We start from the raw sequence: 42991 nt of genomic DNA on the forward strand, positions 1-42991 counted from the left end.
GGGGGGGGGGGGGGCGGGAGCGTGACGGCACGGCCTACGGCGAGCCGAGGACGTCCTTCTGCCAGCTGAGCTGGAACGCGTACCGCGCCGCCTCCACCTCGTGCCGCTGGTCCGCGTGGAGCACCCCGAGCGCGTACGCCGTGGCCGGGGCGATGCGCGGGGTCCGGGCGGCGTTCGCCGCGGCCGCCGACGCCTCGGACGCGTCCCGGTGCCGGTCGAGGGCCTCACCGGCGGCGAGCAGACGGACGTCGGGGGGCGGCGCGGTGGCGGCGGACTCCGGGACCGGGGCGGTGCCGTCCGCGCCGGCGGTGGTGTGGTGCAGCGCTTCGCGGGCGTACCGGTGCAGGCGCAGGAGCAGGCGGACCTGGTGCCAGGGGGCGTCCTGCGGATGCGGGGCCAGATCCGGGGACAGCCCGTGGACCAGTGCCTCCGCGTTGTACGGGCTCCCCGCGGTGAGCAGGGGCAGCGCCGCGACGGCGTCGACCAGCCGCTCCCGCGCGGCCTCGGCCGGCGGGCGCAGGTCGGCTCCGCCGGCGCCCGGGACCAGCGGAACCTCGCTGGCCAGCACGGCGACCTTGTCGGCGACCGCGTGGAACCGGGAGGAGCCGAGAGCCTGGAGCGCGGTGGAGTGCGCCCTGGTCCGGGCCAGGGTGAGCTGCCGGTCCAGCAGCGCACCGGCCTTGGCGGCACCCACGGTGAGGCTGCCGCGCTCGGGGGCGGTGGTGGGTCCGGTTCCGGTGGAACCGGTTCTGGCGGTGGGGGAGGCGGCCTCGCCCCTGACGGCGACGGCGGCCGGGGCGGAGGACCGGGCCGCTCCGCCCGCTCCGCCCCCCGGACCGGTCCCGGCCGCTCCCTGGGCCGGCAGCGCCGCCGTGCCGGACAGCCGGTACAGCGCCTGGAGCAGGCGTTCCAACCGCGCCGAGCAGGCGTGTTCCAGGGCCAGGGTGCCGGAGACCCAGGCCAGCTCCGGGCGCATCGCCTCGGACCAGCCGGGGTCCAGGACCGCCTGGAAGGTGTGCAGGCTGCCGCTGATCCGGCGGGCCGAGCGGCGCAGCGCGAGCGACGCTTCGACGGAACCCTCCGAGGCCGTGCCCGCCCCCGCCTCCCGGTGGAGGCGCAGCGCGCGGAGGAACTCGGTGGCCTGGGCCCGCAGATAGCCCGCCAGGGTCTCCGCGGACACCGGACCGGCCGTGGGAGCGGCCGGCGGGCCGGTTGTCAGGCCGGTCCCCGGGTCCGTCGGGTCAAGGTGTTGCTGTGCCACGCCGGCGCCTCCGGGCGTCTATGAGCATCTCCTGGACATGTCGTAGGGGCTGGCCGTCCGCGTCCGTCGCGTGCCGGGTCCACTCGCCGTCCGGGCCGAGGTGCCAGGACGTGGTGCCGTCGGACATGCCGGACTCCAGCAGCCGGTTCAAGGACGCCCGGTGGGCGGGGTCGGTCACCCTGACCAGCGCCTCGATACGGCGGTCCAGATTGCGGTGCATCATGTCCGCGCTGCCGAACCACACCTCGGGCTCGCCGCCGTTGCCGAAGGAGAAGATGCGGGAGTGTTCGAGGAAGCGGCCGAGGACGGAACGGACCCGGATGTTCTCCGACAGCCCCTCGACGCCCGGCCGGATCGCGCAGATGCCGCGCACCCACACGTCCACCGGAACGCCCGCCTGCGAGGCCCGGTACAGGGCGTCGATGACCGCCTCGTCCACCATCGAGTTGACCTTGATGCGGACGTACGCGGGGCGTCCGGCGCGGTGGTGCTGGGCCTCCTTGTTGATCCGGGAGACGAGCCCGTCGCGCAGGGACTTGGGGGCGACCAGCAGCCGCCGGTACGTCTCGCGGCGCGAGTAGCCGGAGAGGCGGTTGAACAGGTCCGAGAGGTCCGCGCCGACCTGCGGGTCGGCGGTGAGCAGGCCGAGGTCCTCGTACAGCCGGGCCGTCTTCGGGTGGTAGTTGCCGGTGCCGACGTGGCTGTAGCGCCGGAGCGTCTCGCCCTCCTGGCGGACCACCAGGGACAGCTTGCAGTGGGTCTTCAGGCCCACCAGGCCGTACACGACGTGGCAGCCGGACTCCTCCAGCTTGCGCGCCCACTTGATGTTGGCGGACTCGTCGAAGCGGGCCTTGATCTCGACCAGGACGAGGACCTGCTTGCCGGACTCGGCCGCGTCGATCAGCGCGTCGACGATCGGGGAGTCGCCGGACGTCCGGTACAGGGTCTGCTTGATCGCGAGGACGTCCGGGTCGGCCGCCGCCTGCTCCAGGAAGGCCTGCACGGACGTGGAGAACGAGTCGTACGGGTGGTGCAGCAGCACGTCCCGGCTGCGCAGCGCGGCGAAGACGTCCGCCGCGGACGCCGACTCGACCTCGGCGAGATCGCGGTGCGTGCCGGCGATGAACGACCGGTACTTCAGCTCCGGCCGGTCGATTCCGTGGACCCGGAAGAGACCGGTGAGGTCGAGCGGCCCCGGCAGCGGGTACACCTCGGCCTCGCCGATCTTCAGCTCGCGCACCAGGAGGTCCAGGACGTCACGGTCGATGTTCTCCTCGACCTCCAGACGCACCGGCGGCCCGAAGCGACGCCGCATGAGCTCCTTCTCCAGGGCCTGGAGCAGGTTCTCGGTGTCGTCCTCCTCGACCTCCAGGTCCTCGTTGCGGGTGAGCCGGAAGGCGTGGTGCTGGAGCACCTCCATGCCCGGGAACAACTCCTCCAGGTGGGCCGCGATGACGTCCTCGACGGGGACGTAACGGCCCGGGGAGCCCTCCAGGAAGCGGGACAGCAGCGGCGGCACCTTCACCCGGGCGAAGTGCCGGTGGCCGGTGACCGGGTTGCGCACGATCACGGCCAGGTTCAGCGACAGGCCCGATATGTACGGGAAGGGGTGCGCCGGGTCGACCGCCAGGGGGGTCAGCACGGGGAAGATCTGGTGCCGGAAGAGGGTGAACAGGCGGGCCTGCTCCTTCTCCGTCAGCTCGCTCCAGCGGACCAGGTGGATGCCCGCGTCCGCCAGCCCGGGGAGGACGTCCTCGTGGAAGCAGGCGGCGTGCCGTGCCATCAGCTCGCGCGAACGGGCCCAGATCATCTCCAGCACCTCGCGCGGCTGGAGACCGGACGCCGAGCGGGTGGCGACACCGGTGGCGATACGGCGCTTCAGGCCGGCCACCCGGACCATGAAGAACTCGTCCAGGTTGCTGGCGAAGATCGCGAGGAAGTTGGCCCGCTCGAGGAGGGGCGTGCTCGGGTCCTCGGCGAGCTCCAGGACCCGCTCGTTGAACGCCAGCCAGCTGCGCTCCCGGTCGAGGAACCTGCCCTGGGGCAGCGGCTCGCCGCCCGTGTCCGCCTCCTCGTAGACGTCGAGGTCCGAGTCGATGTCGGGTTCCAGGTCGGAGACCGTCCCGGCCACGGTGTGCGGCCGGTGGGCGGCGATGGAGCCCACGGAGGGCTGCGCGTGTTGTACCTGACCCTGGGCTTTGGCGCCACTTGCGGCGTTCGACTGGCTCATGACCCCATTGTTCCGCGCCACGAGCCCCACAAGCGCGTCGGAGCGCGCGGGCGGGAGTGATCGTGCCCGTGGGACGTCCCCGTCCCCCCTGCGGGGCGGCGGCTCTGGCGCGGCGGGATGCATTCGCCGAGCGTCGCAAGACAGTCTGAATCAACGGTTACGGAGACATGACGTGCGGGATAGCGGGGGACGGCCCGCGGGGGTCGGGGCGGGCGCACGGAGGCCGGTGCGCGGGCGAGGCGCGGGGCCGGGGCGCGGGGCCGGGGCGCCGCACGCCGGTGTGGTGCTCCGGCCGGATGCCTCCGGGGTGACCGTGTGTGCCGGATGGTGGGAGGGGGCGGTGGGGGTGTGGCGAAGGCGGGCGGGGCTCGGGCCTGGGCGGGGTGTGGAGGGAGTGGGGCTCGGGCCGGGGTGGTGGGAGCCGTCCGGGAAGCCGCGTCCGTGGTCTCTTCGAGGGTCTGCGGCGCGGGGCGTCCGCTCCCGGTGTCCGCGGAGGGCGGGGGCAGCCCTCCGCGGACACCGGGAGCGCCACCCGGGCCGGGGCCGCGCCGCCCCTGTCCGTCGGACTCGTCGCGCTGCGCTCCGCCCACCGGGCCGTGCTGCGCTCGCGGCGGTACGCGACCGAGTGGCACTTCGCCGTACCGGTACTGCCGTCCTGGCGCCCTACCGTCATGCCCCGTTTCCGCGTCCCTGCTGTCGGCGGTGCTGCTCGTCGCGGCGGGCGTGGGCAGGCAGTTCGGGCGGGGAGCGGGCAAGTCCGGTGCGGTCGGCAACGGTTCGTCGCCTGCCCTGACCTTCCCTGACCTTCCCTCGGCCCGAGATTCGGCCCGGCGGGTTCGAGCACCTCCGGCCGGCGCTTCCGGGCGCGGTCAAAGTGCCCGCGGAGGGGCGGAATCGGGCGGAAACGCCCGGCCGGCACCGCAGAGGGCCGTGTCCGGGCGGCGAGGTCGAATCTCAGGCTCAGGTCTCGGTGCGGTACATGAGGTCCGTCTCGTGGGTGAGGAAGCCCAGCCGCTCGTAGACGGCCACCGCCGCCTTGTTGTCGGCGTCGACGTACAGCATCGCGGTGGGCAGCCCCAGCCCCGCAAGGTGCCGCAGCCCGACCGTCGTGAGGGACGTGCCGAGCCCGCCGCCCTGGGCCTGCGGGCTCACCCCGAGGACGTACACCTCACCGAGGCCCTCCGCCCGGTGCACCTTGGTCCAGTGGAAGCCGACGAGGCGGCCGTCCCGCTCGGCGAGGAAGAAGCCCTCCGGGTCGAACCACGGCTCGGCCTTGCGGTCGTCGAGGTCGCGCTGGGTGAGGGAGCCCTGTTCGGGGTGGTGGGCGAACGCGGCGGCGTTCAGCGCGAGCCAGGCGGCGTCGTCCCGGCCGGGAACGAAGGCGCGTACGGTCACCCCTTCGGGGAGCACCGGGTCGGGCAGGTTCAGGTCGGCCAACGGCCGACGCATCTGCCGCAGTTCGCGGAACAGGGTGAGTCCGAGGACCTGGGCGAGGTGCCGGGCGGCGGAGTGGCCGCCGTGCGCCCAGACGCGCAGCCGCTTTCCGGAGGCGGCGAGCAGCGCGGACCCGAGCGCCCGCCCGTGCCCCTGCCCCCGGTGCGACGGGTGCACGACGAGTTCGGCGGCCGGGGGCTCGACCGGGTCGGTGCCCTCCAGTTGGGCGTAGCCGACGAGTTCACCCTCGTCGGCCTCGTCGTCTCCGCCTGTCAGGAAGAGCAGCAGGTGCGAGACACCCGCCCGCTCCCCGCCGCGCAACTGCAACCGCCCCTGCTCGGACACCGCCTGCTGTCCGTCGGTCCCGGCGGCCTCGTCCAGCAGGGCGAGGACCGCCTCGGCCTGGTCCGGGGAGAGCGCGGCGTAGGTCCGAAGCGAGCGGGTGCGGCCGGAGCGTGCGATGTCGTCGCTGGTCATGCGTACGAGGGTAAGCGGAGCCCGCCGAAAACGGACGGGACACGGAGCGCACCGTGACGGCAGATCGGGTCCGGCAACCAGCGACGGAGCGAAACATAACCAGGATGTAACCGCGAAACCTCTGTCGCGCTACGCGCGTTGACTTTAGGCTGCGGGGCGGTCGGCGCGCCTCGCGAGGGTCCCGCCCGGATCCACGCAGACCGGCCCCGGCCACCCCGGACGCATCCCGCACCACGTACACGCACACCCGTGAACGCTCACGCAGACCCACTGGGGGGCACATGCCAGCCACACCCGACTCCTCGGCCTCGTCGGTGCACCGGCGCAGACGCCGTACGAACCGCCTTCTCGCGACCGCGGCCGGTGTGCTCACCGTCGGCGCGCTGACCGCGGCTGCCCTGCCCGCCGGTGCGGCGAGTGCCGGCGGGGGCAAGGGCGGCACGTCGCACGGCCACCACGAGGGCCACAAGGGCGGAAAGGGCGACAAGGGCCGCTACCAGGACGTGCAGCTGCTGTCCTTCAACGACCTGCACGGCAACCTCGAACCCCCGACGGGCTCCTCGGGCCGGGTCACCCACCTCCACGAGGACGGCTCGACGGAGACCATCGACGCGGGCGGTGTCGAGTACCTCGCCACCCACCTGCGCGAGGCCCGCAAGGGCAACCGGTACTCCGTGACCGCGGCCGGCGGCGACATGGTCGGCGCGTCCCCGCTGATCTCGGGCCTGTTCCACGACGAACCCACCATCGAGGCGCTGAACAAGCTCGACCTCGACGTCACGTCCGTCGGCAACCACGAGTTCGACGAGGGCGCCCAGGAGCTGGCCCGGCTGCAGAACGGCGGCTGCCACCCCACCGACGGCTGCTCCACGGACAAGAGGTTCAAGGGCGCCGACTTCCCCTACCTCGCGGCCAACGTCCTGGACGAGAGGACGGGCAGGCCCGTTCTCGAGCCGTACTGGGTGTGGAAGCAGAACGGTGTCAAGGTCGGCTTCATCGGCGTGACGCTGGAGGGCACCCCGGACATCGTGTCCGCCGAGGGCGTCAAGGGCCTGTCCTTCAAGGACGAGGTCGACACCATCAACACGTACGCCAGGGAACTCCAGCGCCGGGGCGTGAAGTCGATCGTCGCCCTGGTCCACGAGGGCGGCTTCCCCGCCTCGTCCTCCTACAACTACGACTGCGACTCCCCGGGCGCGGGCGACGGCGTCTCCGGCCCGATCGCGGACATCGCCGAGAACGTGTCGCCCCAGGTGGACGCGCTGGTCACCGGCCACACCCACGCGGCGTACGTCTGCACGATCCCGGACCCGGCGGGCAAGCCCCGCATGGTCACCTCGGCCGCGTCCTTCGGCCGCCTCTACACGGACACCACGCTGACGTACGACCGCCGCACGGGTGACATCGCCCGTACGGCCGTGAAGTCGGCGAACCACGTGGTGACGCGGGACGTCCCGAAGGCGCCGGACATGACCCGGCTGATCGACAAGTGGAACACCCTCGCCGCCCCCATCGGCAACCGCGCGATCGGCTACATCTCCGGTGACGTCGTCAAGGACGGTACCGAGTCCCCGCTCGGCGACCTGATCGCCGACGCCCAGCTGGCGTACGGCAGGACGCTGGACCCGGAGACCGACCTGGCCCTGATGAACCCGGGCGGCATCCGCGCGTCCCTCACCCACGCGGCGAGCGCGGGCGAGGGCGACGGCGTGGTCACCTACGCGGAGGGCTTCACCGTCCAGCCCTTCGCCAACACGGTCAACCTCCAGGACTTCACCGGCGCGCAGCTGGTCCAGGTCCTCAAGGAGCAGGTGAGCGGCGCGAACGAGGCCTCGCCGAAGATCCTCCAGGTCTCCGCCGGCCTGACCTACACCCTGGACCTGACCGGGTCCGGCGCGGGCCGGGTGGTCACGGACTCCATCAGGCTGAACGGCGAGCCGATCGACGAGGCCGCCACCTACCGCGTGGCCACGAACAGCTTCCTCGCGGGCGGCGGCGACGGCTTCACCACCCTCGGCGAGGGCACCGGCGACCTGGTCGGCGAGGACGACCTGACGGCCCTGGAGCAGTACCTGACGGCCAACTCCTCGGCGACGAACCCGATCGCACCGCCGGCGGCGGACCGCATCACGATCGTGCAGTAGCACGCCACACCCTCAGGGCCCGGAAGTGACCCCCGGGCCCTGAGGCGCACCAAGGCGGGTTCCGGAGACCCGCGGCCGGCGCGGCTCTGCTCACCCCGACCGTCACGGCGCCCGCGTAGCCGCGGCCCCGGAGGTGGGCCGGGGTGTGGACAAGGCGTCGAGCCGGCCGAGGACACCGCTCTCCCCGGAGCGCCCTCGGAGCCGTCCGCGTGACACGGCTCCCGATCCACGTGGATGAGGAGCACGGTGAAGGCGTGGCGCGGGAAGCGCACGGCGTACGGCGATCAGCCACCACTCGTAAGCGGTCACGGGGCCGACCCGGATCGCCTTCGGGCGGGGCGACCGGTCGCGCCGGCGGTCCGGTTCTCGCAAGCCGCCGGCAGCCCGGCCCTCGCATTCTGGCGGAGGGCCGGGACGGAGGGCCGGGACAGGTGGCCGGGGCAGGGGACAGAGGTCAGGACGCCGTCGGGACCCAGTCGCCCAGCCAGGTGTTGACGGCGTGGGCCGTCGCCCGGGCGTCGGTCAGGTGGGGGCGGTCGGAGGAGGCGGCGCCCGCGCCGGGGCCCGTGTTCCTGTACGCGGCGAAGCGGTCGTCCTTCCAGGAGAAGCCGCTCATGTCGGTCCAGGGCGCGGTGCGGACCGCGGCGCCGAGACGGGTGTCGCGGACCGTGGTCTGCGGGTCGAGGGAGGCGTCGCCGCCCGCGTGCCAGGGGCGGCCCAGGTGGAAGGTGCGGTCCGAGACGTCACCGTTGACCGTGGAGTTGGCGATCAGGAAGCCGTTGCGGCCGGCGGCCGTGCTCGGGGCGGTGACGTAGCCGGAGGAGCTGCCGTCCCAGCGCTTCTTCAGCGTGATGACGGAACGGTCGATCAGCGCCGTCGCCCGGCCGAGGATGAAGTCGACGTTGCCGACGACGTAGGAGTGGGTGACCTTGGCCCTGCCCAGCCGGTCCTTGTCGTCCGTGTCGAGCAGCAGGGTGTCCTGGTCGCCCTCGACGACGACGCCGTCCAGGAGGACCTTGTCGGCTGCGGTGCGCAGGGCCACGGCCTGGTGACCGGCGAGGGACTGGTGGGCCCGTTCGTCGAAGTCGTTGGCGATCGTCAGGTTGCGGGCCTGGAAGTCGTCGGCCTGCACGGTGAACGTCGCGCTGCCCGAGGTGCCGTAGGTCCCCGAACCGTCCGGCTTCGGCGTGCCCGCCGCGTTGTTGAAGACGATCACGGTGTTCTTGCGGCTGCCGCCGGCGCCCTGCACCGTGACGTGCGGTTTGTTCGACGGCACCTTGACCGTCTCCCGGTACGTGCCCGGCCTGACGGAGATCAGCACGCGGGACGGGTTGTTCGCGGGGACGGCGTTCACCGCGGCCTGGACCGTGGTGTATTGGCCGGTGCCGTCCTTGGCGACCGTGAGAGTCGTCGCGGCGGCTGTGAGAGTCGTCGCGGCGGCCGGGGCGGCCATGCCCGGGGCGGCTCCGTGGGCCAGGGTGGCGGCGGTGGTCAGGGCCGGCGGAAGTGCGACCGGGAAGGGCCTTCGGGCGCGGCGGGGCCGGACCCTGCTGGGGTGCTCGCTCATACAACGATCCGTTCCGTGTGGGGGACGAGTCGCCGACCGGTCGCCGCCGGGCACCGGAAAGTTGCCGCCCCTCCCGCCGGCTACGGCACCTCGGGGGGCGGGGTCGGGGCCCCGGGGAGGCGGATCGTGGCCGTCGTGCCTCCGGCACCGTCCTCGGCGCGGGTCAGGGCCACCTCGCCGCCCGCCTGCTGGACCGTACGGGCCACTATGGACAGGCCGAGGCCCGAACCGGGGAGCGCGCGGGCGGTCGGGGAGCGCCAGAAACGGTCGAAGACGTGGGGGAGTTCGTCGGCGGGGATGCCCGGCCCGTGGTCGCGGACGGTGAGGACGCCGTCGGCGAGACGGACCTCGACCGTGCCGCCCCGGGGGCTGAACTTCACCGCGTTGTCGAGGATGTTGACCACGGCCCGCTCCAGCGTGGAGGGCTCCGCGCGGACGTACCACGGCTGTACGTCCGCCGTGATGGCCAGCTCCGGCCCGCGCAGCCGGGCGCGGCGCAGCGCCGACTCCACGACGTCCTGCCAGGCGACGATCTGGGCACGTCCCTCGTGCTGACCGGTGTCCGGGCGGGACAGTTCCTGCAGGTCGCCGATGAGCGCGGCCAGCTCGGTCATCTGCGCCTTGACCGAGGCGAGCAGCGCCTTGCGGTCCCCGGCGGGCAGCGGGCGGCCCGTCTCCTCGCTGCGGGTGAGGAGTTCGATGTTGGTGCGCAGGGAGGTGAGCGGGGTGCGCAGCTCGTGGCCGGCGTCCGCGATGAGCTGCTGCTGCAGGTCGCGGGAGCTGGCGAGGGCGGACGTCATGGAGTTGAAGGAGCGGGAGAGGCGGGCGACCTCGTCCTCGGCGTCGTCCGCCACGGGGATGCGGATGCCCAGGTCCTCGGTGCGGGCCACCTCCTCGACGGCCTCGGTGAGTTCGTCCACGGGGCGCAGGCCGGCGCGGGCGACCGCGAGGCCGGCGGCGGCGGCGCCCAGGACGCCCACGCCGGAGACGAGGAGCAGGATCAGCGCAAGGTCGTTGAGCGTCTCCTCGGTGCCCTTGAGCGGTACGGCGACGAGGACGGCGGCCTTCGAACTGGTCAGCGTGCTGGGATCGTTGATCACCAGTGGCAGGGTCAGTACGCGTACCTCGGCGCCGTCCTGGTCGGTGCCGTCGCGGTAGCGGCCCGTGGAGCCGTCCCCGGCGCTCGCGATGACGTCCTGGTCCGACGAGGTGACCTTGATCCTGCCCGACGAGCTGGGGAACAGGCAGACGGTGCCGTCCTCCCTGACCACCTGGGAGAACGTCTCCCCGAAGCCGCCGCCCCTGCTGTCCCGGGGCGTGTCCGTGCAGGTGTTGAGCGCGCTGCGGATCTCGTCGACCCGCTGCGGCCCCTGGAGCACCGTCGCCTGCTTCAGGTCGCTGTCGAGCTGCTCGTACAGCTTCCCCTGCACGATGAACCAGCACGTCATCGACACCGCCGCCACCGCGAACGCCACCGCCGCCGCCACCAGCAGCGACAGCCGCGCCCGGATCGGGAGCGAACGGAACCTGCGGGCCAGCCTGTTCACTCCGCGCCGCCCTGCCGCAGGGCGTAGCCGACGCCCCTCACCGTGTGCACCAGACGCGGCTCGCCGCCCGCCTCGGTCTTGCGGCGCAGGTACATGACGTACACGTCGAGGGAGTTCGACGACGGCTCGAAGTCGAAGCCCCAGACCGCCTTCAGGATCTGCTCCCGCGTGAGCACCTGGCGCGGGTGCGCCATGAACATCTCCAGCAGCGTGAACTCCGTACGGGTCAGCTCCACCCGACGCGTGCCCCGGGTCACCTCGCGGGTCGACAGGTCCATGCTCAGGTCGGCGAAGGTGAGGACGTCGTTCTCCTCGTCGGCGCCGGCCACGGCGGCCGCGTACGAGCTGCGGCGCAGCAGCGCGCGGATCCGGGCGAACAGTTCGTCCAGCTCGAACGGCTTGACCAGGTAGTCGTCCGCCCCGGCGTCCAGTCCCGTCACCCGGTCGCCGACCGTGTCCCGGGCGGTCAGCATCAGGATGGGCGTGGTGTCGCCGGTGGCGCGGATGCGGCGGGCGGCGGTCAGGCCGTCCATCCGGGGCATCTGGATGTCGAGGACGACCAGGTCGGGCCGGTACACCGCCGCCTTCTCCAGGGCGTCCGCGCCGTCGACGGCGACCTCGGTGCCGTACCCCTCGAAGGCGAGGCTGCGCTGGAGCGCTTCGCGGACCGCCGGCTCGTCGTCGACGATCAGGATGCGCTGGGGGTCACGGTCGCCTTCTGCGGGGCTCATGGGGTCGTGGTTCCTCTGGTCTGCCGGTGTGCTGGACTGGGCGGGGAGTACGGCCGGGGGCTCGCCGGGCTCTCAGGATCCCAGGCTCGCACGACTGTCCGGGGCGCGGAGAGGCACGGTCTTCCACGGACCAGCCGTGATCCGGTGGGGAGCCGGTGGGCGGTGGGGGCGGTGCGGATCAGCCGTGTACGGTACGGCGGCGTCCGCGCCCGTCGGCGCTCCTGCGGCGGACCGCGGCCGGGGCCGCCTCCGGGACGACCGCCGGGGCGATCTCCGGGGCCCGCCGTACTGGCGTGTGCAGCTCGCCCGCGACCTCCAGGGCGAGCGCGAGACCGGCCGGGCCGGCGCCGGGGGTCCGGTGGGTGACCTGCTTGATCTGCCTCGTCTGCGTGGTCTGCGTGGTCTGCGTGGTCATGCCGGACTCCTCGGGTGGGCATCTCGTCGGCCGGGTGCGTGCCGTATCAGTGCGTGGCGCCGGACCGCAGGTCCGCCAGGTCCGCCTTGACCGTGTTGACCGGGATGGCGAAGCCCAGGCCCACGCTGCCGGCGTCGGCCGAGGAGTCGCTGCCGCTCGACGAGTACATCGCCGAGTTGATGCCGATGATGTTGCCGTTCATGTCGATCAGCGCGCCGCCGGAGTTCCCGGGGTTCAGGGAGGCGTCGGTCTGGATCGCCTTGTACGTCGTCGTGGACCCGCCGGTGTCGCCGTTGAACTCCTGGCCGCCGAACTCGAACGGCCAGCCGCCGCGCTGCCCCTGCTGCTGTTGCTGCCCCTGGCTCTCGTCCGTGGAGACGGTCACGTCGCGGTCGAGTGCCGAGACGATGCCGCTGGTGACGGTGCCGGTCAAACCCTCGGGGGAGCCGATCGCCACGACCTCGTCGCCGACCTGCACCCCGTCGGAGTCGCCGAGGGTGGCCGCCGTCAGACCCGAGGCGTCCCGCAGCTTGATCAGCGCGAGGTCCTTCGAGCTCTCCGTGCCGACGACGTCCGCGGTGTACGTCCTGCCGTCGCTGGTCCGCACCTCGACCGAGGAGGCACCGCTGATGACGTGGTTGTTGGTGATGATCTCGCCGTCGTCCGTGATGATCACGCCGGAACCGGTGGAGGACCCCGCGTTGGATTCGGCGTTGATCTCGACGATGCTCGGGCTGACCGCCTCGGCGACACCGGACACCGTGCCCTTCTGACCGGCCGGCACCACGCTGGTGTCGGCCGGGCTCGAGGACGCGACGGTGCCGCCGCCGACCAGCTCCTGGACGCCGTAGGCGGTGCCGCCGCCCACGGCCGCCGCGACGATCGCCACGGCGGCGAGCAGCGCGACCGGGCCCCGGTTCCGCTTCCGGCGGGGTTTCGGGGCGGTGGGATCGGCCGCGTGGGCCGGATCGGCCGCATGGGCCGCATGGGTCGCGTGGGTCGAACCAGTCGAACCATCGGGACCCGTCGGGGCCCCGGAACCGGAGTCGGCCGTGCCGTTCGGCTGTCCCGTTTGCTGCTCCGGCTCCGGCTGCTGTCCCGACCGCTGATCCGGTGCGTACGCCGGCGGTGCCGGCCACTCCGGGTTCACGGGGGAGGAGTAGGACTGGGGGCCGCCCGTCCGAGGGCTCTCGTACTCGCTGCTGCGGCGAAGGTTCTCGGTCATGTCGACGAGCCTGTCGCCCGACGATGAGAGCCTCCTGAGTGCCCGCTGAGAAGCCCGACAGAACCTCGTATGCCCGATATAAAGAAGGAGAGGCCACCCTCTCCCGGAGCCCGGAGCCCGGAGCCCGGAGCCCGGAGCCCGGTGGCTGGTGGCCGGTGGCCGGTGGCCGGTGTCCGGTGCCCGCTGCCCGGAGTCCGCTGTCCAGTTGCCCGAAGCCCGAAGCCCGGAGTCCAGTTGCCAGTTGCCCGGAGTCCGGTGCCTGGTGTCCGGCGGCCGGAGCCTGGTGTCCAGTGCCCGGAGTGCCGTGCTACCCGCAGCCGCAGGAGCGGCGGATCACCAGTTCGGACGGGAAGATCTTCAGCCGCTCGCGCTGCGAGCCGGCCACCCGCAGGCCGTCGTCGAGGACGAGGTCGACCGCCGCGCGCGCCATTGCAGGGCGGTCGGAGGCGACCGTCGTCATCGGCGGGTCGGTGAGCCCCGCCTCCTTGATGTCGTCGAACCCGACGACCGCCAGCTCGCCGGGCACGTCGATGCGCAGCTCGCGGGCCGCGCGCAGCACGCCGACCGCCTGGTCGTCGGTGGAGCAGAAGATCGCGGGCGGGCGGTCGGGCCCGGAGAGGATGTCGAGCCCGACGCGGTAGGCGTCGTAGCGGTTGTACGGGGCCTCGAAGAGACGGCCCTCGGTCGGGATGCCGGCGTCCTCCATGGCCCGCCGCCAGCCCTCGACGTGGTCGGAGACCGGGTCGCCGACGGAGGGGGTCTCGGCGGTGCCGCCGACACAGGCCACGTACGCGTTGCCGTGTTCCAGCAGGTGACGGACGGCGAGCTGGGCGCCGCCGAGGTCGTCGGTGACGACGGCGACGTCGTCGATGGCCTCGGGGCGCTCGTGCAGCAGGACGACCCGGGCGTCCCAGGCGTCTATCTCCGCGGCGGCCAGGTCGTTCAGCGCGTGGCTGACCAGGATCAGCCCGGAGACGCGCATGCCGAGGAACGCCCGCAGGTAGTGGACCTCGCGTTCGCCGACGTAGTCGGAGTTCCCGACGAGCACCATTTTCCCGCGCTCGGACGCCGCCTGTTCGACCGCGTGCGCCATCTCCCCGAAGAAGGGCTGGCGCGCGTCCGGCACGATCAGGCCTATGAGGTCCGTACGCCGCGACGCCATCGCCTGGGCGACCCGGTCCGGGCGGTACCCCAGTTCCTTGATCGCGGCGAGTACGCGTTCGCGCGTGGCCGGGGCGACCGGCCTCGGTCCGTTGTTGATGACATAGCTGACGACGGCGGTGGAGGTACCCGCCAGCCGAGCCACGTCATCCCTAGTCACCTTGGCCACGCGCGGAGTCTACGCGGATATAACCGGTCGGGGCAGGGCGTGAACGCCCCTGTGAACAGCACGGAAACGGCTCGCGGGTGCGGGCGCGGCGCTCGTGCGGGTGCCGCTCACGCCTGGGTCGGGGCCTCGGTGGCGTCCAGGGCGGCCGTCTCGTCCGCATCCGCCGCCTTTTGGCGGTCCGCCCCGGACTCCTGCCGGTCGGCCTTGGCCTTCGCCTCCTCGGCGGCCCGCTCGACCTTCTCCGGGGTAACGAATCGATAACCCACGTTCCGCACGGTGCCGATCAGCGACTCGTGCTCGGGGCCGAGCTTGGCGCGCAGCCGCCGCACGTGGACGTCGACCGTCCGGGTGCCGCCGAAGTAGTCGTAGCCCCAGACCTCCTGCAGCAGCTGGGCGCGGGTGAAGACCCGGCCGGGGTGCTGGGCGAGGTACTTCAGGAGCTCGAACTCCTTGAACGTGAGATCGAGGACGCGGCCCTTGAGCTTGGCGCTGTAGGTCGCCTCGTCGACGGACAGGTCGCCGTTGCGGATCTCCATGGGGGAGTCGTCGCTGACGATCTGCTGCCGGCCCATGGCGAGCCGCAGCCGGGCCTCCACCTCCGCCGGTCCGGCGGTGTCGAGGAGGACGTCGTCGACGCCCCATTCCGCGGTGACGGCGGCGAGGCCGCCCTCGGTCACCACGAGGACGAGGGGGCAGCCGGGGCCCGTGGAGCGCAGCAGCTGGCACAGGTTGCGGACCTGCGGGAGGTCGCGCCGGCCGTCGACGAGGATGACGTCGGCGCCGGGAGTGTCGACCAGGGCGGGGCCCTCGGCGGGGGCCACGCGCACATGGTGGAGCAGCAGACCGAGGGCGGGGAGCACCTCGGTCGACGGCTGGAGGGCGTTCGTCAGCAGGAGCAGTGAACTCATCGCACCCCTCCTTCGCGTCCTTCACGTTCTTCGAGTCCGTCGAGTCCGTCGAGTCCGTCGAGGACACGGTCCTGGCCCAGGTGGTCGGGCCGTGGTACCGCCCACGACCTGGCCGTCATTCGTACGTGCACGGTTCGCTCGCCCATAACGTCTGGTTCCTCCTCGGTCCCTGCGAGGACGTTTACGGCACTGCTTCGTGCGTTTCGACGGCCCGTACACCGGCGGTTTCCCGCGTCGTATACAACGCTTCCGAAAGCACAAAAGGACCCGGGGGCTTCACTGCCCGAGTCCTCTCCCCAGGAGAATAGCCGACATGAGCACCGGTTCGGCAGGTCATGTGGCGCGTTCCCTCCCGGGGCCGCATGTCGGGAAACATGGCGTGACGCGCGAAGTCACAGGTGGCGGTACCTCTTTTCGGATGTTCTTGCACACGGCGGACGGCGTGCGAATCGATTCCGTATACAACCCGGCGGCGCCCGAAAAGACGATCGTGAAGGACGCCTCACGGCCACCTTCCCGCGACCTCGTGTTCGTGATCGCGCACGGGTTCACGGGGCATGTGGACCGGCCGCATGTACGGCGGGTTGCGCGCGTGTTCGCACGGTACGGGGCCGTCGTCACCTTCTCCTTCCGCGGCCACGGTGCCTCGGGCGGGCGGTCCACGGTCGGTGACCGTGAGGTGCTGGACCTGGCGGCGGCGGTGTCGTGGGCCCGGGAACTGGGGCACGCGCGCGTGGCCACGGTCGGTTTCTCGATGGGCGGCTCGGTGGTGCTGCGGCACGCGGCGCTGTGCGGGGAGCGGGAGAGGGGGGAAGGGGACGGCGGGCTCTTCGCGGGCGCCGGTGCCGGCGCCGGTGGTCCGGACGCCGTGGTGTCGGTGAGCGGTCCGGCCCGGTGGTTCTACCGGGGTACGGCTCCGATGCGGCGACTGCACTGGCTGGTGACCCGGCCCTCGGGCCGGCTCGTGGGGCGCTACGGGCTGCGGACCCGGATCCATCACCGCGACTGGGACCCCGTACCGCTGTCCCCGGTGGAGGCGGTGCCGAGGATCGCGCCGACGCCGCTGCTGGTCGTGCACGGGGACCGCGACGGTTACTTCCCGCTCGACCACCCGCGCACGCTGGCGGCCGCGGCCGGCGAGCACGGGGAGCTGTGGGTGGAGCCGGGCATGGGGCACGCGGAGAACGCGGCTCCCGACGGCCTGCTGCACCGGATGGGTGACTGGGCGGCGACCCGGGCGGGCTAGCCTGACCGTGTTCACTGTCAAACGATGAGGAACCTGTTGATGGCAAAGGTCACGGTGCGGTACTGGGCCGCCGCCAAGGCCGCGGCCGGGGTGGCCGAGGAGTCGTACGAGGCGGTCACGCTCGCCGACGCGCTTGCCGCGGCGCGTGAGCGACACCCCGGCGAACTCACACGTGTGCTGCGGCGATGCTCGTTCCTCGTCGACAGTGACCCCGTGGGCACCCGCGCACATGAGACGGTACGGCTGGCCGACGGCGGCACGGTCGAGGTGCTCCCGCCGTTCGCAGGAGGGTGAGCGATGACCAACCAGCCGTATCAGGGCTACGACGGGCACGACGGACGCCACGAGGGCCGCGAGGGCCACGACCTCTATGGCCGGCATCAGCATCAGAGGCCTGAGGAGCAGGTGCAGCAGGGACAGGGGCAGGCGTGGCCCGGTGGGCAGCAGGCGTACGACGATCCGCACGCCGCCCAGCAGTACACGCAGCAGTGGCAGGGGCAGACGTGGGAGACACGGATGCAGCCGCCGGTCCCGCCGACGGCCGCTGAGGAGACGTCGTACCTGCCCCCGCAGACCGGACAGGCTCCCCAGCCCCCTGCCGCCCCGCAGGCCCCGCAGACCCCTCCGGGACATGCCGGGTACGCGGGTCGGGGCGACGGCGGCGTGCCGGGCGGGCCCGCGGTGTACGCGGGATACGGGGTGGCCTCCACCTACGGGGCGCCGATCGCCGCCTCCGCCCCCGACGCCCCCCATTCCGCTCCCACTCCCACTCCCACTCCCACTCCCGACGCCCCGGGCGGTCCCGGGTACGGGCCCGCCACCCTCGCCGGGAACACCCGGGTCACGGACGCGCAGCGGGCCCGCGCGGAGGGGCGTTCGCCGATCATCGAGCCCGGTATGCAGCCGGCGGCGCTCACCGCGCTGCTGGGGCTGCTGCTCGCCGGCGGGGCGGCGCTGGGCACGTACGCCCTGCTCGTGCCGCTGGTGGCGCTCCAGGGGCTCACCGCGGCCGGCTGGTTCCGGCTGAACGGCATGTGGCCCGCGCGGCAGGGCATCGCGCTGGGCTTCCTCGGGGCGCTGGTCGCGGACGTGGCGCTGCTCGCGTCCGACCGGTCGCCGACGGCCGTTCTCGGCACGCTCGGCGTGTGGGTGCTGCTGTCGCTGGTGCTCCAGCTCCGGTCGCACGCCGATCCCGACGAGCGGATGTACGGCCTGACGGCGACGGTCGTCGCGGCCGCGCTGGCGATCGTGGCGAGCGGCTACCTGGCGGCCGACGCCGACGCGGTGACCGTCGGCGGGATCGCCGTGGCGGCGGCGGTCGTGGCGCGGGCGCTGCCCCTGCCGACGCCGGCGTCCGTGGTGGCGGCGCTGCTCGTGGCGGCCGGTGCGGGTGCGACGGCCGGCCCGATGACGGGGGTCGGCGGCGTCTCGGGCGCGCTGATCGGCGCGGGCGCGGCGGTCTGCGCCCTGATCGGCCACCGCGCCGCGAGCTACGACTACCCGTCCCGGTTCGTCCACTTCACGGCCGGAGTGGCCCTGCCCCTGGCCGCGGCGGCACCGGTGGTGTACGCACTGGGCCGCGTGGCCGGCTGACGTGGTGAGCGGTGCCGGTGACGGGCGCCCTCCGGCGGGCGCCTGTCACAGGTGATCGACAATTCCGGGGCTCTCCCGGCCGGGAGGGTTACCCTCGCGCAGGACGGCTGACCGGCCGTCAACCCGGTTGTCGGGGGACTGCCGTCGAAACGCACCTAGGTGGGGATTCAACCGCATGCGCGCACTGCGAATACTGCTGATCATCGTCGTGATCCTGGGCGGCATCTTCGTGATCGTGGACCGCCTCGCGGTCAACTTCGCGGAGGGGGAGGTGGCGGACCGGCTCAAGTCGACCGAGAACCTCGCCACCACCCCCGACGTGTCCATCAACGGTTTCCCCTTTCTCACCCAGGTCGCCGGCGGCTCCCTCGACGAGGTGCAGATCGGGATCGATGAGTACGAGGCCGGCACCGGCGACGGCAAGCAGAACATCCGGATCGACGATCTGCGCGCCGACATGAGGGGCGTCGAGTTCTCCGGTGACTTCGGCTCCGCCACCGCCGCCGACGCGACCGGCACCGCGAGCGTCACCTACGACGAGCTGCTCAAGACCGCCGCGTCCGAGTCCACGGACGTGGGCCCCGGTGTCACCGCCTCCGTCGTCGGCCTGTCCGACGGCGGCAACGGGAAGATCAGGGTCGCGGTGGAGGCCACCGTGCTCGGCACCAAGCTGCCCGAGCCGGTCACCGTCCTCAGCTCCGTGACGGTCGTGGACGGCGACACCGTGCGGGTCCAGGCGGACACCCTGCCGTCGTTCGGCGGCGTCGAGGCGGCCGAGGCGCGGGTGCGGGAGATCACCGACTTCGAGCAGAGGATCGACGGCCTGCCCGGCGGGATCAAGCTCGACAAGGTCGAGGTGGGGAAGTCCGGCGTCGACATCACCGTGCAGGGTTCCGACGTCCGGCTCGCCGGGTAGGTAGGCGGTCGGGCCCGGGGGCCCCGGGCCCGGTGGACCTGGGATGTCCGGCAGGTGAGACGGGGAAGTCCGTAGAGCAGCCGTGAGCGGGGGCGCGACCGGGTCCGGGTCGGGCGGGAGCGGGCTCGGCGCCTTTGTAGTCCCATATCGCGGATAATCTTGTCTCAGCATGCGACACGGCGGTGACATGCCCGCCCCGCCCTCCTTACGATCGACGGCATGCAGTGTCAGACGAGCGTCCTCCGAGCGCGGGGACAAGCGGATCTCACGAAGCGGCGGGCAGTGGACCTCTGCCGCGTCGCCGCCATGCTCTGTCGGCCTTTCTGAGCGGACGCCCCGCCGTCCGCGTCCCCACCTCGCCCCGCCGAGGGGCATCCGTGCGCCCGCTCCCGCCGGAGTGGCCGCGCGCCCTCGCCCTCGCACGCCCTGCCGTAACTGCCCCGGAGGAGACAGCGCATGAGCCGCAACGACGTACTGGTCGACGCAGACTGGGTCCAGGAGCACCTGGACGACCCGACGATCGCCCTCGTCGAGGTGGACGAGGACACCACCGCGTACGAGAAGAACCACATCAAGAACGCCATCCGGATCGACTGGACCAAGGACCTCCAGGACCCGGTCCGCCGTGACTTCGTCGACCAGGCGGGCTTCGAGAAGCTCCTGTCGGAGAAGGGCATCTCCAACGGCCACACGGTGGTCCTCTACGGCGGCAACAACAACTGGTTCGCCTCGTACGCGTACTGGTACTTCAAGCTGTACGGCCACGAGAACGTCAGGCTCCTCGACGGCGGCCGCAAGAAGTGGGAGCTGGACGCCCGCGAGCTGGTCCCCGGCGACGAGGTCCCCGAGCGCGCGAAGACGGACTACAAGGCCAAGCCCCAGGACCAGTCCATCCGCGCCTACCGCGACGACGTCGTCGCCGCCATCGGCGCGCAGAACATCGTCGACGTGCGCTCGCCCGACGAGTTCAGCGGCAAGCTCCTCGCCCCGGCCCACCTGCCGCAGGAGCAGTCGCAGCGCCCCGGCCACGTGCCGAGCTCCCGCAACATCCCGTGGTCGAAGAACGCCAACGACGACGGCACCTTCAAGTCCGACGAGGAGCTCAAGGCCCTCTACGAGGACGAGCAGGTCGACCTCTCCAAGGACACCATCGCCCTGTGCCGCATCGGTGAGCGCTCCGCGCTGACCTGGTTCGTGCTGCACGAGCTGCTGGGCGTGGAGAACGTCAAGAACTACGACGGCTCCTGGACCGAGTACGGCTCCCTCGTCGGCGTGCCGATCGAGCTCGGCTCCGGCAAGTAGGCTCCGCCCGAACCACGACCCCGACCCCGCCAGACCACTAGACGAGTTCAGGAGTACGCCATGTGCGGTGCGAAGGCCGGTGGCCCGGACGCCTCGACGATCAAGCCCGGCGAGACCACCATCCAGGGTCACGTGACCCGTGACGGCGAGCCGGTGACGGGCTACGTCCGTCTGCTGGACTCGACCGGCGAGTTCACCGCGGAGGTCCCGACCTCCGCCACCGGGCAGTTCCGCTTCTACGCGGCGGAGGGCACCTGGACCGTCCGTGCCCTGGTGCCCGGCGGTACCGCGGACCGCACCGTCGTCGCCCAGCAGGGTGGGCTGGCCGAGGTCGCCATCGCGGTGTGAGGGCTCGTCGAAGGGCCGCGTCCCCGAGGGCCGGACACCGGCACCGGGGGACGCGGCCCTTCGACGCACCCGCGTACCTGCACGCCCGCGGACCCGGTTCTACGCTGGAGGCATGTACGCGCGCAGGCGCCATGTCTACTTCGTCATGATGGGCACGTGCATCGCGCTGTTCCTCCTGGCCTGCGGTGTCGTGCGGCTCTGGTCGGTGCCGGTGGCCGTGGGCATGTGCGTGGTGGCCATGGTCATCCCGCCGTTCGCCGCCGTGGTCGCCAACCGGCGCGGCCCCGAGGACCGCTGGTGGGACGACCCCTCGGGCGACCCCGAGTCCGACGCGTGGTGGGACGAGCTGGACGGGAAGAAACGGCCGCGCTAGGTGTTCCGTCCCGGGAGGTCGTGGACGGGTGAGCCAGGTCTCGGCTGAGGGATCTTGAACAGGTGAGGGCCTTCCGGTTCGGTGTGGATTGCGACGTCTACACCGGACCGAAAGGCCCTCGTGCCCCACCGTGATGCACCCCTGACCGAGACCGGACGGCTGCGCCCGGCCCGCTGCGTGGTCGAGGACAACTGGCCCCTTCGACGCGCCGAGGAACCGCACCGGTCCTCGGCGGACCGCCGCCCGGCACGGAGAGGACGGCACCGGCCTTCGGGGCGGAACCCGCGTACGTGCCGCCTGCCCGTCCGCCCGTCCGGCTGGGAATCCGGGCGGCCGTCAGACGGTGCCGCGCCTGCACATCGAGGTCGACGACCTGGCGGTACGGGCCGCCCTGCCCGCGCGGGCCGTGGCCGAGGGCGCCCGGTTCGCCGAGCAGCAGCCCCAGGACGACGTACGCGTCCTGCTCGACCTCTCGGGACGCCCCTCCTGCCGGTGGACACGGGCCGGTCAGTAGACGAGGGCCTGCGTGTCGTCCGCCAGCGCCTCCTGCACGAACACCTGTGCACCCGCGATGCGCACGCCCTCGATGACGTCCTTCTCCGTGATGTCCCGGCGCGCCGCACACTGGGTGCACAGAGTGAGACGGCCCCCCGCGACGATCGAGTCCAGCAGGTCGGGCAGCGGTGCCGCGTGCGGCAGCTCGAACTCGGCGGCCCTGCCCGGCAGCGCGAACCACGCCGACTCACCGGTGAGCCACAGCGAGACGTCGACCCCGCTGGCCACCGCCACCGCCGCCACCGTGAACGCCTGCGAGCAGCGCTCGGGAGCATCGGCCCCCGCGGTCACCTTGATCACGAGCTTCTTCGCCATGCGCGCATCGTAGTCACCCCGTGCGCCCGTACCCGCGAGCCCGCCGCCCGGCCGCCGGTCCCCTCGTCCTCCGCCGCCGGGTGGGTGCACGACGGGGCCGGGGGCCGGCCGCGTAAGCTGGGTGCTGCCCCGTGCACACGTCATGCACCGCACCCCGCTCAAGGAGCATCCCGTGGTTCTCTTCTACGAAGCCCTGCTGGTTCTGGTCGCCGTCGGCGTTCTCGCCTTCGCCGGGCTCGCCGTGAAGAAGCTGTACCAGGGTCAGCGCTGACCGCCCACTCCAGGAACTGTCACTGATGATCGAGATCCCGTCCGACCTCCACAAGGACCTCGTACCGCTCGCCTTTCTGCTCGGCGACTGGGCGGGCGCAGGCGTGCACGACTTCCCCGGCGCCGAGAAGTGCAACTTCGGGCAGGAGGTCTCCTTCACCCACGACGGCCGGGACTTCCTGGAGTACTCCTCCCGCACCTGGGTGCTCGACGAGGACGGCGGCAAGGCCCGGCCGCTCGAGTCCGAGCACGGCTTCTGGCGGATCGACGCCCACCGCAAGGTCGAGGTCACGATGACCCGCGACGACGGCGTCATCGAGATCTGGTACGGCGAGCTGGCCCACCAGAAGCCGCAGATCGACCTGGTGACGGACGCCGTGGCGCGCACCGCGGCCTCCCGGCCCTACAGCGGCGGCAAGCGGCTGTACGGCTACGTCAAGAGCGACCTGATGTGGGTCGGCGAGAAGCAGACCCCCGAGGTCGAGCTGCGCCCCTACATGTCGGCGCAGCTGAAGAAGGTCGTCACCCCCGAGGACGTCGAGCGCTGGGCCAAGGCCCTGCCCGACGACATGCCGGACGACGGGATCGCCTTCTTCAAGTGAGCCCTCCGGCCCCGGGGGGCGGGGCCCGCGAGCCCGGCGTGATCCAGACGGCAGGCCCTAGACTCGTGGTGTGGTGAGCACCGACTGGAAGAGCGATCTCAGGCAGCGCGGCTACCGGCTGACGCCGCAGCGCCAACTCGTGCTCGAAGCCGTCGACACGCTTGAGCACGCGACCCCCGACGACATTCTCGTGGAAGTGCGGAGAACGGCGTCGGGGGTCAACATCTCGACCGTCTACCGCACCCTGGAGCTCCTGGAGGAGCTGGGTCTGGTCAGCCACGCCCACCTCGGGCACGGTGCCCCGACCTACCACCTCGCCGACCGGCACCACCACCTCCACCTCGTCTGCCGGGACTGCACCGATGTCATCGAGGCGGACGTGGAGGTGGCCGCCGAGTTCACGGCGAAGCTGCGCGACACCTTCGGTTTCGACACCGACCTGAAGCACTTCGCGATCTTCGGCCGCTGCAGGGACTGTTCCCTGAAGGGTTCAACTACCGAGTCGTAGGCTAGGAGTATGAAGAGCCCCCTGCTGACCCTGCCCGGCGCCGTCCCCGCCGAGGGCGTGGACGAAGGCGTCGCCGCCCACTACGGCGACCTGTTCCGCGAGCAGCGTGCCCTCGCCGAAGGCACCGGCTTCGTCGACCTGTCCCATCGCGGGGTCGTCACCGTCTCCGGGCCGGAACGGCTGAGCTGGCTGCACCTGCTGCTCACCCAGCACGTCAGTGACCTCCCGCCGCACCGGGCCACCGAGGCGCTGATCCTCTCCGCGAACGGCCACATCGAGCACGCGCTCTACCTCGTCGACGACGGCGAGACGGTCTGGGCCCATGTCGAACCCGGCACCCAGGAGGCGCTGATCGCCTACCTGGAGTCGATGAAGTTCTTCTACCGGGTCGAGATCGCCGACCGCACCGCCGACGTCGCGGTGGTGCACCTGCCCGCCGGTTCCATCGCGGAGGTGCCCGAGGGCGTCGCCGTCCGCGAGACGCCGTACGGCCGTGACCTGTTCCTGCCCCGCGCCGACCTGGAGTCGTACGCGGGGAAGGCCGGGCCGCCCGCCGGTCTCCTCGCCCACGAGGCGCTGCGGGTCGAGCAGCACCGCCCCCGGCTCGGCTTCGAGACCGACCACCGCACCATCCCGCACGAGCTGGGCTGGATCGGCGACGCGGTGCACCTGCAGAAGGGCTGCTACCGGGGCCAGGAGACGGTCGCCCGGGTCCAGAACCTGGGGAAGCCGCCGCGCAGGCTGGTCTTCCTGCACCTGGACGGCAGCGAGGTCCACCTGCCGCCGGCCGGGACGGACCTCCGCCTGGCCGACGACGGCCCGGAGGGCCGCCGGATCGGCTTCGTCACCACGTCCGTACGCCACCACGAGCTGGGCCCGGTCGCCCTCGCGCTGGTCAAGCGGAACGTCCCGGTCGACGCCCGCCTGACGGCCGGGGACACGGCGGCGGCCCAGGAGACCGTGGTCGAGCCCTGACCCGCGCCGGGTGTCTGACCCGTGCCGGGTGTCTGACCCGCGTCAGCGGGTGCGGGTCAGACCTCGAGGAGGACGGTGAACGGGCCGTCGTTGGTCAGTGACACCCGCATCCGCGCGCCGAAGCGGCCCGTCGCCACCGTCGCGCCCAGCGAACGCAGCCGGGCGACCACCTCGTCCACCAGCGGTTCGGCGACGTCCCCGGGGGCGGCGGCGTTCCAGGTGGGGCGACGGCCCTTGCGGGCGTCGCCGTAAAGGGTGAACTGGCTGATCACCAGGAGCGGGGCGTCGAGGTCGCTGCACGACTTCTCGTCCTGGAGCATCCGCACCGACCAGAGCTTGCGGGCGAGCTGCGCCGCCTTCTCCTTGGTGTCCTCGTGCGTGACGCCGACCAGGACGCACAACCCCTCGCCCTCGATCGCCCCCACCGTCTCGCCGTCCACGACGACGCTCGCACCGTCCACCCTCTGCACCACTGCACGCATACGTCCATCATGCCGGTCGGGGAACAGACGGCCGACGGTGGTCCGCGCGGGGTCCCGGGCGGGCTATTTTTACTCCTTGGCCCCCATCTGGGGCGGATCGTGGGCACTCGGTCACACAGCGGCCACCAGGGGTGGCACGATGCTGACACACACCGGTCGAGGGGACGGTCGAGGCACATGAGCACACCAGGAACCGGGCAGCAGTCCGGGCCGCCCGTCCCGTCGGCCCGGGCGGGGGTGGAGGAACGCGAGTTCCACCGCCCGCCCGCACAGCGCACGGACAGCCCGGCGCTGCCCGGGGAGCACCCGGGCCCCGAGCCCGCCCTGGCCGTACGCAGCCTGCCCGAGCTGCGCACCCTGCGTCGCGCCGCCCAGCGTGACGAGGCCGACCTCAGTTACGTGCGGCGGCTGCTCCAGGGGCGGATCGACATCCTGCGGGCGGAACTGGCCCGGCGTGCCCCCAAGGGCGGGGCCCCGGTCGACGCCCGGGGCGAGGGGGCCGTGGTGGAGCGGCTCGCGGAGATCCTGCGGGACACCCCGGCCCGCCAGCGTTCGTCCGCCCGCCACGTGACCCTGGGGACGCCGCAGAGCGAGCGGTACCGGCGGCTGGCGGCGGAGATGCTCGGCGAGGTCGAGCTCTCGGACCTGGGCGCGCGTACGGACGGGGAGCTGATCGCGGCGATGGGGCGGCTGGTGCGGTGCGAGCAGCAGGTGTCCCGGAGCCGGCAGGGCCTGCAGCGCGCCGCCGACGACTGCAGCGCGGAGATCACGCGCCGGTACCGCGAGGGGGAGGCCCAGGTCGACGACCTGCTGGTGTGAAGCGGGACAGGGCGGGGCGGGACAGGGCGGGGCGGGGTGCCGGACGGGTGGCCCGCACGCGGTGGCGCCGGGGCGTGGGCGGTCGGAAAAGCGCGCGACACCTCCGTCGGGGCCGACCTACCGTGAGGGCATGACCCCCAGCGCCGCAACGCCCCGCACCGACATCGACGTACGCCTGATCACGGAGACCGAGTTCGCCGACTGGAACCGGGCCCTGAACACCGGGTTCCTGCGGGAGCCCACCTCCTCCGAGGAGAACCTCGAGGCGCGGCGCCGTCTGTGTTTCACGCCGGGCCGGTCGCTGGGAGCCTTCGACGGCGGCCGTTGTGTCGCGACGTTCCGTTCGTTCGCGCAGGAGCTCACCGCGGTCGGCGGGGCCGCCGTGCCCGCCGACGCGATCACGAACGTCAGTGTGACCCCCACGCACCGCCGGCGGGGTCTGCTCACCCGCATGATGGCGCAGGACCTCGCCGCCGCGAAGGAGCGCGGGGACGTCGTCGCGACCCTCGTCGCCGCCGAGTACCCGATCTACGGCCGCTACGGCTTCGGCCCCGCCACCTGGTCCACCGAGTGGACCGTCGACGTCCCGCGCACCGGTCTCGACCCGCGCCGGTCCCACCCGGAGTGCGGCGGACGGGTCGACCTCGTGGACGCGGAGGACGTACGCAAGCTCGGCCCGGACCTGCACGAGCGGCTGCGCGCGCTCCAGCCGGGCGCGGTCAGCCGGACCGATGTGTGGTGGAAGACCGCCACCGGCGCCGTGCGCTTCCACCCGACGTGGAACGAGCCCTTCTTCGCCGTGTACCGCTCGGCGGGCGGCGAGGTCGAGGGCATGGTCTCCTACGCCGCGGACGACACGTGGGGCGACTCCAGGCAGCCGTTGAACACGGTGCGGGTGAACTGGCTGCTCGCGGTGGACCCGGCCGCGGAGCGGGCGCTGTGGCGCTACCTGTGCTCGATCGACTGGGTCGTGAAGGTGAAGAGCGGCTGGCGGGCCCCGGACGACCTGCTCCCGTTCCTCCTTCCGGACCCGCGCGCCGCCGCCGTGACGACGCAGGCGGACTGGCTGTGGGTGCGGGTCCTGGACGTCGTACGGGCGCTGGAGGCGCGGACGTACGAGGCGGCCGGGTCACTGGTGCTGGAGGTGACCGACGGTGCGGGGCTGGCCGGCGGGCGCTACCGGCTCCGGGCGTCGGAGGACGGCACCGGGACCTGCGCGACGACCACCGATGACGCCGACCTGACCCTGGACGTCGCAGAGTTGGCGCCGCTGTGGCTGGGCGACGAGTCGGCGGTGCGGCTGGCGGCGCTGGGCCGGGTCCGGGAAGAACGAGCGGGCGCCGCCCGTGAGGCCGACGCCCTGCTGCGTACGTCCAGGCGACCGTGGTGCCCGGACATGTTCTGAGCGCTGCCGCTGCCGCTGCCGCTGGCGCGCTCCCTCGGCGGTGCTTCCTCCCTTTCCCCCCTCCCTCTCGTCCGGCGGGTGTCGGTGCACCCGTAGCCGCAGCTGTCTTCGTGTCATCCGTAGCTGTTCTTGCTGTTCTTGCTGTTCGGTTGTGGTTGTGGTGGTGCTGACCGGCCGGGTTCCCGGCTCCCCTCCGGAGGGGAAGCCCGGTCGGTGGCTCGAGGAGTGGCTCCAGCTGTCACCGTGACGGCCAACCTCCTCGGAGGCTCGACCGTGGTGCTCGAGTTGGCGACCAACTTCTCCTGAGTTATCTCCGCCTGGGTGCGGCCCATAACCACCTTTCGCGGAACTGCCAAAAGATAGCGAGAAGTTGTAGGGTTTCGGCGTGGACCCGGAATACGCCCCCGTCCAGGGACGGAAGAGGCCACAGCGGTCACAGAGGACACATCGCGAGGTGGCCGACGAGTTGCGCGCCCGGATCAGGTCCGGAGAGCTGCGACCCGGCCAGCGCATGCCCACTCAGGCGAAGCTCGCGGACGAGTTCGGCGTCGAGCGCGCTGCCGTACGTCAGGCGCTGCGCATCCTGCAGTCCGAGCAGTTGCTCACCAATGTCGCCAAGGGAGCTCCGGCGACCGTCGCCGGCCGTCCCGGCGGCGCGCCGACCGGCCCGGGAGCGCCGCCCCAGCCCACCACGGCGGCCCTCGCGCCCCGTATCGCCGCCGCCTTCGAGGCCGAGCACGTCGAGATCGACGCCGTCTGCCTGACCGCGACATCCCTCACCCTCGCCATCGGCGAACCACTGCGCCGGATCCATGCCGGACGGATGAAACCGGCCAAGGTCGACGTCCGCGTCCTGCTGCCCGGCAGGAACGTCGACCTCGCCTTCCCGGTGGCGGTCGGGGACCCGGACGACGACCGGGGCGGCAACCGTCACGACGACCGTGGCGACGACCCCGTGCACGAACGGTGGCTGTCGATGCGCAACGCCCAGGGGCAGGTGCTCCGGCACAACCTGCGCGCCCTGCGCGCCACCCACGGCATCGACGTGCGGGTCTCCTTCCGGGCGCTGCCCTTCACCCCGCCGATGAAGCTGTACCTGCTCAACGGCGTGGAGGCGTTCTTCGCCTACTACACGCCGTCCCGCAGCGAGGCGCAGATCGGCCAGGAGAACATCCGGACGTACGACGTGCAGGGCACCCGCTCCGCGCTGTTCGCGTTCGAGCAGGGTGCCGGGACGCGGGACAGCGCCTTCGTGACGCAGTCCCGGCTGTGGTTCGACGCACTGTGGGAGACGATCAGTTCGGAGCTGCGGCTCACGGGCTGACGTCTCCCTGCCCCCGTGGGTGGGGGCTCGGCAGGTGCGGTGGGATCAGAGTGCGGGCCGCGCCACCAGCAGCGCGAGCAGGACGGCCCCGGTGGAGCTGACGCCCGGGCTGTTGGCCTTGATGCCGAGAGTGAGCAGCAGCAGCAGGCCGATGATGCCGTACTTCCCTTCGACGTACTGCTCGAGGGCGAGGGCGAGGGCGAGGACGAGGACCGCGGAGACGAGAGCGATGACGGGCACGATTTCCCCCTTCGTGCTGTTTCGTGCTTCCCTGCTGACGGAAGCGGAACCTCCGCCAACTTGGGAGAGTTGGCTACCAGCTCTGTTTGTGTTGTCCCTGCTTGGTGGGTACTTGTAAACAGCTTTCAAACAACTCACCATAGATGGATCAAAGTTGTAGCATTTGGTCGTGACCCAGGAGAACGTCGCAGTGAACGGCAACAGCAGGAACGCGCCCCAGCGGATAGCCGACGTCCTGCGTGAACGCATCCGCGCCGGGGAGCTCAGGGCCGGCGAACGCCTGCCCACCCAGGCCGAACTCGCCGAGGAGTTCGGTGTGGAACGCGGTGTCGTCCGCCGGGCGCTGCGCGTCCTCGCCGACGACGGCCTGCTGAGCAACGTCAGCAAGGGCAGCCCGCCCCGGATCGCCGAACCGGCCCCGGCGTCCGACGAGCCCCGGCCGACCATGGTCGGCCTCGCCCCCCGCCTCACCGACGCCTTCCGCGCGGCGCACGTCCGTATCGACGTCGTGTCCCACACGTCCGAAACGCTGATGGTCGCCGTCGGTGAACCCGTCCGGCTGATCCACGAGGGCAGACTCCGTCCCGAGTCGATCGAGTTCCGCGTCCTCCTGCCGTCCCGGACCATCAACCTGGCCTTCCCCGTCCTGGTCGCCGAGGGCGCCGAGGACGCCGACGGCGGCGGTCCGGTGCACGAGCGGTGGCTGCAGATGCGCAACGCCCAGGCCCAGGTGCTCCAGCACAACCTGCAGTCCGTCCGCCACACCCACGGCATCGACGTCCACGTCAGGTTCCGCGCCCTGCCCTTCACCCCGCCGATGAAGCTCTACCTGCTCAACGGCCAGGAGGCGCTGCTCGGTTACTACCTGCTGGCCAGGCGCGAGGAGGAGTGGGGCACCCAGACCCTGGACATGTACGACGCCCTCGGTTCCCAGTCCCTGCTCTTCTCCTTCGCCCGGCAGGCCGGCCGGCGGGACCAGGCGTTCGTGGAGGAATCCCAGAAGTGGTTCGACGCCCTCTGGGAAACCATCACCACGGACCTGACACTCTCCCAGTGACTTCTGACGCGACGCGGACCGGACCGGTGACACACGAGGCCGAGGACGACCAGAAGAACTTCGAGGGCGCGAACGAACCGATCGAACCGAGGGCGCTGGAAGACCTGGTCAAGGGCGCCCGTGTCGTGCTGTGGGACTTCGACGGCCCCCTCTCTGCCGCCTGTTCGCGGGGCGTTCGGCGGAGCGGGTGGCGAGGGAACTCGTCGAGTGGCTGGAGGTCCGGGGCCTGCACGGGCTGCTGATCGAACCCCGGTGACCCGGTGCTCACCTGCGTCGACGGGGAGATGGCCCTGGCCGGCGACCCCCTCTACGACCTGGTGCGCCACACCCACCTGACGCCCACCCGCCCGGAGATCCGGGACCGGATGTTCCGCCGCCGGGAACGCCGGCTGCCGTCCGAGTGCACCCGTGACCGGCGGAGGGACCGGCAGGTGTACCACTCGCTGGAGACCGTGCGCTCCGCGTACATCGACCTCGATCGCATCGTGACCGGAGCGGGCCTGGACGCCCCCGACGTCCGGCGTGCGGTGGACTCCTGCGCCATGACGCCGGCGGTGGCGACCGGAACGCTGGGCCTGCCGACCCGTACCACCGCCCCTTCCCGTCCTGCCCGCGCCGGGGCGCAGGCACAGCAGACGCCGACCCGCGCCGTCAGGCGGTGCCGTCCTTCCCGTGGGCCTCCGCGTCGTCCGTGAGGGGGTCCTCCTCCACTGGCGGCATCAGGGCGCGCAGCCACCGTTCCGTCTGGGCGACATGGGCCTCGGCCGCACCCGCGGCGGCGCCCGGGTCGCGGTCGGCGATCGCCGTGGCCAGGACGCGGTGGTCCGCGTCGCTCCTGCGGCGCAGCTCCGGGCCCTCCGGGAGGGTGAAGACCTGGTACTTGCGGGAGCGGGCGCGGAAGACCGCGAGGAGCGAGGCGAGCGTCGGGTTGCCGCCCGCCGCCGCGATCTCCGCGTGGAAACGGTGGTCGAGCTCCGAAGCCTCGGTGGGGTCCTCGGTGGCCTCCATCGCCTCGATGAGCGAGAAGAGGGTCGCCAGCGTCCCGGGCGTCGCGCGGGCGGCCGCCTTGGCGGCGACATGGGCCTCCAGGACCCGCCGGATCTCGTACACCTCCAGCAGGCCGGGCAGCGGCAGCAGTTGGAGCGTCAGCGAGAGGCTGCCGATCAGGTCCTCCGGTCTGAGCGGGGAGACGTAGGTGCCGGAGCCGTGCCGTGGCTCGATCACGCCCAGCGCCGCGAGCATGCGTACGGCCTCGCGCAGCGACCCGCGCGAGACACCCAGCTCCTCACACAGGTCCGCCTCGGGGGGAATGCGTTCACCGGCGCCCAGGCGCCCCGTCGCGATCATGTGCCGTAGGCCGTGGAACGCCTTGTCGACTGCGGACATCCGATTCCTTCCCGTCCCCCGAAGGGCCCGCGGCACGCGCCCTCCCCGATCCTCGGTGCACTGTAGCGAGCGCCGACCACAGGACGAGTCATCAGATGTCTGGGGCGTATCTGTCGCGAGTCATCTGACTTCTCTTGCTGCAGAGGGCTTGTCATGGCCGAAAAACGCATGCCAACATCCCCATTCATCATACGTCTCGCGTCTTCTCGTGTCGGAAGTCTGATGACCTCCCGTGCGAGAGGGCCGTACCCGGGCACGGCCCGGGATCCGGAGGGGAGTCATGTGAGCGAGACCGAGACCGAGGTCACCACCGCACCGCGCCCCCTGCTGCTGGCGGACGGCCGGCCGGCCCTGCACGCGTGGTCGCTGGACCCGGCCCTGCGTCACCTCAACCACGGTTCGTTCGGAGCGGTCCCGCTGGTGGCGCAGGAACGCCAGCAGCGGGTGCGGGAGGAGATGGAGGGGGCGCCGGTGGCCTGGTTCCCCGCGCTGCCGCAGCGGCTCGCCGGGACCAGGACCGACCTCGCCGCGTTCCTCGGCGTGGCCCCCGAAGACCTCGCCCTGGTGCCGAACGCGAGCGCCGGCGCCAGCGTCGTCTTCGCCAACCTCCGGCGCCGCCACGGCGGGGAGATCGTCGTCACCGACCACGGCTACGGCGCCGTCACCATGGGCGCCGAACGCCTGGCACGCCGCTGGGGCGGCCGGGTCCGTACGGCCGTGGTGCCCCTGGACGCGGACGAGGAGCAGGCGTACGAGGCCGTGGCCGCCGAGCTGAGCGACGCCACCGACCTCGTCGTCGTCGACCAGATCACCTCGCCGACCGCCCGCCGCATGCCGGTGGAGCGGATCGGTGCCGAGGCGCGGCGGCGCGGTGTCCCGCTGCTCGTCGACGGCGCGCACGCGCCGGGGCTGATCGCCGACCCGCTCGCCGGGCCGGCCTGCGACTTCTGGGTCGGCAACCTGCACAAGTGGGCCTGCGCGCCGCGTGGCACCGCCGCCCTGGTCGCCCGTGGCCCGCAGCGGGACGACCTGTATCCGCTGATCGACTCCTGGGGCGCCGGGGACCCCTACCCCGACCGCTTCGACCAGCAGGGCACGGTCGACGCCACCGGCTACCTCGCCACCCCCACGGCGCTCGGGTTCATCGAGAGCACCTGGGGCTGGTCCACCGCCCGCCGGTACATGGACGACCTGGCCGGTTACGCCGAGCGGACCATCGGCGCCGCGCTCGCCGGACTGACGGGCTTCGACGGCCCGGTGGACGTCGGCATGCCCGTGCCCGGGATGCGGCTGGTGCGGCTGCCCGAAGGACTGGCCGACAGCCGGGTCTCGGCCGACGCGCTGCGCGACCGGGCGGTCGGCGAGCTGGGGGTGGAGGCCGCCTTCACCAGCTTCGACGGCATCGGCTACCTGCGGCTCTCCGCCCACGTCTACAACACCGCCGAGGACTACGAGTACTTCGCCGAGCACTGCGTTCCGATCCTCGGCGAGTGGGCCCGCACGGCCCGCGCACGGCCGCCGCACCGCGCTTCCTAGCAGCGCCCGAAGCCCGCTTCCACCCCGCCCGCACCTCGTCTCCGGCTCGCCTGTATCCCGCCCGGCTCGTCTCCCGCTCCCGTCTCCGCCCGGCCCGGCCCGCCCGCACCTCGTCTCCGGCTCGCCTGTATCCCGCACCGTCCGCGCCCCGTCTCCGGCCGGCCCGTATCCCGTCTCCGGCCCGCCCGCAATCCCCGCCCGCACCCCTCCCCCGTCCCGCCCGCATCCCGTCAAGGAAGAGGTCAGCACGATGAGAAGAAGGACGGCAGCCCTCGCACTCGGCACCGCCGCCGTGATGGTTGTGACCGGCTGTTCCACCATGAGCCCCGGTGCGGACGGAACCGTCACCCTCAACATGGTGGAGAGCCTGACCAACCCGGCCCGCAGCGACCTGATCAAGGAGCTGATCGCCGACTTCGAGAAGAAGAACCCCGAGGTCGAGGTCAACCTGATCTCCCCGCCCACCGAGCAGGCCGATCAGAAGATCCAGCAGATGCTCCAGTCCGGCAGCGGCGTGGACGTCCTCGAGGTCCGTGACATCACGGTCGGTCCCTGGGCCAACAACGGCTGGCTGTACGACATGAAGAAGGACCTCGCGGACTGGAAGGGCAAGGACGCCCTGACCGAGAACGCCGTCCAGGCCTCCGAGGACGCCGAGGGCAGGACGTACTTCGTCCCGTACGGCTTCTACGGGCTGAGCCTCTTCCACCGCACCGACCTGATCGAGGAGGCGGGCTTCGACAAGCCGCCGGCCACCTGGGACGGACTGCTGGAGCAGGCCTCCGCCCTCCACGACCCGGCGAAGCGCCGGTACGGCTACGCCTTCCGCGGCGGGGCCAACGCGCACAGCAACGCCACCGCCGCCATCGAGGCGTACGTCGCCGACCGGATCGACCCGGCCAACGGCTACAAGCTGCGGGACGGCAGCACGATTTTCTCCGCCCCCGAGGCGCTCGACGCGATGGAGATGTACCTCGAGCTCTTCAGGAAGGCGTCGCCCAAGTCGTCCGTGGCGTGGGGCTACCCGGAGATGGTCGAAGGCTTCTCCAACGGGTCCACGGCCTTCCTGCTGCAGGACCCCGAAGTGATCGCCGCCGTATCGGAGTCGCAGTCGCTCGAGCCGGACCAGTGGAGCACCGCGCCGCTGATGGCCGGCCCGAGCGGCAAGACCGTCCAGCCGCTCGCCACCGCCGGGTGGGGTGTCGCGGACGGCAGCAAGAACAAGGCCGAGGCCGTGAAACTGATCGAGTTCCTCTCCGAGGGCGAGGCGTCGACGGCGTTCACCAAGAAGAACAGCCTGGTGCCGATCCTCGAGTCGGCGGCCGAGGACGAGTTCTACCGGACCGGCCCGTGGGCCAGCTACGTCACCATGACGGAGCAGCCGGACACGTACCTCGCCGTCGCCCAGCCGCGCGGTGTCGCCTGGTGGACCGAGTGGCAGCAGCAGGCCGACACGGACGTCCAGAAGATGATCCTCGGCAAGCTGACGCCGAAGGACCTGCTGGCGGGCTGGGACGCCTACTGGACCGAGAAGTGGAAGTAGAGGACATGCCGGGCACCGGTCCCTCGGCCACCTCGAAGGCCGCATCGAAGGCCACGCCAGAGGCCGACGCGAAGGCCGCCTCGAAGGCCACGCGGCGGACGCGGGCCGCGGTGGGGGCGCAGGGAGGCCGGGGGCACGGCCCCGGCCGCCGCCGGCGGGAGTTCACCACCCGTCGCGGTCTGCTCATCGCCGGGTTCCTGGCACCGGCGGCCGTGTTCGTGGCGGTCTTCATCTACTACCCGATGGTCGCGGGCAGCCAGATGGCCTTCCGGAACTGGAACCTGACGGACCTGACGGACACCTCGTGGGTCGGCCTGAAGAACTTCCGGGACGTCTTCGCCGATCCCGCGTGGACCACGGTGCTGGACAACACGCTGGTGTGGGTGGTCGGCTCGATCGTGCCGCAGCTGGTGATCGGCTTCGCGATCGCGCTGTGGCTGCGCCGCCGGTTCCCCTTCCGCGGCCTCTACCAGGCGTTGATCTTCTTCCCCTGGGCGATCTCCGGATTCCTCATCGGCATCCTGTTCCGCTGGATGTTCAACAGCGAGTTCGGCGTCGTCAACGACCTGCTGCAGAAGGCGGGACTGATCGACGAGCCGATCGCCTGGCTGGCCGATCCGCAGACCGCGATGACCGCCGTACTGGTCGCCAACATCTGGTACGGGGTGACCTTCTTCGCGATCATGATCCTGGCCGCGCTGCAGTCGATCCCCGACGAGCTGTACGAGGCGGCGGCCCTGGACGGCGCAGGCAAGGCGCGCACACTCTTCCGGATCACCATTCCGTACATCCGCACGACGCTGGCGCTCACCGTGCTGCTGCGGGTCATCTGGATCTTCAACTTCCCCGACCTGATCTTCGGCATGACCGGGGGCGGGCCGAACAACGAGACGCACATCGTGACCACCTGGATGATCAAGATCACCCAGCAGGGCGACTACGGCAAGGCGTCCGCGATCGGCCTCCTGGTGGTCGCCGTACTCCTGGTCTTCGCGGTGTTCTTCCTGCTGGCGACGCGGGAGAAGCAGGCGTCCGGGAGAGCGGACAGCAGACGGGGCGCCAAGGGCCATGGTGCGGGAAAGCGAGAGGTGAAGGCGTGATCGGCAAGGAAACCACGGCCGGCCGGGCCACCAAGTTCACCTTCCTGGGATTGTGGCTGGTCTTCTCCCTCTTCCCGCTCTACTGGATCACCGTCACGTCCCTCAAGGACCCCGGCACGATCTTCTCCTTCCCGATCGCCTACTGGCCCGAGCAGTTCTCGCTGGAGAACTACCAAGGGCTGTTCGGCAAGGCCGACTTCGGGACGTACCTCGTCAACAGCCTCGTCGTCGCGACCGTCGCGGGGGCGGTGGCCACGGCGATCTCGACGCTGTCGGCGTACGTCCTGGCCCGCTTCGAGTTCCGCAGCAGGTCGGCGCTGCTGATGGCGGCCCTGGTCACCCAGATGATCCCGTCCTTCATCGCGCTGGGCCCGCTGTACCTGCTCATGACCGATCTGCGGCTGGTCGACAACCGCTTCGGACTCGTCCTCGTCTACATCGCGGTGTGCGTGCCGTTCTGCACGGTGATGCTCCGCGGGTTCTTCGAGAACATCCCGGACGCGCTGGAGGAAGCCGCGATGATCGACGGCCTGTCACGGTTCGGGGCGCTGGTCAGGGTCCTGCTGCCGGTGATGCGCCCGGGGATCGTGGCCGCGTTCATCTTCAACTTCGTCAACTGCTGGAACGAGCTGTTCCTCTCGGTGACGCTGATGAACAGCGACGCCAACAAGACGGTCCCGACGGCGCTCAACGGCTTCATCTCCAGCTTCAACATCGACTGGGGATCGATGTCCGCGGCGGCCGTCCTCACCATCCTCCCCACCATGGTCCTCTTCGCCTTCGCCAGCCGCCACATCGTCCAGGGCCTCACCTCGGGCGCGGTCAAGGGCTGAACGGCCGGGCCGGACGACGGGAGGGCGCGGCCCCGGATCCGGCGGCGCGCTCCTCGCCCGCCGGGCGAGCCGATACGCGTCGGCCTCCCGCACGAGTTCCTGAACACGGATCCGATGCAACGCGAAGCGCATGCCGTTCCTCCCCGACCCTGACGCCGAGCCCTTTGCCCGGCTCTCCCGAGGCTGCGGCCTCACCCGACGTGAAGGTCAACCACCGGTGCCCGCACCGCCGGGGCCGTCGCCGTGCGGGGCGTCGCCGCACGGCATCCGACCGGCTCCGGGCCGCCGCCCTGTGTGACCGCGGGCTCCCCGCGTCGTTCTCAGAGGTGTACTTGTAAGAGGTATGTCCCTGAGAGAGGAGGGCCGCGCCCATGGCTCGGTCCCTGCCTCGGCCTCCGTCCCCTGGGCGCAGTCTTCCCAGGCCGCCGGACATGTTCGACCGGGAGTGGGAGTGGGAGTGGGAGTGGGAGTGGGAGTGGGAGTGGGAGTGGAGCGAGCTGACGGCGTTCGCGACCGGAGAGGGCGTGGGACCGAGGCTCGGGGTGGTGTCGGGACGTCGCCGTCAGGGCAAGAGCTTTCTGCTCCAGGCCCTCGCCGACGCCACTGACGGCTTCCACCACGCGGCCGTGGAGGCGTCGGCCGCCGAGTCCCTGCGCCTGCTGGGAGAGGCGGTCGCCCGCTACGCCGGCGCCGCCTCCCTTCCACGGCCCGCCACCTGGCACGAGGCACTGGAGGTGCTCTTCGACCTGGCGGCCGAACGGCCAGGACCAGGGCATTCTCCTGTCGGTCGGTGAGGTCACGTGGCAGAAGGTCATGGACCTCGGCCACCTCGAACGCCTCCGCCGCATCCTCCACCTGCTCGAGGCAAGGGGCGTGGACACCACCCACGCCACCCCTGCCTGCTCCAGCGGCGCCGGCTTCTCCCCGGAACTGCGCGAGGCCGCGGCGCGGGGCGAGGTCCTGCTCGTGGACCCGGAGCGGCTGTACCGCGGCTCGTAGCGTCCGGTTCGAGGGGCGGGACGACAAAAGGCAAGGAACGTGTCCGCTCCCTGCCTCTTTCAACGTATAGCGCACCGGGGGGCTTGCGGCAAGGCCCCGGTCGTGCCGCAGAATCGTCGCCCTGGGCCGGAACCTGCGCAAATCGGCGATTCACGTGGCATGTGTCTCTTCGCGCGGGTATGGGCCTCTTCGGTCGTCCGGGGTGGGGGTTTTCATGACTGACGTGATCGTGGTCGGCGGCGGGCCGACCGGGCTGATGCTGGCCGCCGAACTGCGGCTGCGCGGTGTGCGGGTGGTCGTGCTGGAGAAGGAGGCCGAGCCGACAGGGCACGTCCGTGCGCTCGGGCTGCACGCGCGCAGTGTCGAGGTGATGGACCAGCGCGGTCTGCTGGAGCGGTTCCTCGCTCAGGGCAGGCAGTACGCGGTCGGTGGTTTCTTCGCCGCCATCGACAAGGGGTGGCCCGACCGGCTGGACACCGCGCACGCGTACGTCCTCGGCATTCCGCAGCCGGTCACCGAACGCCTGCTGACCGAGCACGCCGTCGCACTCGGTGCCGGGATCCGGCGCGGCTGCGAACTGGTCGGGCTGAGCCAGGACGAGGACGGGGTGAGCGCCGAACTGGCGGACGGCACACGGCTGCGCTCGCGTTACCTCGTCGGCTGTGACGGCGGCCGCAGCACCGTGCGCAAGCTGCTCGGCGTCGGCTTCCCCGGCGAACCGAGCCGGGGCGAGACGCTGCTGGGCGAGGTGGAGCTGGACGTGGCGCCGGAAACGCTGGCCGCCGTGGTGGCCGAGGTCCGCAGGACCCAGCTCCTGTTCGGCGCCATCCCCGAGGGGGACGGGGTGTACCGCGTCATCGTGCCCGCCGAGGGCGTGGCCGAGGACCGTGCGGTCCCGCCCACCCTCGACGAGCTCAAGCAGCAGCTGCGGGCGTACGCCGGCACCGACTTCGGCGTGCACTCGCCACGCCGGATCTCCCGCTTCGGCGACGCCACCCGTCTCGCCGAGCGCTACCGGACCGGCCGGGTGCTGCTGGCCGGCGACGCGGCGCACATCCACCCGCCGACCGGCGGCCAGGGACTCAACCTCGGCATCCAGGACGCCTTCAACCTCGGCTGGAAACTCGCCGCCGAGGTGGCCGGCCGGGCCCCGGAAGGGCTGTTGGACAGTTACGAGGCCGAACGGCGCCCGGTGGCCGCCGACGTGCTGGACAACACCCGCGCGCAGATGCTCCTGCTGTCCCCCGGGCCGGGGCCCCGGTCGGTGCGCAGGCTGCTGTCGGAGCTGATGGACTTCGAGAACGTGAACCGGTACCTCATCGAGAAGATCACCGCGATCGGGGTCCGCTACGACCTCGGCGAGGGGCACGACCTGCTCGGCCGGCGGCTGCGGGACGTGGGGCTGAAGCGAGGCCGCCTGTACGGGCTGATGCACGGCGGCCGCGGACTGCTGCTCGACCAGACCGGAGGCCTGCTCTCGGTGGAGGGCTGGGCCGACCGGGTCGACCACGTCGTCGACGTCAGCGAGGAACTGGACGACGTGCCCGCGCTCCTGCTCCGGCCGGACGGACACGTGGCGTGGGTCGGCGACGGCCAGGAGGACCTGCTCGCCCACCTGCCCAGGTGGTTCGGCGCCGCCGCGGGCCCGTCCCGGTGAAGGCGCACCAGGCCGAGGCCGTGACCAGCAGCGGCTGATGGGGAGTGGGACGCGGTGCGGCCCGGCGTCCCGGTCGATCGGGGCGGTCGCGTCCCTCGTCGTGGTGCAGGGGATCGACCGTCGCACAGTCCGGTACGAGGCCCCTGGTGGTCTCCGTGGAGGCGAGGCGGCAGCCCACAACCCGCAAGGCGCCACGCCGAGAGGAGCTGGACCCCCGAACCGGCGAAGCCGTCGTCCCCGGCCTGCGGAGTCCGGCGCCCCGACCGGCTGCACCACCCGGCGGGGCGCCGTTGTCGGAGCACCGCGTGCCCTGCGCTGCTTCGCGGTCGGCAACGAACCCGCCGAGGGGCTCGAACAGGACCGTGATCGCGTGCTCCTCCTCCACAGCCCCTCAGTCGAGACAGAACTCGTTGCCCTCGACGTCCTGCATCACGATGCACGACTCGTCGAAGCCGTCGGCACGCAGCAGCCGCACCCGCACCGCGCCGAGCGCGACCAGCCGTGCGCATTCGGTCTCGAGTGCGGCGAGGCGCTCCTCGCCCACGAGCCCGGTGCCGACCCGCACGTCGAGATGAAGCCGATTCTTGACGGCCTTGCCCTCGGGAACGCGCTGGAAGAACAACCGCGGTCCCACCCCCGAGGGATCGACGCAGGCGAACGCCGAGCCCTGACGCTCGGGCGGTAGCGAGCGGTCGAAGTCGTCCCACGTGGCAAACCCCTTCGGCGGCGGCGGTACGACGTACCCCAACACCTCGCACCAGAAACGAGCGACGCGCTCCGGTTCCGCGCAGTCGAAGGTGACTTGGAACTGCCTGATCGATGCCATCGGACCACCGTAGTGGCGCGTGCTGTTCACCAGAAGACGGAAACCCCCGCACCGGCAGCCCTGCTGCCTCGAACTCCACCAGGACCACATCCGCCAACGGGCGCCGACACCCGCCCTCGTCGTCCCGCCACCCGACCTCGAACCGGTCCATGGCTGACAGCGCCTGCCGGGCTGTTCCTCGTGCCCCCGTATGAGCCACTGTGCGGAAGCGGCGGGACCGAGAAGAAAGAACGGAACCGCCCCCTGTCCGGGTGGTCGAACACCGTCGGCATACGGCGGACATGAGGAGGCGTTCCAGCCCGGCAGTCCATACGTTCGGCCGCATGGCTGACGAATGTTTCGGGCATCCACGGCTGTCCGGCCTCGCTCAAGGTGAGGCAGGGTGAGTGCTTGACCTGGGTGCCTCAGTTCGAGCGAGACGGGGGCGGGTCGGCTGTCTCGCTCAACCCTAGGTATCGCGCTGAGAGTCCGAGGTCATCTGCGTAGGGGCAGCGGCGACCAGCAGCGCGGCGAACACGAGGGGAGCGGCCGTCTGGTACCCCATCCAGACTTCGCCCCCGGCACCGCTGCCCTGCCGCGCCATCAGGAAGCCAGTCAGGGCCGTCAGCACCCAGCCGCTGTCGTAGGCAATCATGAACTGCGTGTAGGTGCGCATCGACCGGCTGCGCGTGTATCTGATCTCGATGCCGCCGCCGATCAGCAGGGCCACGCCTGAGACGACCATCAGCCAGGCCGACGTGCCGAGTAACCGGCCGAGTGGGGCAGCGCCGGCGATGTAGACAGCGGCGAGCAACACCTTGAAGGCGCCGTCGGCGATGGCGCCCACCGTCTGGCGGGTCACCCGCGGTGCCACGGCCTGGGCCGTGAGCGCCCTCCTCGAAGTTCGTCCAGACTGGTTCCGTAACGAGATTACGGCAATAATCAAACTATGAGAATGACGAGAGCGGAGGCCAAGGAACGCAACCGCCGTGCCTTGCTGGACGCTGCATTCCAGGTCGTGTCCCGGGACGGATACAGGGCCAGGCTTGATGAGATCGCCGAACGCGCCGACCTGACCACCGGCGCCATCTACTCCCTGTTCGGAAGCAAGGACGGCCTGGTGGTCGCCCTGGTCGCCGACTACCTGCGGCCGTACTACGAGGAGATCGAGCAGGCGGTTCCTGCTGGACTTGATCTGCTGGAAGCGGTCGACGCCTTCGCCCGGTACTACCGGCGCAGTTGTGACGCCCCGGACGCGCTGTCCGGCCTGTCGCTTCAGATCACCTTGCTGGACATGGTCCTGCATGACCCAGAGCTGGGGGCCCAGCTCGCCGCGTCCATCCGGTCGCAGGAGAAGCATCTGGTTGCGCTGTTCACCGGAAGGTCGCACGAAGGGGGCGTCGTGACGCCGCAACAGGCGCAACGCCTGACCACCGCGCTCAGGGCGCTGTTCGTTGGCCTCAGCCAGGGTGTCCCTCTCGGTCTTGCCCCTGGTGCCGACGAGCAGTACTTCGCCGACACTGCCCGGGCACTGGCATCCGGGTTGTCCCTCATCGATCACGATGCGGGCGCTTTGTGATGACCAGTCAGGATGAGGCGTCATCGCGCTTACTCTCGTGAGTCAGGTCTGCGACGACTTCCACCAAGCCGACAAGTCCGTTGCGGAGCCACGGGAGCGTGATGCCTCGGGGGCGGTGGTCCAGGTGGAAGGCTTGCACGAACTCGATCTGAGTGGTGCCGGTGAGGTGTGCGACTCTGCGTTCGCTCTCCGGCTGCTGTGCCAGGGAAATGATCAGCTTCGTGAACCTGAACCGCCCCGGCCCCGCAACCGGCCCGGCACCGGCAGCAGGGGCCTGGCCCCCGCCCACTCCGCGTCGGACATGTCCGTCGGACAGCGGCGCTCGCGCACCCCGTGGTCGCCGGCGTTCCCGAACCGGTGAGCCAGGCAGTCACACGCAAGGGTGGCAGAAGTGGACTCCGCCCACGTGGTGCCGTAGAACTGCGTCAACAGGGCCTCCTGGGCAGCTTTTTGGCGTAGACACCCTTTGAGCTGCCAAGAGGCCCTGCTTTCACGCGCGGAAACCGCCGCAGTCACCCGATCGAGACTCCCGTTCGATCGACAGCCTTCGAGATCGGTGCGGGCAACAACCACTTACGTGTCGGGATGCTCCGGCAGGGCGAGCCAGTCCGACCAGGAGATCTCGCGGCCGAGGAAGCGCGGCTGCTCGAACGGCCAGTCGGCGGCGATCCACTGCGGCATCAGCGCGTCGAGGGCCTGCTCGACCTTGCTGCCCTCCAGTTCGTCCACCACCCACCAGGAGATCTCGGCGTCCGCACCGGCCCTCTCCGGTGGGTCGATGTAGACACAGCCGAGCAGAGCCGTCTCCGCCGCGTCGAACAGCGCGTAGTTGAAGGACTGGTGTGCGGCGATCTCCTTCTCGTGCCGCAACAGGTCGGCCTGGTCGGCCTCGTAGGTCATGGTGGCCGCGGGCCAGCCCCAGGCCGGGCCGAAGATGGTCCACAGCCGCTCGCGTGAACCCATCACAGCCGGATAGTCGAGCGGGGTGTCCGCCTCCCGGATCGGCCGCAGGTGATGACCACCGTCCGGCAGCGGTACCAGGACGGGGTGGACGAAGTCATCGGGAAGCCAGCTCATGGCGCCCGACCGTAGCAGCGCGCGGCCGTCCGCTCCCCTGGATTTTCCCCGTATACCGCCAGGCCCGCCCTGCTCTCATGCCGGGCAGGGCCCGCGCGGTCACCCGATCGAGACTCCCGTTCGATCGACAGACTCCATGATCGGTATGGCAACGGCTTCTCAGCTTGAAATTTAACCTTTGCGAGCTTTGCGGCGATTGCGTTCAGTAACGCTCTCCGGGCGTCTGGTGGTCTTGCCGACGTCGTAGCGGGTGGCGGGCCGCTGGTTCTTCGATCCAAGCGGCCTGCCTGGTCCGGGTGTTGTGGGTTTCGGAGCACGGGCCGGATTGTGCAGGTGCGGGCGGATGTTCCTGAACCCGCGGCGGACGCGGGCCGGAGTGAGTCGGGAGGGTTCGGCCGGCTTCTCCCAGGGGCGGCGGAGGTCGGCGGCCGCCGCGCGGGTGAGGCGGAGCTGAGTGTGGGCGGCGATCACGATCCAGGTCCACCGGTCCGCCGCCTCGGGGGTACGGAGCTTGGGGCGGGTCCAGCCGAGGGTCTGTTTCGCGAAGCGGAAGGTGTGCTCCAGGTCGAATCTGCGCAGGAACGCCTGCCAGCGCAGATCGACGTCCTGGCTGGTCATCCCGGTGCGGGAGGACCACAGCCATAGCGGCAGCGGGTCGGCGCCGCCGGGCAGGTGGTCGACTTGGAGGCGGATCACCGTGCCCTCGATGACGGGGAGCTCGGCGGTGTGGTCGATCCACGCGGAGCGGGTGGTCAGCTTCGGGTGAAGCCGGTCGAAGGCGAGGGCATTTGCGGTGCCGTACCGGTCGGTGACCTGCACCGTCGCGGCGTCCGGCTCGCCCCAGGTCTCGGGCTTGGCGAAGCGGAACTCCCTCCCG

The 42991-nt window shown here is 71.5% G+C and carries 41 protein-coding genes and 6 pseudogenes; 28 read left to right on the plus strand and 19 right to left on the minus strand.

Annotated elements, in window-relative coordinates; genetic code table 11:
- Positions 1-34: 34 nt before the first annotated feature.
- The 3 genes from TU30_RS27220 to mshD all read right to left on the minus strand — a co-directional run bounded on the left by TU30_RS27220 (position 35) and on the right by mshD (position 5402).
- Positions 35-1261 (minus strand): CHAD domain-containing protein, encoded by a 1227-nt coding sequence (locus tag TU30_RS27220; RefSeq protein ID WP_042174798.1) that lies wholly within the window; start codon positions 1259-1261, stop codon positions 35-37.
- Positions 1242-3614 carry an RNA degradosome polyphosphate kinase gene (locus TU30_RS27225; RefSeq protein WP_107068590.1) on the minus strand — a complete coding sequence of 791 codons (2373 nt, stop codon included), beginning with the start codon at positions 3612-3614 and terminating at the stop codon, positions 1242-1244. Before TU30_RS27225 ends, TU30_RS27220 begins: the two co-directional genes overlap by 20 nt.
- A gap of 837 nt (positions 3615-4451) precedes the next feature.
- Entirely contained in the window at positions 4452-5402 is a 951-nt protein-coding gene (gene mshD / locus TU30_RS27235) for a mycothiol synthase (protein ID WP_042174805.1), read from the minus strand.
- Positions 5403-5683: 281 nt separating this feature from the next.
- Here mshD and TU30_RS27240 point away from each other — a divergent pair, with 281 nt between their 5' ends.
- A complete protein-coding gene (locus TU30_RS27240; protein ID WP_042174808.1) occupies positions 5684-7546 on the plus strand; it encodes a bifunctional UDP-sugar hydrolase/5'-nucleotidase in 1863 nt (620 codons plus the stop codon).
- A gap of 67 nt (positions 7547-7613) precedes the next feature.
- On the opposite strand, the pseudogene TU30_RS37710 reads toward TU30_RS27240, so the two are convergent.
- From TU30_RS37710 to TU30_RS27275, 8 genes and pseudogenes are all read right to left on the minus strand, one after another.
- Positions 7614-7697 (minus strand): annotated as a pseudogene (locus TU30_RS37710) (GNAT family N-acetyltransferase); the annotation flags it as partial.
- Between the two features lie 303 nt (positions 7698-8000).
- Positions 8001-9023 (minus strand): annotated as a pseudogene (locus TU30_RS27245) (pectinesterase family protein); the annotation flags it as partial.
- A gap of 170 nt (positions 9024-9193) precedes the next feature.
- A complete protein-coding gene (locus TU30_RS27250) occupies positions 9194-10660 on the minus strand; it encodes a cell wall metabolism sensor histidine kinase WalK (RefSeq protein WP_042174811.1) in 1467 nt (488 codons plus the stop codon).
- The gene (locus TU30_RS27255) at positions 10657-11391 is read right to left on the minus strand and encodes a response regulator transcription factor (RefSeq protein ID WP_042174813.1); all 735 of its coding nucleotides are present in this window, start codon (positions 11389-11391) and stop codon (positions 10657-10659) included. Before TU30_RS27255 ends, TU30_RS27250 begins: the two co-directional genes overlap by 4 nt.
- A 178-nt stretch (positions 11392-11569) precedes the next feature.
- On the minus strand, positions 11570-11806 hold the full coding sequence (locus tag TU30_RS27260; RefSeq protein ID WP_042174815.1) for a hypothetical protein: 237 nt from the start codon (positions 11804-11806) through the stop codon (positions 11570-11572).
- 46 nt (positions 11807-11852) lie between these two features.
- On the minus strand, positions 11853-13031 hold the full coding sequence (locus TU30_RS27265; protein ID WP_042174817.1) for a S1C family serine protease: 1179 nt from the start codon (positions 13029-13031) through the stop codon (positions 11853-11855).
- Positions 13032-13338: 307 nt separating this feature from the next.
- Positions 13339-14361 (minus strand): LacI family DNA-binding transcriptional regulator, encoded by a 1023-nt coding sequence (locus tag TU30_RS27270; RefSeq protein ID WP_078878549.1) that lies wholly within the window; start codon positions 14359-14361, stop codon positions 13339-13341.
- Positions 14362-14468: 107 nt separating this feature from the next.
- Positions 14469-15269, minus strand: a complete 801-nt coding sequence (locus TU30_RS27275; RefSeq protein ID WP_042174820.1) for a response regulator transcription factor — start codon at positions 15267-15269, stop codon at positions 14469-14471.
- A 313-nt stretch (positions 15270-15582) separates the two neighbouring features.
- Between TU30_RS27275 and TU30_RS27280 the strand changes: the two genes are divergently transcribed.
- The 10 genes and pseudogenes from TU30_RS27280 (at position 15583) to TU30_RS36220 (ending at position 21561) form a co-directional block, all read left to right on the plus strand.
- Complete coding sequence (locus tag TU30_RS27280) at positions 15583-16515, plus strand: alpha/beta hydrolase (RefSeq protein ID WP_042174822.1); 933 nt, start codon at positions 15583-15585, stop codon at positions 16513-16515.
- Positions 16516-16554: 39 nt separating this feature from the next.
- Entirely contained in the window at positions 16555-16809 is a 255-nt protein-coding gene (locus tag TU30_RS27285; protein ID WP_042174824.1) for a MoaD/ThiS family protein, read from the plus strand.
- A 3-nt stretch (positions 16810-16812) separates the two neighbouring features.
- Positions 16813-18108: a hypothetical protein gene (locus tag TU30_RS27290; RefSeq protein WP_042174827.1), complete on the plus strand. Its 1296-nt coding sequence runs from the start codon at positions 16813-16815 to the stop codon at positions 18106-18108.
- A 175-nt stretch (positions 18109-18283) separates the two neighbouring features.
- Positions 18284-19024: a DUF2993 domain-containing protein gene (locus TU30_RS27295; protein ID WP_042174829.1), complete on the plus strand. Its 741-nt coding sequence runs from the start codon at positions 18284-18286 to the stop codon at positions 19022-19024.
- A 219-nt stretch (positions 19025-19243) separates the two neighbouring features.
- Entirely contained in the window at positions 19244-19351 is a 108-nt protein-coding gene (locus tag TU30_RS38410; RefSeq protein ID WP_350849312.1) for an Ms5788A family Cys-rich leader peptide, read from the plus strand.
- A 129-nt stretch (positions 19352-19480) separates the two neighbouring features.
- Positions 19481-20326 carry a sulfurtransferase gene (locus tag TU30_RS27300; RefSeq protein ID WP_042174831.1) on the plus strand — a complete coding sequence of 282 codons (846 nt, stop codon included), beginning with the start codon at positions 19481-19483 and terminating at the stop codon, positions 20324-20326.
- Between the two features lie 60 nt (positions 20327-20386).
- Positions 20387-20674, plus strand: coding sequence for a DUF1416 domain-containing protein (locus TU30_RS27305; RefSeq protein WP_042174833.1), 288 nt, complete (start codon positions 20387-20389; stop codon positions 20672-20674).
- Between the two features lie 112 nt (positions 20675-20786).
- Entirely contained in the window at positions 20787-21047 is a 261-nt protein-coding gene (locus tag TU30_RS27310) for a DUF3099 domain-containing protein (RefSeq protein ID WP_042174835.1), read from the plus strand.
- A 120-nt stretch (positions 21048-21167) separates the two neighbouring features.
- A pseudogene (locus TU30_RS35720) lies at positions 21168-21264 on the plus strand (IS481 family transposase); the annotation flags it as partial.
- A 126-nt stretch (positions 21265-21390) separates the two neighbouring features.
- Complete coding sequence (locus tag TU30_RS36220) at positions 21391-21561, plus strand: hypothetical protein (protein WP_158719379.1); 171 nt, start codon at positions 21391-21393, stop codon at positions 21559-21561.
- Here TU30_RS36220 and TU30_RS27320 read toward each other — a convergent pair.
- Positions 21555-21917, minus strand: coding sequence for a DsrE family protein (locus TU30_RS27320; protein ID WP_042174837.1), 363 nt, complete (start codon positions 21915-21917; stop codon positions 21555-21557). The two genes, TU30_RS36220 and TU30_RS27320, sit on opposite strands and share 7 nt — an antisense overlap.
- Positions 21918-22213: 296 nt before the next feature.
- Here TU30_RS27320 and TU30_RS27330 point away from each other — a divergent pair, with 296 nt between their 5' ends.
- The 3 genes from TU30_RS27330 (at position 22214) to TU30_RS27340 (ending at position 24272) form a co-directional block, all read left to right on the plus strand.
- Entirely contained in the window at positions 22214-22789 is a 576-nt protein-coding gene (locus TU30_RS27330) for an FABP family protein (protein ID WP_042174839.1), read from the plus strand.
- A 70-nt stretch (positions 22790-22859) separates the two neighbouring features.
- On the plus strand, positions 22860-23297 hold the full coding sequence (locus TU30_RS27335) for a Fur family transcriptional regulator (RefSeq protein WP_042174841.1): 438 nt from the start codon (positions 22860-22862) through the stop codon (positions 23295-23297).
- A gap of 9 nt (positions 23298-23306) precedes the next feature.
- Positions 23307-24272: a folate-binding protein YgfZ gene (locus TU30_RS27340; RefSeq protein WP_042174843.1), complete on the plus strand. Its 966-nt coding sequence runs from the start codon at positions 23307-23309 to the stop codon at positions 24270-24272.
- A 56-nt stretch (positions 24273-24328) separates the two neighbouring features.
- Here TU30_RS27340 and dtd read toward each other — a convergent pair whose 3' ends face one another.
- Entirely contained in the window at positions 24329-24754 is a 426-nt protein-coding gene (gene dtd / locus TU30_RS27345; protein ID WP_042174846.1) for a D-aminoacyl-tRNA deacylase, read from the minus strand.
- 177 nt (positions 24755-24931) lie between these two features.
- On the opposite strand from dtd, the gene TU30_RS27350 reads away from it, so the two are divergent.
- From TU30_RS27350 to TU30_RS27360, 3 genes are all read left to right on the plus strand, one after another.
- On the plus strand, positions 24932-25573 hold the full coding sequence (locus tag TU30_RS27350) for a hypothetical protein (protein ID WP_042174847.1): 642 nt from the start codon (positions 24932-24934) through the stop codon (positions 25571-25573).
- 130 nt (positions 25574-25703) lie between these two features.
- Positions 25704-26978, plus strand: coding sequence for a GNAT family N-acetyltransferase (locus tag TU30_RS27355; RefSeq protein WP_042174850.1), 1275 nt, complete (start codon positions 25704-25706; stop codon positions 26976-26978).
- 385 nt (positions 26979-27363) lie between these two features.
- Positions 27364-28302: a FadR/GntR family transcriptional regulator gene (locus TU30_RS27360; RefSeq protein ID WP_078878550.1), complete on the plus strand. Its 939-nt coding sequence runs from the start codon at positions 27364-27366 to the stop codon at positions 28300-28302.
- Between the two features lie 45 nt (positions 28303-28347).
- Here the strand turns inward: TU30_RS27360 and TU30_RS27365 are convergent, their stop codons facing one another.
- Entirely contained in the window at positions 28348-28542 is a 195-nt protein-coding gene (locus TU30_RS27365) for a hypothetical protein (RefSeq protein ID WP_042174854.1), read from the minus strand.
- 163 nt (positions 28543-28705) lie between these two features.
- On the opposite strand from TU30_RS27365, the gene TU30_RS27370 reads away from it, so the two are divergent.
- The 3 genes and pseudogenes from TU30_RS27370 to TU30_RS27380 all read left to right on the plus strand — a co-directional run.
- Entirely contained in the window at positions 28706-29599 is an 894-nt protein-coding gene (locus TU30_RS27370) for a winged helix-turn-helix domain-containing protein (protein WP_042174855.1), read from the plus strand.
- A pseudogene (locus TU30_RS37715) lies at positions 29545-29846 on the plus strand (HAD family hydrolase); the annotation flags it as partial. The gene TU30_RS27370 and the pseudogene TU30_RS37715, both read left to right, overlap by 55 nt.
- A gap of 16 nt (positions 29847-29862) precedes the next feature.
- Positions 29863-30294: pseudogene (locus tag TU30_RS27380) on the plus strand (hypothetical protein); the annotation flags it as partial.
- Here the strand turns inward: TU30_RS27380 and TU30_RS27385 are convergent.
- Positions 30251-30985: a FadR/GntR family transcriptional regulator gene (locus TU30_RS27385; protein ID WP_042174861.1), complete on the minus strand. Its 735-nt coding sequence runs from the start codon at positions 30983-30985 to the stop codon at positions 30251-30253. The pseudogene TU30_RS27380 and the gene TU30_RS27385 overlap by 44 nt on opposite strands.
- Before the next feature lie 282 nt (positions 30986-31267).
- Between TU30_RS27385 and TU30_RS27390 the strand changes: the two genes are divergently transcribed.
- From TU30_RS27390 to rox, 7 genes are all read left to right on the plus strand, one after another.
- Entirely contained in the window at positions 31268-32521 is a 1254-nt protein-coding gene (locus tag TU30_RS27390) for an aminotransferase class V-fold PLP-dependent enzyme (protein ID WP_042174863.1), read from the plus strand.
- A 250-nt stretch (positions 32522-32771) separates the two neighbouring features.
- Positions 32772-34064 (plus strand): sugar ABC transporter substrate-binding protein, encoded by a 1293-nt coding sequence (locus TU30_RS27395; RefSeq protein ID WP_042174866.1) that lies wholly within the window; start codon positions 32772-32774, stop codon positions 34062-34064.
- 5 nt (positions 34065-34069) lie between these two features.
- The gene (locus tag TU30_RS27400) at positions 34070-35164 is read left to right on the plus strand and encodes a carbohydrate ABC transporter permease (RefSeq protein ID WP_234307996.1); all 1095 of its coding nucleotides are present in this window, start codon (positions 34070-34072) and stop codon (positions 35162-35164) included.
- Complete coding sequence (locus tag TU30_RS27405) at positions 35161-35997, plus strand: carbohydrate ABC transporter permease (protein WP_042174868.1); 837 nt, start codon at positions 35161-35163, stop codon at positions 35995-35997. The genes TU30_RS27400 and TU30_RS27405 overlap by 4 nt, the downstream gene beginning before the upstream one ends.
- A gap of 431 nt (positions 35998-36428) precedes the next feature.
- Positions 36429-36791, plus strand: a complete 363-nt coding sequence (locus TU30_RS27410; protein ID WP_042174870.1) for a hypothetical protein — start codon at positions 36429-36431, stop codon at positions 36789-36791.
- Positions 36792-36810: 19 nt separating this feature from the next.
- On the plus strand, positions 36811-36996 hold the full coding sequence (locus TU30_RS27415; RefSeq protein ID WP_042174872.1) for a hypothetical protein: 186 nt from the start codon (positions 36811-36813) through the stop codon (positions 36994-36996).
- A gap of 214 nt (positions 36997-37210) precedes the next feature.
- Positions 37211-38653 (plus strand): rifampin monooxygenase, encoded by a 1443-nt coding sequence (gene rox, locus TU30_RS27420; RefSeq protein ID WP_042174874.1) that lies wholly within the window; start codon positions 37211-37213, stop codon positions 38651-38653.
- A 391-nt stretch (positions 38654-39044) separates the two neighbouring features.
- On the opposite strand, the gene TU30_RS27425 is transcribed toward rox, so the two are convergent.
- Positions 39045-39479, minus strand: a complete 435-nt coding sequence (locus TU30_RS27425) for a VOC family protein (RefSeq protein ID WP_042174875.1) — start codon at positions 39477-39479, stop codon at positions 39045-39047.
- A 448-nt stretch (positions 39480-39927) separates the two neighbouring features.
- On the minus strand, positions 39928-40320 hold the full coding sequence (locus TU30_RS27430; protein ID WP_042174877.1) for a hypothetical protein: 393 nt from the start codon (positions 40318-40320) through the stop codon (positions 39928-39930).
- A gap of 93 nt (positions 40321-40413) precedes the next feature.
- On the opposite strand from TU30_RS27430, the gene TU30_RS27435 reads away from it, so the two are divergent.
- Positions 40414-41037, plus strand: a complete 624-nt coding sequence (locus tag TU30_RS27435) for a TetR/AcrR family transcriptional regulator (RefSeq protein ID WP_042174879.1) — start codon at positions 40414-40416, stop codon at positions 41035-41037.
- Positions 41038-41610: 573 nt separating this feature from the next.
- Here TU30_RS27435 and TU30_RS27445 read toward each other — a convergent pair.
- Positions 41611-42114 carry a GNAT family N-acetyltransferase gene (locus tag TU30_RS27445; protein ID WP_042174883.1) on the minus strand — a complete coding sequence of 168 codons (504 nt, stop codon included), beginning with the start codon at positions 42112-42114 and terminating at the stop codon, positions 41611-41613.
- A 171-nt stretch (positions 42115-42285) separates the two neighbouring features.
- Positions 42286-42991: pseudogene (locus tag TU30_RS27450) on the minus strand (transposase); the annotation flags it as partial.

This window comes from Streptomyces sp. NBRC 110035 (assembly GCF_000829695.1).
GTDB lineage: Bacteria > Actinomycetota > Actinomycetes > Streptomycetales > Streptomycetaceae > Streptomyces.

Coding starts and splice junctions, on each gene's coding strand:
- TU30_RS27225 (WP_107068590.1), bottom strand. CDS start 3,614: ATGCATCCCGCCGCGCCAGAGCCGCCGCCCCGCAGGGGGGACGGGGAC.
- mshD (WP_042174805.1), bottom strand. CDS start 5,402: ATGACCAGCGACGACATCGCACGCTCCGGCCGCACCCGCTCGCTTCGG.
- TU30_RS27240 (WP_042174808.1), top strand. CDS start 5,684: ATGCCAGCCACACCCGACTCCTCGGCCTCGTCGGTGCACCGGCGCAGA.
- TU30_RS27255 (WP_042174813.1), bottom strand. CDS start 11,391: ATGAGCCCCGCAGAAGGCGACCGTGACCCCCAGCGCATCCTGATCGTC.
- TU30_RS27260 (WP_042174815.1), bottom strand. CDS start 11,806: ATGACCACGCAGACCACGCAGACCACGCAGACGAGGCAGATCAAGCAG.
- TU30_RS27265 (WP_042174817.1), bottom strand. CDS start 13,031: ATGACCGAGAACCTTCGCCGCAGCAGCGAGTACGAGAGCCCTCGGACG.
- TU30_RS27275 (WP_042174820.1), bottom strand. CDS start 15,269: ATGAGTTCACTGCTCCTGCTGACGAACGCCCTCCAGCCGTCGACCGAG.
- TU30_RS27280 (WP_042174822.1), top strand. CDS start 15,583: ATGAGCACCGGTTCGGCAGGTCATGTGGCGCGTTCCCTCCCGGGGCCG.
- TU30_RS27285 (WP_042174824.1), top strand. CDS start 16,555: ATGGCAAAGGTCACGGTGCGGTACTGGGCCGCCGCCAAGGCCGCGGCC.
- TU30_RS27290 (WP_042174827.1), top strand. CDS start 16,813: ATGACCAACCAGCCGTATCAGGGCTACGACGGGCACGACGGACGCCAC.
- TU30_RS27295 (WP_042174829.1), top strand. CDS start 18,284: ATGCGCGCACTGCGAATACTGCTGATCATCGTCGTGATCCTGGGCGGC.
- TU30_RS38410 (WP_350849312.1), top strand. CDS start 19,244: ATGCAGTGTCAGACGAGCGTCCTCCGAGCGCGGGGACAAGCGGATCTC.
- TU30_RS27300 (WP_042174831.1), top strand. CDS start 19,481: ATGAGCCGCAACGACGTACTGGTCGACGCAGACTGGGTCCAGGAGCAC.
- TU30_RS27305 (WP_042174833.1), top strand. CDS start 20,387: ATGTGCGGTGCGAAGGCCGGTGGCCCGGACGCCTCGACGATCAAGCCC.
- TU30_RS27310 (WP_042174835.1), top strand. CDS start 20,787: ATGTACGCGCGCAGGCGCCATGTCTACTTCGTCATGATGGGCACGTGC.
- TU30_RS27320 (WP_042174837.1), bottom strand. CDS start 21,917: ATGGCGAAGAAGCTCGTGATCAAGGTGACCGCGGGGGCCGATGCTCCC.
- TU30_RS27330 (WP_042174839.1), top strand. CDS start 22,214: ATGATCGAGATCCCGTCCGACCTCCACAAGGACCTCGTACCGCTCGCC.
- TU30_RS27340 (WP_042174843.1), top strand. CDS start 23,307: ATGAAGAGCCCCCTGCTGACCCTGCCCGGCGCCGTCCCCGCCGAGGGC.
- dtd (WP_042174846.1), bottom strand. CDS start 24,754: ATGCGTGCAGTGGTGCAGAGGGTGGACGGTGCGAGCGTCGTCGTGGAC.
- TU30_RS27350 (WP_042174847.1), top strand. CDS start 24,932: ATGAGCACACCAGGAACCGGGCAGCAGTCCGGGCCGCCCGTCCCGTCG.
- TU30_RS27355 (WP_042174850.1), top strand. CDS start 25,704: ATGACCCCCAGCGCCGCAACGCCCCGCACCGACATCGACGTACGCCTG.
- TU30_RS27385 (WP_042174861.1), bottom strand. CDS start 30,985: ATGTCCGCAGTCGACAAGGCGTTCCACGGCCTACGGCACATGATCGCG.
- TU30_RS27395 (WP_042174866.1), top strand. CDS start 32,772: ATGAGAAGAAGGACGGCAGCCCTCGCACTCGGCACCGCCGCCGTGATG.
- TU30_RS27400 (WP_234307996.1), top strand. CDS start 34,070: ATGCCGGGCACCGGTCCCTCGGCCACCTCGAAGGCCGCATCGAAGGCC.
- TU30_RS27410 (WP_042174870.1), top strand. CDS start 36,429: ATGTTCGACCGGGAGTGGGAGTGGGAGTGGGAGTGGGAGTGGGAGTGG.
- TU30_RS27415 (WP_042174872.1), top strand. CDS start 36,811: ATGGACCTCGGCCACCTCGAACGCCTCCGCCGCATCCTCCACCTGCTC.
- rox (WP_042174874.1), top strand. CDS start 37,211: ATGACTGACGTGATCGTGGTCGGCGGCGGGCCGACCGGGCTGATGCTG.
- TU30_RS27425 (WP_042174875.1), bottom strand. CDS start 39,479: ATGGCATCGATCAGGCAGTTCCAAGTCACCTTCGACTGCGCGGAACCG.
- TU30_RS27435 (WP_042174879.1), top strand. CDS start 40,414: ATGACGAGAGCGGAGGCCAAGGAACGCAACCGCCGTGCCTTGCTGGAC.
- TU30_RS27445 (WP_042174883.1), bottom strand. CDS start 42,114: ATGAGCTGGCTTCCCGATGACTTCGTCCACCCCGTCCTGGTACCGCTG.